Origin of the sequence: Halobaculum sp. EA56 (assembly GCF_051195075.1) — an archaeon.
Lineage (GTDB): Archaea > Halobacteriota > Halobacteria > Halobacteriales > Haloferacaceae > Halobaculum.
The window spans coordinates 55,485-99,546 of the sequence record NZ_JBNTJX010000012.1; the positions used below are offsets into that span (position 1 = coordinate 55,485).

Here is a 44,062-nt window from a genome sequence, read left to right on the forward strand (position 1 = left end):
AGCCCGGCGTCGTCACCGGCAAGTCGCTGGAGGCGGGCGGCTCCGAGGGGCGCGTCGAGGCGACCGGGCGCTCGGTGATGCTCACGGCCCGCGAGGCGTTCGACTACCTCGGCACGGACATGGAGGGCGCCAGCGTCGCCGTGCAGGGATACGGCAACGCCGGCCACATCGCCGCCTACCTCATCGAGGACCTCGGCGCCGACATCGTCGCCGTCTCCGACTCCTCGGGCGCGGTGTACGCCGAGGACGGCCTCGACGCCCGCGACGTGAAGGCCCACAAGAACGAGACGGGCTCCGTCTCGGGCTACCCCGACGCCGACGAGGAGTTCTCCAACGAGGACCTGCTCACCCTCGACGTGGACCTGCTCGTCCCTGCGGCTCTGGAGAACGCCATCGACGCCGACCTCGCCCGCGACGTCGAGGCGGACGTGATCGTCGAGGCCGCGAACGGCCCGCTCACGCCCGACGCCGACGACGTGCTCACCGAGTCCGACGTCCACGTGTTCCCGGACATCCTCGCGAACGCGGGGGGCGTCACCGTCAGCTACTTCGAGTGGGTGCAGAACCGCCAGCGCTTCTACTGGTCCGAGGAGAAGGTCAACGAGGAACTGGAGCGCCACATCGTCTCGGCGTTCGACGACCTCACCGAGTGCTACGAGGCGCTCGACGTGCCGAACTTCCGGACGGCAGCGTACGTCGTCGCCATCCAGCGGGTGGTCGACGCGTTCATGGACAACGGCAACTGGCCCTGAGCCGCCGCCGACCCGACGCATCCGTGCGTCGGCCCCGACCGGCGACGCGTTCAGGGGGCTCTTAACTCGGGACGGGACCCGAAGCCGAGAACTAACTATGGTCGCGAACGCGGACACGGACAGCCGTGCAGGCCCGGAGCGACCCTCGGTATCCGAACGGCACGTCCCTCGCCGACGTCAGGGAGTCGGTGATCCGCAAGTACTTCTCGATCGTCCCGCGGCGCGGAACGGCGGTGATGGGGGAGGACTGGGACACGCTCCTAGTTCTGGACGCGTGTCGCTACGACCTCTTCGCGGAGGTACACGGCTTCTCACGCCCGCTCGAGTCCCGAACCTCCAGGGGCTCGTGTACCGCCGAGTTCTTCGAGGAGAACTTCGCGGGCACGACGCACCACGACACGGTGTACGTGACCGCCAACCCGGTACCCAGGGTCGACGAGTGGTGTAGCGTCGACCTGGACGCCGTGTTCCACGCGGTCGTGGATGTCTGGGAGGACCACTGGGACGGGGAGGTGAACACGGTCCGGCCGACCCCCGTCGCGGACGCGATCAGAGACGCCCACGCCGAGTACCCGAACAAACGGGTCATCGGACACTTCATCCAGCCGCATCAGCCGTTCATCGGCGAGACCGGCCTGGGTATCACGGAGTCCGGGATGACGGCGTACGACAAGCTCTCCGGGGCGGAACCCGCCCCCGGAAAGAAGGTGTGGGCGCGACTCAGAGACGGCGAGCTCTCCGCGGAGCGCGTGTGGCGGGCGTACCGGGAGAACCTCGAACTCGTGCTCCCGTTCGTCCGCGACCTGTGCGCCGAACTGACCGGAAAGACGGTCGTCACCTCCGATCACGGGAACCTCCTCGGGGAGTTCGCCTGGCCGGTTCCGCTCCGGGGGTACGGGCACCCCGAGGGGGTCTACACCGGGAAGCTCGTCACCGTCCCCTGGCTGGAGACCGACTTCGAGGAGCGCCGCGAGGTCACCTCGGACCCGCCCCGGGGGACCGGGTCGGCGGCCGGGGAGGAGGAACCGCTCGAACGGCTCGCCCACCTCGGGTATCGGTGAGCCCGTGACGCGACCGCGGGATCGGCGCCGACCCCTTCACCCCTCCCGCGCCAGCAGCCGCTCGGCCCGCTCGATGTCGTCCTCCGTGTTGACGTTCACCTTCCACCCCTCGAACGGGACCGTCTCCACCCGGTACCCGGCGTGGATCAACAGGTCGATCGCGTCCGCGAGTTCGTACTCGCCGCGCTCCGAGGGGCGGACGATCCGACACGCCGGGAAGACCTCCGGCGGGAGGACGTAGAACGCCGCCGGGACGAGGGTCGAGGGCGGGTCGTCCGGCTTCTCGACCAGCCCCGTGACGGCCCCGTCGTCGTCGAGTTCGCAGACCGCGCCCCCACCCGCCTCCTCGCGGGGCACCTCCTCGACCGGGAAGGTGACGTCGGCGGTCGACTCGGCGTGTCGATCCAGCGCCGCCGGCAGGTTCGCCGAGTAGACGTTGTCGCCGTTCACGACGACGAAGTCGGCGTCGACGTGCCCCTCGGCCGCGAGGACCGCGTGAGCGAGGCCGTCCCGCTCGGCCTGGTGGGCGTACTGGACGTCCAGGTCCCGGTAGGCGGCCCCGTACCGCTCGACGATCGCCTCGTGCCGGTACCCGACGACGACCACGGCCTCGCGGATCCCGAGGTCGATCAGCGTCTCGAAACAGCGCGTCAGGATCGGCGTCCCGTCGACCTCGACGAGCGGCTTGGGTCGGTCCGCGGTCCGCGGCCGCAGGCGCGTCCCCTCCCCGGCGGCCAGGACCACGGCCGTCGTGACCGTCCGGTCCGTCATCGTCCCTCCGTTCCTCCGGGGACCTCGATGACCTGGAGGTCCTCCGCGACGTGTGTCTCCACGCCCGCGTGTTCGCTCACGGTCCGACACATCTCCTCGGCGGCGTCGGCCGCCTCCGGGTACAGGTGCGTGAGGTACACCCGTCCGACGTCGACGCCCGCGAGCGCCCGGCCGAGCGCCGCGGGCGTCGCGTGGTTCGACGCCGACTCGTCGGGGTACGCGCAGTCGTGGACGAGCACGTCCGACCCGTCGGCGAACGCGGCGACCCGCCCGGAGGCCTCGGTGTCGCCGCTGAACGTGAACGCGTCGTCGACGCGGTAGGCGAACCCGGTCGCCGAGTGTTCCGTCTCGCAGGCGGCGATCGACCGCCCCGCCGCCGAGAACGGCGACCCGTCGAGCCCGCGGACCGCCACCTCGCACCGCTCGGCCAGCCGGTCGACGGACAGCAGCGGCGAGAGGTACGCCTCGGTCCCGGGCGGCCCGAGGACGGTGAACCCGGTGTCGCCGCGGAGCAGTCGGGCCTTGAGCAGCGACGGGACGTCGGCGACGTGGTCGAGGTGGTGGTGCGTCAGCAGGAGCGTGTCTATCGCCGCGGGGTCGTACCCCGCCTGCACGAGGCGGTGGATCGTCCCGGCGCCGCAGTCGATCAGGAGCGGGTCCGGCCGGTCCGCCGCCCCCACGACGAGCCCCGCCTGATACCGGTCGCCGTCGGGGACGGCGGCTCCGGTCCCGAGCACGGTCACCTGCACGGGTGCCACGGCGGTACCGGAGGGCAAAACGGTTGTGCCGGCGCGGGGTGACGGGCGCGTCGCGGCGGCGGTGCGGTCACGGTCCGTCCCGGATCGTCGGGTACGGACACGCCGTACTCGCAGTGCACCCTCGCGCCCGTCGCCCCCGCCGTACTCTTTTGCGCCGCGAGCCCCTGAACCGGGTATGAACGCCCGCGTCGAGGCCCTGTTCACCGCCCCCGAGGACTCCGCCCCGATGGTCGAGCACGACCGCGTCCGCCTCGTCGAGGGCGGCATCGAGGGGGACCGCTACCTGGCGGGCACCGGCTACTACTCGCCGTTTGACGTGTGCGAGGTGACGCTCGTCGCCGCCGAGGCCCTGGGGACGATCCGCGACGACCTCGGCATCGACCTCACGGACGGCCGCCACCGCCGCAACGTCGTCGTCCGCGGCGCGGACCTGGACGCGCTCCTCGGGGCGACGTTCCGCCTCGGCGACGCGGACGCGGGAGCAGTTCTCAACGGGACCCGCCCGCGCCCGCCGTGTGCCCACGTCGAGCAGGTCGCCGGCGAGGAGGGGGTCGCCCGGGCCCTCAAGGGTCGTCGCGGCGGGATCTGTGCGGACGTGATCGAGCCCGGCGCGGTCGCCGTCGGCGACGGGGTCGAGGTGCTGGAGGGGGACCCACGCGACGAGGGCCGCCGGATCGTCGACCGGCTGAGGGAGTCGCTGGGGAGGTGAGGGCGCCGTCGAGGGGCGGTCGCCGCCCCGTGCGGGCTGCTCGCACGACCGGACCACCGCTTTCCGGACGCTGGCCGTACCTCGTGGTATGTCACACAGACCCACGCGGAGGGGGCTCCTCCGGGCCGCCGGCCTCGCCGGGGCGGCGGGACTGGCGGGCTGTTCGGGGCGGATACTCGGCAGCGACGGCGGCGACCCCGAGGCGTCGGCCGGGTCCGCCGCGTCGGGGCCGCCGACGCGCGAGACGCCGCTGTACCAGCCGTGGGACCGGGAGACGCTCCGGGAGGCGACCGTCTCCGGCGGCCCGGGCAAGGACGGCATCCCCTCGGTCGACGACCCGCAGTTCGCGCCCGCCGGGGAGGTCCCCGTCGCGGACGACGACGTGGTGTTCGGGTACGCCGGCGAGGAGGACGTGAAGGCGTACCCGCAGGACGTCCTCGTCTGGCACGAGATAACGAACGACACGCTCGACGGCAGGCCGGTCGCCGTCTCCTACTGCCCGCTCACGGGCACCGCGATGGGCTTCGACCGCGGCGACACCACCTTCGGCGTATCGGGGAAACTGGTGAACAACAACCTCGTCATGTACGACCGCGCGACCGACTCCCGGTGGCCGCAGATCCTGGCGACCGCCGTCGACGGCCCCCGGGAGGGCGACCAGCTCCGGGAGTTCCGGTTGACGTGGACGACGTGGGGCAGGTGGCGCGACGCGCACCCGGACACGCTCGTGATGACCGAGGACACCGGCTACGCCAAGCGGTACGGCTCGGACCCGTACGGCAACTACAACCCCACCAGCGGCTACTACGGCGGCGGCCGGACGCTGTTCCCGACGCTCGACGAGGGGTGGACCGAGACGCTGGACGAGCCGAAGCGGGTCGTGATCGGGGCCCGGACCGCCGACCGCGCCGTCGCGTTCGACAAGCCCGCGCTCCGGGAGCGTGGGCTGCTCGAAACGGACGGCGGCGGAAGCGACGACGACGGCTTCCTGGCGGCGTACGACCCGGGCCTCGACACCGGGTGGGTGTACCGTCGGGACGGCGCGAGCGTGACCGCCGGCGAGGAGCCGGGGCGGTTCGTCGTCGACGGCGAGCCCTACCGCGCGGGCGACCTGCCGCTGGAGCGCGTCTACGCCTTCGACGCGATGTGGCACGCCTGGGGCGGCTTCTACCCGGAGACCGCGTATGTCGCGTGAGCACGAGACCGCGGGCGGACGGAGTCCGGTCGCCGTCGTCGCGACGGCGGCGGCGCGGACCCGCCGGGGGCTCGCCGCCGCGCTCGCCGACCCCGTCGCGGCGGCGGTGCTGGCCGCGGCCACGGTCGTCTACACGCTCGTGTACGCCGTCGCCGTCGGCGACCTCGGGGTCGTCTCGCGCACGGCCGGTGCGGGCGCTGACGCCGGCGCCGTCTCCGTGACCGTCGTGGCGGCGCCGCTGACACGCGCGCTCGCGGGCGAGGGGGTCGCGCTCGTCGCGGTCGGTCCCGTCGAGTACCTGCTCGTGCCCGGGACGCTCGCGGTCGCCGTCGCCATCGGACTCCTCGTCGGCGCGAACCTGGCGCTGTCGGCGCTGGCGTGGCGACGGCCGACCGTCTGTGACATCTCTCCCGCCTCGGGGCTGGCGGCGGGTCTGCCGGCGCTGCTGTCGGGGACGGCCTGCTGCGGCCCGCTGGTGTTCATCGTCCTCGGGCTTCAGGCGACGAGCACGGCGCTGACGGCGATCGCGTGGCTGCGGCCCGCCGCGATCCTCCTGCTCGTCGCCTCGCTGCTGTGGGCGGGGTGGCGGCTCGACGTTCAGTCCGCCCCCTCGTCCGGGAAGATGCTCTCGGGGATGTAGGCGGTCACCGTCCAGTTGGGCGCGTCGACCACCTCGCTGATCTTGAGGTCCATCGCCGCCGAGCACAGCAGGTACGCCTCCCCGCGGGTGAGCCCCCGGTGCTCCGCGAGGTGCGTGATCATGTGCCGGGTGGCCTTCTTCGTCGCCTCCATCAGGTCCGAGTCGATGCCGGTCGTCGCGTACATCGGCTCGTCGACGCCGGTGGGCGTGAACGGCCCGGAGGTGGCGAGTTCGGGCTGTTCGATGTCCATGTCCTTCCGGACGCGGAACCGCGCGGTGACGAACATCGGCGCCTCCACGCCCGTGACGCACACCTCGCCGTCGCCCTGGGCGGCGTGGCAGTCGCCCGTCGAGAAGAGCGCGCCCTCCACCTCCACCGGGAGGTAGACGGTCGACCCGGCGGTCATGTGCTTCACGTCCATGTTGCCGCCGACCGAGCGCGGCGGGAGCGTGTCGTGTTCGCCGGCCTCGGCGGGGGCGTTGCCGATGACGCCCGGGAACGGGTCCAGCGGCACCTCGATGCCGTTGACGAACTTCCCGACGTCGCCCTCCAGGTCCCAGATGTGGATGCCCGGCTCGTCGAAGTCCTCGGGGAGCAGGCCCAGTTCCATGTCGCCGGGGAAGTAGAGGTTGTACCCCCACCCCTTGTGCTGGAGGTCCAGCAGTTCGACCTCGAGGACGTCGCCCGGCTCGGCGCCCTCGACGTACACCGGCCCGGTCAGGGGGTGGACGGGGTCGAAGCTCACGTCCGTCACGTCCTCGGCGGTGGTCTCCACGTCGATCTGGCGGTCCACCGCGTCGCGGCACTCGAAGCGGACCACGTCGCCGTCCTCGACCGTCAGCGCCGGCTCCAGGGAGTTGTCCCACGCCGAGTGGATGTTCCGGTCGGCGTCGGAGAGCCGGTGGTCGACCGAGTACTCCTCGCGGTCGGTGTCGTGCCCGTGGTGTGGCATGGAATCACGTTGCACCCGCCGTCGCAAAAACGCGACCCATCCGGCCCGTGGCGCCGGTATCCGGGTCCACGGAGCTATCGGACCCGCCGGAATTGACGGGAGGGCAGGAGACGAGACGGGAGGAGACGGGACAACCGCCGCGGCGAGCGCGCACGCGGCGGTCGCCACGCCCGGTCGGTTCTCGCCGTCGATACCGCGACCGACGCGGTTTTGAACCCGGATCGGCTCGCGGCGACCATGGACGCGAAACGGGTCGCGGCGGCGGGAGTCGTCAGCGCGACCGGGATCGGGCTGGCCGCGATCGCGGTCCGCCGACTGTGGCTCGGTGTCTCGGGAACTGCGGGGGGGATCGTCGCGGGCGCGACGCTGCTGCTGGGCGTCGCCTTCGCCGTCGGCGGTCCGGCGATGTACCGGACGGACGTCGACTCGGACCACCTCCTCCGGGTGGCCGGCTGGAACACGCTCGGGGTGGTTGTGACGACGGCGGTGCTCGCGCTCGTGGCGGCGTACCAGGCCGCGACCGGCGGCCGCGTGACCGCGCCGCTGCTGACGGGGGGCGTCGTCGTGGGGGTCAGCGCCTTCGCGCACGTCCTCATCGGCTTCAACGACGTGCGCCGGATCCGGGCCCGGACCGTGGCGAGGCAGCGACAGAAGGCGGCGGTGGTGAACCGCTTCGTCCGCCACGACCTGAAGCACCACGCGCAGCTCCTGCTCGGGTACGGCGAGCAGCTCGTCGCGTCGGGCGGCGGCGGCGACGCGGTCGACCCCGGAGACGTCGGGGAGCGGATCGCCGATATCGGGTCGGAACTCGCGGATACCAACGAACGCATCGCGGTCATCGACGACCTCCTCGACGGCGACGACGGCCGCGCCGCGGTCGACCTGACGGCGCTCGTCGGGGAGCGTCGCGACGGGTGGGAGTCCGAGCACCCCCGCGGCGAGTTGTCGGTCGACCTCGGCGCCGACCTCCGCGTGGCCGCGGGCGACCATCTCGGGACGGCGCTGGATGAACTGGTCGAGAACGCGTTCGAGCACGGCGGCGACTCGCCGTCGGTCGCGGTCGAGGGCTCGCGGACGGGCGACGAGGTCCGCCTGGAGATACGTGACGACGGCGACGGCTTCCCGGAGCGCGAGCGCGCGCTGATCAACGAGGACCGGACCGAGACGCAACTCGACCACAGCGACGGGCTCGGGCTGTGGCTCGCCAAGTGGATCGTCGAATACGACGGGGGCCGGCTCGCGGTCGAGTCCGGAACCGCGGAGGGCGGTCGGGTGACGGCGACGCTCCCGGCCGTCGACGCGACGGCGACGTAGGCGGGGCGGTGCCGGTCGGCGAGTCCGGAGAACCACCCGGCGCCGAACTACGCCGAACGCCGTTCAGCGAGCCCGATCCGGTTCACGCCGGATCGAACTTCCCCGAGCAAGCTCGGCGAGCTCGATGAGGCTCACGCCTCATCGAACAGGGTTTCGCCGTCGACCATGTGCTCCTCGACGGCGTCCATGTCCAGCGTGACGCCGAGGCCGGGCTCCTCGGGGATCGTGATGTAGCCCTCCTCGATCACGTCCTCCTCGACCAGGTCCTCCCACCAGCCGAGCTCGTAGGAGTGGTACTCGACGGCCAGCGAGTTCGGGATCGCCGCGCCGACGTGGGCGCTCGCGACCGTCGCCACCGGCGAGGAGACGTTGTGCATCGCGACCGGGACGTAGTACTGGTTGGCCACGTCCGCGATCTTGCGGGTCTCGCGCATGCCGCCGACCTTGGGCAGGTCGGGCGCGATGATGTCGACCGCCTGGTTCTCGATGAGGCGGCGCTCCTCGGTCACGCGGTAGCGGTTCTCGCCGACCGTGATCGGCGTGACCGTGGACTTCGTGACCTCCTCCTGCACCTCGAGGTTCTCCGGCGGGACGGGGTCCTCGAGCCACCACACGTCGTACTCCTCGATGGCGTCCGCGAGGCGCTTGGCCGAGCCGCCCGAGAACGTCCAGTGGCAGTCGAAGGCGACGTCGGCGCGGTCCTTCACGCGCTCGGTCACCCGCTCGACGATCTCGGCCTTGTGGCGGATCTCGCCCGGCCGGAGGTGTCGGTTCGCGCGGTCCTTCTCGAAGCCCGACGGCACGTCGAGGTCGAACTTCAGCGCGTCGTAGCCCAGCTCCTCGACGACGCGCTCGGCCTCGTCCGCGCACGCCTCCGGATCCGCCTCCGCCTCGGTGTGGCAGTCGCAGTAGACGCGCATCTCGTCGCGGTACTTCCCGCCGAGCAGCTGGTAGGCCGGGACCTCCAGGATCTTGCCCGCGAGGTCGTGGAGGGCGATCTCGATGCCCGAGATGGCGGTGACGGTGACGCCCTCGACGCTCCCCTCCCCGGACATCTTCTGGACGAGGTGCTCGTACAGCCGGTCGATGTCCAGCGGGTTCTCCCCGACGAGGAACGGCGTCATCCGCTCGATGAGCTCGGGAACGCCCGCCCCCCAGTAGGCCTCGCCCGTGCCGACGACGCCCGCGTCCGTGTACACGCGCACGAGCGTCCACGGGAAGTTGCCGTCGACCATCGTGCACTGCACGTCGGTGATCTCCACGTCGCGCCCGCCGCCGCGCTTCGCCGTCACGCCCATCGTCTCCCCGGAGAGTTCCCGCATCGTGTACTCCGCGTTGGGGTCGTGCAGCGAGTCGTAGTTCCTGCCCATGCGTGGCCGTTTACTCGAATCGGCGTAAAGGTTTTGAGGGACGGCCCCGCGGTCGCGGTCCTACCGACCCCCGGAGGCCCGGACCAACTCGACCGCGCGGAAGGAGCCGTACGACAGCGCGACGAACCCGACGACGAAGACCGCGGCGCCGGCGCCGAGGCCGTAGTCGCGCCAGACGACGTTGACGAGCACGAGCAGGAGGTAGACGAACCCCGCGAGCGCGGGGATCCCGAGGATCGCCGCGAGCAGCGACTTGGTGTCGTCGTAGGGGCGCCGGGACGCCACGTCACTCCGTGTGATGAGAAGCGGGTAAAACGCTGCGGTCGACCACACCCCGACCGTACGAATAACGAAGATTTTTATTCTGATACGACGCTGACTAACGCGATACGTGCTACCGAACGGAGGCATCGGTGGCGAGGACGGCGTCGGTCGGGCTTCGTACGAGTTGACTAGATGACGTATCGGCGACTGCTTCTCGGTCGGTGGTCCCGGCGGGACAAGCTAGCGATCCTCGTCGTCTCGCTCGGTGTCGCGTTCCTCTGTGGTACCGCGTTATTGATTGTCGTCGCGGGGGGGCAGACGAGCGCGATCGCCGCGGAGTACGGGGCGACCACCACGGTGACGACACACGACACTATTGACGCCGCGATGGCTGCGGCCCCGCTGAACGCGTCCGTGCTTCCGTTCGCGGTCGTGACTAGCTCGAGAGGCGACCGTCGGTACGTTCTCGCTCGACCGGAGGAGCCTGTCCCGACGTTGGGTAGTCTCGGTCCGTCGAACGGCGCGACCGTCGGCGGGATCGATACCGCAACGGATGTTCGGCTAGCGGGCGAGCGCGGCAGCATCGTGATAACCGTGTCTCCCCGCGAGAGCGCGTCGATCATCCCAAGCCACTGGTACCTCGCCAATATATCTACGGTTCGACATCTCGGCCCGACCGGCGCGTTCGTCGTCCGCCCGGTGCCGTCGGATTCCGTGCCCCGAACCGGCGTCCCGCTGCGGACGGCACTCGCGTTCTTCGTGTTCGGCACCCGCGAGGCGCTCGCTGCCCTTGGAACGGCAGTGATCGGAAGCGGGTTATTAATCGGCGTCGTCATCTATAGTATCACTCGGATGACGATACGTGATCGGTCGGACACCATCCGGGTCATCCGCGCGACCGGTGGTCGAGATCGAACTCTGCTCGCCCTGTTCGGGGTCCGCGCGGGCGTCCTCACGGCGACCGGAGCGGCTCTCGGCTACGCGTTCGGGGTGATCGGGGTCAACGCGGCAATCAACGTGGCCGTTTTTGCCGGCCTTCCTACCTCGCTGTCTCCCACAGTTACACCTGCTGTGGCGACTGTGCTCGTCCCGATCGTTGGATCCGTGATCCTTCTGGGGATCGTGAGCGGCGTGGGCGCCGCCTGGCAGACGACCCGCCGCAGGCCCTTCGGCCCCGTCGATCGAACACCGTCTCGCTCAGCCGACCGAAGGTTCGTCGGCCGCGTGCACACCTCTCTCACTCCGACCGTGATCGACGTACGGACGATCGTTCCGACGACGGCGACGCTCACGACGTTCGTGGTGTTCGTCGTGCTGGTATCCTCGATGGCTGGCGTTATTACCCCGTTGACTGCCGGCGACGGGGCCACAATCACGCAACCCGGATCTCCTCATCCCGTTGCGAGTACGGTCCCGGTTACGTATGCTGACGCGCTTCGGGCCGAGGGGATCGACGCCAGCCCGGAGATCCTACTGTTTCAGGTCTCCGACGGACGGACGTACACGGTACGCGCGGCGAACTATACCGCGTTCACCTCCGTGACCGACGTGTCGGTGCTCCGCGGGCAGGCACCGGCCTCGCCGAACGAGGCCGTGATCGGGGCGGATCTCTCACAGACCTTGGGCGTGGAACGGGGCGACCACATAACGCTCGGAGGGTCGACGCGGGACGGATTGGCTCGCGTGGAAGTCGTCGGAGTGTATCGGGCGCCCGGCCCGTTCGATGACCACGTGATCGTCCCGTTGGCGACGGGTCGTCAACTGGCCAACAAACCCGACGGAACGGCCCAGTTCGTCCGGGCAGACCGGCTCCCGAACGTGTCGATCGGGGATGACGCCATCACGGTCGTCGACATACGGGCGCCAGAACGAGTGGCGGTGAACGAATCGTTCACCGCCTGGATCACCGTAGAGAACCAACGCGAACGAGCGATCGACACGACCGTCGCCGTCTCGTTCGACGGGCAGACACTTGATCGGTCGGTTTCGATCGAACCCGGCGAACAGACCACGATCGAACTCGTCCTCTCTGCGGGGACGGCCGGCAAACGCGCCCTCCGTGCGGGCGACCGCTCCCGCTCCATTCTCGTCGGCAACGCGACGGCCGATTCCGGGTCGCTCTCGATCGTCCCGCTGCCCGACCGTGTCCCGCCGAACGCGACCCTTCTACTGACTGTTCGTGATCCGAACGGCGATCCCGTTCCGAACGCGACAGTAACCGTCGGGAACCGGACGACTCGCACCGGCACCGACGGAGTCGCCGCGATACCGACCGGCGAGCCAGGGTCGCTCGATGTTCGCGTCACAAGCGGCGACCGAACGGGACGAGCCGTAACACGAGTCACGGACGGTGTCGACCGTCACCCGGTCGGGTCCGTCTCGCTCTCCCCGACGACACCGGACCTCCTCACGAGGCCGACGGTTACGGCCCGGTTGGTGAACCCCTGGAACCGGACCGTCGTAGTCGATACCGTCGAACTCACCGGACCCGACCGCAGCATCACTCGGTCGGTCTCGATCCCTCCGGGTGGTGAGGAGACGATCTCGACGCGGCTACCGCAGCAACCTCCCGGGACGTACGACATCTCGCTTCGAGTTGACGGGGTGACGATCGCGACCGAACGATACCGGGTCACCGGCGACGATCGGATCGCGGCCGCTCTCGCTACCGATGGACGCACCGGTACGTCGGGTATCGGTCGAGCTATCGAGGCGGCGTTCGGGAACCTTCAGCTCGTCTTCGGAACCGTACTCGTGCTCGCTGGGGCGCTCACGGTCGGAGGGACGACCGCGACGTTTGCCCGAGCGGTCCACGGTCGGAGGCGGACGATCGGGATCTACCGAGCCACGGGAGCGTCACCGGTCCGCGTGACGCGCATCGTACTGAGCGATGCCCTCAGCATCGGCCTGTGTTCGGTGTCGATCGCGGTCCCACTGGGACTCATCGGACTCCGCGTGGCGGACGCGTTCGGCTACCTCACCGTGTTCGGGATCCGCCTCCGACCGACGGGCTCGCCGACAGTTCTGCTCGGCGCTGCCGTCGGAGGTATCGTGTTGACCCTCCTCGGTGCCGCGCTGGCGACCGGCTCGTTGCTCTCGATGTCGCCCAGCCGATTGGTCCGTGACGAGTCCGGGATCGCTCCTCCCGGCGAGCGAGGAGGTGACTACGATGACGAGTAGTCGATCCCGACGGATCGTCGCTATCGGTGCCTGTCTGGTGATCGGACTCGGAACGCGACTGTTTCCGCTCTGGTGGAGTTCGCTCCCGGCGACCCTCGATGGTCTCGTATATGCACGCCACGCTCGCCGGACGATCGTCACGGGTGGACTTCCTCTCGCGGGGTTTCGAGCGGACGCGTTGGTCTCGACGGTATTGCTCTCGACCGGGAGTCTGATCACGTCAGTTCAGCCGTTGCGACTCGCCCAACCGCTGTACGCAACGGTTGGGGCGACCGGGGTTCTTCTCGGGGTTGCGTTCGCCCGGCGTTTAGGAGACAGTTTGGGGTGGTCATCGTCCCGCAGACGACGAGCGGCTGTCCTCGCGGCCCTCGCGCTGGCTGTCGAAGGGGTGTTCGTTCGCCGGACGGGCGTCCCCGACGACGACGCGATCACGTTGGTCACGATCCCGTTGGCGGCGCTCGTGGTGCACTGCTACGCAATCAGTGAACGACCGGCGTGGCTCGTCGTTGCGGGGAGCCTGCTGGTCGCGCTTCCGCTCACACACACCTTCAGCACACTGATCGCTGCCCTCGTGTTGCTCGCCTTAGTCGCCGGGTATCTAGTCGGTCGGCCGCTCACTCGCGGGACACTCGGCGTCGTCGCGCTCGTCGGCGGGTTCGCCGCGTATTTCGTTGGGTACTACGCTTGGGCGGGCTCGGAGACGCAGCTTGTCGTCCCATACGTCGACCGGGTACAGTCCTCGCCGGGGCTGTTTCTCGCATGGCTCATCGTGTTAGTCGTGTTCGTCCCGTGGTTCCAACGCACGTCCCGACGGCTGCGTCGCGCGGTCGCGTTCGTCCCGCTCGTCGTCGTCTTCGGCGTGATCGCCGTCAACGCACGGGTCGTCGTCTTCCCGGGAACCGCCGCGACGCCGCGGATCGTGTTGTGGCTAGTGCTCCCGCTTGCGGTCCCTGCAGTGCTCGCGGCAGTCGGTGCACACCGCTTCGGCCGGATCGGCCCGGTCGAACCGGTTTTGCTCGCGATGTTCGTCGCTCCCATAATACAGATCCTCTTCTCGCTGACCGCGGGATTGACCCCAGAGTACTTCGCGACGGCGCTGCGCGCACAGACGCATTTCCATCTCCCCGTATTGGTCCTTGCGAGCGGTGTCGTTGCTGACCTCCATCCCGCACGGGACGCCCTTCGATCGCGGTCCGGTCGGCTTCTGGCTCGGTACGGCCGTCCGGCGATCGTCGTCTTGTTCGTGTTTACGCTCGTGGCGACACTTCCGGTGGCATACGTGAACCTCGACACCGGATCCTACCCCAGTACGACCACCGAATCCGAGTTCGCCGCGGGAACGTTCAGCGCTCGATATCTTGCCGGTCAATGGACCAGCTCTCACACGCAGGTCCGGATCCCAGCCAACTACTTCGGCGGCGTCAACGCCTCCGTCTCGCCTGCCGCCTCGTGGTTGCGGGGCGGGCCGGTCCCGGACTGTCCGGTCGTCGCACAGCGGTCCTGGACCACGACCGGCGCTCATTTGTTCCCGGGGGCGCCGGAGACCATCGAACCGAACACCTACCGGCGGTGGAAAGCCGAACGCTCGCTCGTGTATGCCGCCGGAGGACACGACCCGATTGTCGTCACGGTTCCGCGAGGAGACACCGGAACGCGTTGTTGAGAGGTAGCGAACGGAAATACGTGGTCTCTGAAGAGACGACCGAGATGATATATCGATGTCGTGTACTTACAATTTGATAATAGCCTGTAATTAGTTTCTATACCGGATCGCGACAATTTTGAGACAAATATATGCTGTCGCTGTTGCTCCGAGATACTGGATGCCACCATCCGCACGCTGGGGGAGCCAAGCATGAGCAGCAATTTCTCACGGAATTCGGTGCCCCGTGCAACGATCCACAAACAGATCCTCGACCAGGCGGAGTCGAACCCCTCGATGTCGATCGACGACCTGGCTGCGGAGGTCGCGGGTGCGTCTCCGGAACTGGTGGAATCTGTGTTGAACGAGTACGGCGATCCAGGATCCGACACGAGTGCCTCCGACGAGTCCAAATCTTCCGAACCGGCCGAGGCGTACACAGTCGCTTCAACTGAACTTTCGACGCCGACAGCTGAGTCCCCCGCGGAAAAGGGACCCGAATCGACGGGAGACGACCCCGAACTCGCAGGGAACCGCTCCGCGGCGACCAAAGACGAACAATCCGACTCCGATGCGGCGGCCGATCCGATTGACGGCGGGAGTTCGTCGGGAAACAACAACGACGAGAGCGGGTCGGGAAACGATACGCACGTGGGAGATCCGAAAGCAACCGACGCGGGGACTGGAGTGAAGTCTGAAGACGTCGATCATGACCACAGTGAACGTTCAACTGACGACTCGGGTGACTCCGGAGACGAATCCTCGGAGGAGTCGGCATCCGATCCGGGGTCGATGACCGATGACCCGGCGTCCAACTCGGGGGACGCTCCGGCCCATCAGTCGGACGCTGCTGTGGATCTAACAGATCCGGAGGCCGACTCAGAAGCGGCGGTGCCGATATCGACGTCGGAGTTGACTCAAGAGCAGTACGAGACGCTGGAGGCGATCTATCACAATCCGTCGGCAACACAGGCTGAACTCGCGGACCTGCTGGACGTGTCGAGAGCGACGATCTCCGTCAGAGCGAACGCCGTTCCCGGGTTCGAATGGGCGGACCGCGAGACGTTCACCGCCGAACTGTTCGACGAGACCACGGGAACCAGCTCCGAAGATAGCGGACACATAGATGGGAGAGAGTGCTCGGATACGACGGCAACGAGCGAGCAGTGTGAACTGTCCGAGAAACAGTTTACCGCCCTTTCCGACAGAATCGACGACCTCTCTGAACAGGTTTCTGACCTCTCCGAGACCGTCTCGGAGTTGGAGGAGGACCTCGGGAACAACGGAGGAGCGACAGACTCGCATGTTCATCGGTTTGACGACGCCGAACTCCTCCACAAGGCGCTGAACGCGTGGATGGAATCTGAGCACATCTCCGACGAAGAAGAAGTCGAACTCATCGATAGAGTGTTGTTTTGAGCTATTTCGTCCACTATTCTGCTGTGGCCATGTATGGCCGTCTCGAAATCATACCATACAACTAGTAGTATTATCGATCCAATGTGTTCCACTTTCGGCGACCGGTTCGATTTCGCTGGCCAGTCGTGACCGGACAAGCACACGATACTCGCCTGGACTGTTGAGTTGCGCGCACCCGGGCTGCGAGGCGCGTCTGATCCATTACTACCGTGGAATGTAGTCGACGGTTACCGATGAGGTCTCTACCTTTTTTATCTCCAAATATTCTATATTTATAATCTGTTTACGATAGGTACATTTTATCTCCGCCCTGCCACATAAATGTCAGTCTTACAGACTGTACAGTAGATTTAATAGTCGATGTGTGCCAGCCGTGCGCAAATGCTGTTACCGACTGGCTGGCGAGACGTAACCTATACCGAACAGCTACTGGACCGGAACGCACCGGCGTGTGAGCGACCGTGACACGAACGAGACTCCAATTGGGGGCGGTTCTCGCGTGTCTGTTGTTGGTGATCGGTGCGGCTGCACCGGCCGTCGGGGCGGGTGCTCCCGGTGAGACAGCTTCCGAGGGGACAGCCGATATCAGTTCGGCGCCGGAATCCGAGTCGGCTGCGACATCGGAGAGAGACGTGACCGATGTCTCGAACAAAACAGAGCGGGCACAACTCTCCGGGCCGCTTCGGCTCCGAATGACGCGGGCGGACGAAGGCGAACGGATCCCGGTGCTCGTTATTTTCGAGACGCAACCGGAGGAGTCGCTCCCGCTTGAGTCGCTTTCGGCCTCGGAGGCTCGTTCCCGTATGAAACAGCTCGCACGGAGCGAACAAGACCGCGCTCGAAGTCTCCTCTCCAAGGAGCGTGAGGCTGGCCGAGCAGGCAAGGTAACGACCTTCTGGAGTCGTAATGCGCTGGCCGTCAGCGCAAGCGAGGACGTGATCGACCGGCTTGCGGAACTTCCCTCGGTCGAACGGATCGTCTATGACCGGGAGGTGACGGTTTCGAACCCGAACGAGACGGGTATCCCAGCGGTCGACCGCATTCTCTCCGACTACAACACCTCGGCGACGCCAACGGGATACGAACAGTCCACGAGCGGCGAGGCCGTGTGGAGTGTAGAGTATATCGGTGCCGACGAGGTGCAACAGCGTGGCGTGACCGGCAACGGTGTCAACGTCAGCGTTGTCGACACCGGGATCGACGACGATCACCCCGCGCTGCAGGGGCAGGTCGTCAAGTGGAAGGACTTCACCAGTAACAATGCATCGGCGCCGGTCGACCCCGACGGACACGGCACACACGTTGCCGGAACCATCGCCGGTCGTCCTGACGCTGAACGCGCTGTCGGCGTCGCACCGGGTGCAAATCTCTTCGGCGCCCGCGCGCTAGGCGCCGACGGCAGCGGCAACCTTTCAGACGTTATTGCGGCCTTCGAGTGGAGCGCGGAACAGAACGCGGACGTCATTTCCGCGTCGCTGGGCGTCCCCCCGTTCACGACCGAATCACCCGGCAACGAAACCATACCGGCTGCCGGCACGTCTAGCCACGAATTCGAGGTAACGGCGAACGCGTCCGTCGGAACGAACGAGAGCCTGGGAGCCGCGTACAAGCCATCGTACGTGCTCGTGATTCTGGAACCGACGGCGGTCAACGGCACGTCGGTCGATCCCGTCACGGAGCCGCAGCGGGCAGAGCGGGCGGTTCGAAACCTCTCGGTGATGACGCTTGATCCGAGCGGTAATCCGTCGCTCGACCAGTACTCCGCAGGCTGGGCGTTCGAAAGCGGTCAAGTACCGCCCGGACTCATTGTCCGGAAATTCAAGCCCTCGAACGGCCGTATCGACGAAACGGGGAACTGGACACTCTCGGTCCAGAACAACAACGACGTGAACGTTTCCTACCGGTACTCGACGATTACGGTCTATCCGACGAACGGTTCGGATATTGTTTCCGATGCGGTTGACGAGATCGCTCGGACTCACGACGTGGTCCCGGTTGTCGCTGCAGGGAACTCGGGAACGGTCTTCGGAAATCGAACGGTAGGAAGTCCGGGAGCGGCCGAGACGGCGATCACGGTCGGTGCGACCGCGTATCGCTCGCAGGCGGTCGCATACTTCTCCAGTCGCGGTCCGGTCGGATACGGGTCGGATGCCAGACCGGGCGTCACCGTCACCGCACCCGGGGTCGGGGTCCTCTCAGCTTCCTCGCTGGAGGACGGCGACGGCCAGCAGTACGAGCGACTCTCCGGTACCTCGATGGCGACGCCGCACGTCTCCGGAACGGTCGCGCTGATGCTGGCGGCGAATCCGAACATGAGCCGCGCGGACGTCCGTGACACCCTCCGGGCGACCGCACAGGAAACCCCCGAACCGGATGCCGCTGAGGGTGCTGGCGTCACCGACGCGTGGGCGGCCGTAAACGCCTCCGCCCCCGGCGGGCTAAACGAGACTGGAACGCCCCCGCAAGGCGTTCGGGAACTGTTCGCCGGCATCGGCGACACCGGGGAGGAGTTCGTTAACCTCCGGGTTGAGCCTGTCACCGATCCCGCGGGTGACGCCGGCGGGGCTCCGGACTTGCGGTACGCGAACAGACAAGCCCTGAACGGAGAGCTCGAACTCGGCTTCGCCGACGCCGGTACCGCGAACGCGACTATCGAAGTATACATCGACGCCGACCGAAACGACTCGACCGGTGACCCCGACCGCTCCGGAGCCGAGTTCCGCGCGGTGATCAACCGGACGTTCGACGGCACGAGCTACAGCGCCCAAGTTCGGAGTCAGCGATACAACGCGTCCACTGACACCTACGAGTTCGCGGAGAACTTCTCCGCACAGTACGGGACTGTCGCCGGCGAGTACATCAGCCTGTATCCGTACGTCTATGACGGACCCTATGAGGATTCGGGGCCCGTCGATTTCCACGTCATCTCCCGGGACGAGTCCGGGAGCGCGGTCGACCGGCTTCCGGATGCGGGGCAGGTGACCGAGGGCGAGGTAAACGAGACGCTGAAGACGGTCGCCGTCGCGTGGAACTCCTCGGCCGGCCGTCCCGCGACCGACGCGCCGGTGACGTTCAGGGTGATCGATGAGGACACCGGTTCAGTTGTCGCTAACGCGACCGTGCTAACGGGCACGGACGGCCGTGCCGTTCGGAACTTCTCGGTTGGGCTCGGCAGGTATCAAGTCGAGGTGACCGATGAGCGTGGCAACAGGATCACGCAGTCGTACAGCCTCCGTGATGCCCGTGTGGAGTCGTTGGTTCGGAACCCGTCCTCCGACGGCTTCCCGAACCGTACGGTCGACGACCGCTTCTACAGCGTCGGGTCGAACACGACGCTGACGGTCAACATTCCCGTGTACGCCGACAACGAGTCGATGACGCCGTACGAGGGTCCCGCGTCGGTCGGCGTCGAGCCGTGGAACGACGCCGGATTTACGGTGAACAATCTCACCGCGGAGAACGGCGTGGTCACGTTCACGATCGACTTCTCGCAGCGCCGCATCGACGAAGTCGAGCCGTACATCAGTCTCCAACTCGCACTGTCTGGGGACTACGGCAACGCGACGAGAACCGTCAGTGCGGGATCGATCGACATTGAGGCGGAGAGCGAGGTCCGGACGAGCCTCGGTCCCGAGGTAACGACCGTCACGCCCGGAGGGACCGCGACGTTCAGCTTCCAGCACGCCGCACGAGACGGCGACGCTGTGAACGCAACGACGGTCTACGAGGTCACCTGGATCACCGACCGGATGGTCGCCTCGCTGTCGAGCGAACTCCCGGCCGGGACGCTCGATCGGCTGAAGACGGTCGTCCAGACAGGCGGCGAACATGGTGAGCTAACCCCGCGAGACCGGCGGGAGATCCGTGCGGCACTGAAGAACGTCTCCGCCAGTCGGACCGCACGGACGGTCGTGAACGGAAGTGCTGTGCCCAAACGCCACGGCGTCGGCACGTTCTCCGTCGACGCGCCGGTGGACGCCCGATATGGGTTCGTCACTGCGCGGGCGGCCACGGAGAGTGCCGAGCCGACGACCGCCGTAGTGGCTATCGAGGGCCGGACTTCGGCGTACCATGATCGGCGGACGGAGCCGGCCGAAGAGAACGAACGGTATTGGCTCTCTATCGACTACGACTGGGACACACACCGCGAAGGTGACTACATCGTCCCGAACGACACGTACGACATCCGTATCTCGTTGTACGACGAGCGAACCAACAGCTACGCGGACAACCGGACGGTGAAGCTCTACACTGACGGCGGCGACGTGTACACGGTTGAACTGAACGGCAGCGACACGACGGTGACTGTCGACGCACCCGATACCGACTGGGTGAACGCCTCGTTCGACGAGCGCGAGCAACAGGTGTACGCGATCGTACAGAACGTCACCCGACCGGATGGCACGGCGGTCGAAGAGACCGAATACCTCTACCCAGAGATCCGTGAAGCAACAGGGAGCGACGGCGTCCGTCCCGATCCCGAGCTGGCCTACGAGAACGGCCAGCTCACCGCGACAGTAACATACTGGAACGCGACCACTGACAGCGCCCCGGGCGAGCGGACGCTGTTGGTCCTCACGGAGGAGCGGTCCTTCAGGACGGCCCGTGACGTGTTCGTCGGGTTCGGTCAGCCGACGAACGGCACGCTCGTCCGGAACATCACCGACCCAGCGGCTCCCGGACCGGAGGAGTCTATCGAGTACGAACTCGGTGCACGGACACCTAGCGTCGACGACAACACGCTGTGGGTTGATTATCTCGGTCTCGATGGCCTCCAGGTGGAGACGAACGTCAACGGCGGCTTTACCGACGGCGGGTCGACCCCGGTCACCGTGACCGTTACCGACCGCAACGGGGATCCGGTCGAAGGTGCGGCCGTCACCTGGCGCTACTCCGTCTTCTACCCGACGGACAGAACGTACGAATCGTACGTGCCGCCGGAGCGTCCGGGCGGCACTCGTGTGGGTGTCACCGGGCCGAACGGGACGGTGACCTTCGATGTCTCGGTTAGCGTTCCCGAGGGGGTCTCGTCGGCAGGCCTCCGGTACACGGTCGGCGCGGCGACGGCGAACGCCAGCGCGACCGAACTCCAGCAGCAGTTCACATTCGTCGAGACGACCGAGCAGGTGGCACTCAACGGAACGGTCACCGAGCCGGACGGCTCTCCGGCCGCGAACGGCACGGTCGCGCTGTGGTCGCGCGACTCCACGGGCCGGACGATGGTCACCACGACGAACGCGACCGGCGAATTCAACGTCACGCTGAACGAGGGCGCCGAGTACACATACGCGTTCTACGCGACCGAGTTCGATAACGAATCGTCGCTCAAGGTCCGCGACGGGTCGCCGGACGTTCACTCGTTCGGTAACTTCGTCGCCCAGTCGGGGCTGACCCTCGACGAACAGCTCCCGGAGGGGCACGTCCTCAATGTGACTGTTGTTGACGAGGACGGGGATCCGGTTCCGGCAGACGAGGCAGAGCTCAACATCGCGTCGACGCCCGGCTTCTCGGCCGACACTCGTGCCGGTGCGGTCGATCTCCCGACAAACGCGAACGGGATGCTCCAATTCCCCAACGCGTCCGCGCCGGGCATCGAGATGGCCGGCGACGTGACTGTCGCCGTCGAACCGACGGCTGACCGCTTCACACAGGACCGGGTCGTTAGGAACGTCACCGTAACGAACGCGACGAACGTGACGTTCCGCCTCGACGAGGTCGAACGCGTGAACGTCACCGGCCAGTTCGTCAACGAAACCGGGACTGCGCTGGCTGGCGACCAAGTGCTTGTGTACACGGCCAACACGGACTCGGTCGATATCGTCGAGACGAACGCGACCGGGAACTTCAGTGTCACCGTGCGTAACGGTACCGCGGCCGCGGTCGGCTACCGTCAACGCGGTGGCGTCGGCGGCGCGAACGTCTCGGCCGACGGCGTTCCGGACCTCTATTCATACGGCGCGTTCAACGTGAGCGGGAACACCTCACTCGGAACGATCTCGCTTCCGGAGGGACACCGGGTGAACGTGACCGTCGTCGATGAGGATGGTAACCCCGTCGCCGACGCCCGGATCGTCGCGCGCCACTGGGACAGCGCCGACCGCGAGGCCGGCTTCATCACGGACGAGCGGACGACCGATGCCGACGGCCGGTACGCGATCGAGCTGACCGGCCCGGTGACGATCGGGGTCACACCGCCGGAGAACGCGACCAGGTTCGAGGACCGGACGAACTTCCGTGACCTCAACGTCACTGACGACCGGAACGTCACGGTCACCTTGGATGAACCGGGGACCGAACCGACTGTCGGCGTCGAGAACGCCACGGTCGAGGAAGGCAACACGACGACGGTGAACGTGACGCTCTCGGAGGTGCCGAACGGACTGCAGTCCTTCGAGCTCGCGGTGTTCACCGAGGACAACACGACCGCGACCATCACCGGCGCGACAGTCGCACCGGCGTTCAACCGTAGCAGCGCGGAGATCTTCGGCGCCGGTGACGCAGTCGAGCTGTACGGTCTCGACGGCATGGACAACGTCACTGCCGGCGACGGACCGGTAGTGCTCGCACAGGTCGAGGTGACCGGCGTCGACGCGGGCGAAGCGAACCTGACGGTCGAACCCGTTGTCTTCGAGAACGACAGCGGGGGAGGATTCACTCCGGACGTGCGAGCCGGAAGCGTCACCGTGACCGGCGCTGAGGTACCGCCGACTGTCATGGTCGGCTCGGCGACGGTGCCACCGAACGCGAGCGGCACTGTCCCGCTGACGCTGACGAGCGCCCCCGACGGGCTCTCCGGATTCAACGTCACCGTCACGGTCTCTAACGCGACGGCCGCGACGCTGACCGGCGCGAGCGTGCCCCGCGAGTACGTCCTCAACACTACCTCTGTCGGTCCGGACGGGACTACCCTGACGATCAAAGCTGCCGACACGAGTAACGTCACCGTACCGGGCGATACCGACGTCACAATCGCTACCGTCGAACTCCGCGGCGAGACACGCGGAAACACGAGCCTCAACGTCACCGTCAACCAGATGGACGATGACGACGGCAGGCCGGTCGACCCGCTCGTCGAGCCCGGAGTCGTTCAGGTGCGTGACCTACCGGCCGTAGCCGGGGACGCGCGGCCGACCGACCCCGACGGTGATGGAAAGTATGAGGACATCAACGGGAACAACCGTGTCGACTTCAACGACGTCGTCACGCTGTTCCTCAACCTCGACGACCCGGCGGTGACGAACAACTCCGACGCGTATGACTTCAACGACAACGGAAGTATCGACTTCAACGACGTGGTGACGCTGTTCGAGGTGCTCTAAGATGGCTGGAACTGGAACGACAGATGAACGGTCGACGGAGAACGAACCTCTCGCCAGAGATATCGGGTCGAACGCGATCACGACCGCTACCGGCCACCGCAGCATACGCTACGCCGTGCTCGCCGTCGTCATGCTACTCGTAGCAGCACCGGCGGTCTCGGGTGCGGGTGCACTTGTCGGTCCGAGCAGTGCGACCAATGCCAGCGTTGCAACGCAATCGTCACCGACTGTCGCCGTCGGTAACGTTACGGTTGCCTCCGGCACGAACGGGACGACGAACCTGTCGCTGTCTTCGGCACCAGACGGCCTCTCCGGATTCACCGTGGTCGTCTCGGTCGGATCCACATCAACCGCGACGATCACGAACGCCTCGGCAGCGGATTCGTTCGGTCTGACGAACGTGACTGTCGCCGATAACGGCTCCTCCGTCCGGATCAAGGCGGTCGACCTCGACAACAGTACGACTGCCGGAGCGACAGACATCGCGCTCGGACGCATCGAGGTGACCGGAGAGGCAGGCGGACAAACGAGTCTGAGCGTTTCGGTCGAGCGACTTGACGACGATGCCGGGAATCCGATCAGTGCGACTACCGATGGCGGTACGGTGTCGGTTCAGGCAGCGAACTTTTCGATCACGGAGTTCGCGGTGTCGCCGACCAGCGGCACAGCACCGCTGAACGTCACTGCCACTGCGACGGTGACTAACACGGGGGACGCAACTGATTCGACGACCGTTCCGTTCGTCGTCGACGGTGTCGTGGTCGACGAGCGGCTGGTCTCGCTGGCACCCGGCGAGGGCATCACGATCTCGTTCAACGAGACACTCGACGCAGGGTCCCACACCGTCCGTATCGGTGATTCTGACGCGGTCACTGTCGATGTCTCGTCGTCGGATGGCGGCGGAGGCGGTGACACCACAACGACCACCACGTCTGCCGACGGTGGAACGACGACCACGACGACCACCGATGGCGGGACTACGACCACCGATGGTGGGACTACGACCACGTCGACAGACAACGGATCGACTACGACGACGGATGTAGCTCCAATAACAACCGTTGACACGACGACGAGTACGCAGACCCCTGGATTCGGCGTGTTCGTCGCCGCGCTGGCGCTGGTCATCGCTGGACTGATCGCGATCAGACCGGAGTAGTGTAGCGGTCGAGGGCCCGTTCTCGGGCTCGTTTTGTTGTAGAGCTATCGGCCTTCGAGGAGAGAACCCCGTCGTTTACCTGAATTGAGGCGCTAAGGCCCCTTCCTCAACGAACGAGCGAAGCGAGTGAGTAGGGAGAGGATGCAGCGCCGCACGGTTCTCAAACACGTTCGACGCTCGGCCCACAGGCCCACGCAATCGAAACAACTATAATGCGTATGTAGTGAGGCGGAAGAACATCACCATCCGCGAAGACCAAGCCGAGTGGGTCGAGGAGAACCACCTTAACCTCTCGTCGTTCGTTCGCGGACAACTTGACGAACTCATCGAAGAACGCTCGTGAACTACAACTACAGGTATCGACTCCGACCGTCCGACGCTCTCGAAGAACAGTTAGCGTGGACTGTCGATACCTGTAGACAGGTCTACAACCACTTTCTCCATCGACTCAACCGCACCGACGACACCTCGGCATACTCCGAGCAGAAGCTCCTGCCGAGTCTCAAGAAGTGGTGGAGCGACCTGAAAGGCGTTCACTCGAAGGTACTACAGAAGGTCGTGCAACGGCTGTACGACAACCTCTCGACACTACGAGAGCGCAAAGAGAACGGCTACCGCGTCGGGACGCTCAAGTGGAAGGCACCGGGCGAGTACCGCAGTTTCACCTACAGTCAATCCGGCTTCAAGCTCAAGAACACGGGCGGTCGGACTCAACTGTGGCTCTCGAAACTCGGTGAAATTCCGCTCACCTTCCACCGCGACCTCCCCGACGACGCCGACATTAAGACCGTCACGGTCAAGCAAGAACCGACCGGGAAGTGGTACGCTATCCTCGGCGTCGAAACCGCGGACGACCCGCCGGAGAAGCCGGAGAATCCCGAGAACTGCGTCGGTATCGACGTGGGGATTTGCAAGTACGCCCACGACACCGACGGAACCGCCGTCGAATCCCTCGACCTGTCCAACGAACGCGAACGGTTGGAACGCGTACAGCGCGACCTCTCGCGGAAACAGCACGGGTCGGACAATTGGGAGAAACAGCGTCGGGTCGTGGCAGAACGCCACGCCGAGTTGAAGAACAAGCGCCGCGACTTCCTGCACAAGCTCTCGAACTACTACGCTCGGGAGTACGACTTCGTGGCCGTCGAGGACTTGGACGCGAAGGGGGTGGTCGAACTACCGGGCAACTCGCGGAACCGGGCAGGTGCGGCGTGGGGGATGTTCCTGCGGATGCTCAAATACAAGTGCGAACGCGAAGGAACGCACTTCGTTGCTGTGAATCCGCGCGGAACGACGAAAGAGTGTGCGTCCTGCGGCGTTTCGACCGAGAAACCGTTGTGGGTGCACGAACACTCCTGCCCGGCGTGTGGGTTCGAGGCGGACAGAGACGCGAACGCGGCGTGGAATATTCTTTCTCGCGGTGTGAAGAAGCGGTTAGGAGCGGGACGCTCCGAATCAACGCCTGTGGAGACTGCGCTCCCTGTGTCCTCGGTTGTGGATGCAAAGCGCGTCGTGGAAACAGGAAACCCCACCCTCAAGCGCGAGGGCGTCAGCCCGAGCGGTAGGGTGGGGTAGTTCACGACGGTCTCGCTGCGAGCAACATAGCTACAATCACAGCCGTTACCGCGCCACAAACGCCGAGTATGGGTGCCGGATTCGTCAATCCGCGTGGTCCTTTCGGAGTCGTCGAGGGCATTCGAGACGTGTTCCCGACAGAGCGATCCGCTCGCTGTCTCGAGTCCTCTCGAACGATCACGGTCGCGTTCGTTGTCCTCGGATGAAGCGGATCTCCTCGGTCAGTATCGATCCTGCTTGTGACGATCGAGACGGTCATCTCGCCCGGGGCGGAGGCCAGGATCGTCACGGTCCCGAGCGGCACGTCGCTCGCTCCTGAGTCGACCCTGCCGATGATATCGACCGCGCGCAGCTCGGCCGTGGCGTCGTCAAGTACCGTCGCATTCTGAATGCCGAAGGTCGGTATGCTCGCGTCGACAATCAGACCGGTTGACGGGTCGGAGACCGTGACGAACACGCTGTAGCCTGAGAGCCCGTCCGGTGCGGACGAGAGCGTGACAGCAAGCGTCGTACGGTCGCCCGTATCGACCGTCGCGGACCCGACCGCAACTGTCGGTTGGGAGGCGGCATTTGATGTCGCCGCCGTCAACGCCAGTGTCGTAGCCAGCGTCACCGCCAGCAGCACGAGCAACCGTCGACGAGGAGCCGAGCGATTCATTGGACGACCCCGGTCGAATTCAAGGCTTGTGAACGGCCAGAAGCAAGAGTCCGACCACCAACAGAAGGACATATCCGAGTGGGCTGAACAACGGCGCAGTCGCCGCCGTCGTCTCCTCGACGATTCCACTCTCGGTCGCGTTGAGGCTCGTCGATGAGTCCGCGGACTCGACGGACCCGTTCACTGCCCCCGTTGTCGCATTGCCGGGAGAAGTCGCTCCGTCGGCCGTGGTGTTCTGCGAGACCGTTGTCGAATCGGTGGTCTGAGGTCGCGTAGTTGATGCATCGGTTGTCTGATTCCTTGTCGTTACAGCTTCTGTTGATGTCGTATCGGTTACCGTGGAGGTTGTAGCAGCAGTTCTATTCGTCGTGGTGGCGGTTGACGTGGTGTTCACGTCGGTCGTGGCAGTGGTCGTCCGCGCGGCCGACGTGGTACTGTTTGTCGATGTGGCGGTGGGGGTGGCTGTCTCTTTCGCCTCGGCGACCGAAACGGTCGTCGAGGTACTTACACCCAAGAACTCGCGGACGGTCCCGTTGAATCCCAGCTCTCCTCTCACACCCGCGACGACTGTGTATTCTCCCCGGGCGAACTCGTCCATGTCGAACGTCGCGGTGAACGTCGTCTCGTTCACACGCGTCGCGTTGTGAACGACCTGCGTGTCATCGTCGCCGACGGCGACAGTTATATCGGTGAACGCTGGCGGGTCGCCACGCGGGTCGACGGTGACGTTGACCCGGAGGGTCCCGTCGGGGTCGACTCGCGAGGGGGCCGAGTGGTTGACGACATATCCCGACACGACGAACGGCTCGGCAGCGAGTACTTCACGCTGGTCTCCCGACTCATCGGTGATCGCGATCACGTAGGTTCCGACATCGTAGTAGCGGAGCGAGAGCTCGAAGGAGTCGCTCCCCCGTCCGGCGTCCGTTTCGACGACGGTCTGTTCACTGTTTACCACTCTGACCGTGTAGTACTCCCCGTCGGGGGCGTCGACATCGAATCGCAGTACGTCCTGGTTGGTCGCGTGACCGATCTGCGTCACCTCGACGGTGGTCCCCTCGGACTCGAATTCGACCGGGGGGACGTCGCTCGCGCCGTCGATACTCACGCCGTAGTCGGGATCCGTCGCGTTCAGCGTCGCCGTCCCGCTCGCGGCACCCAGCATCAGGACGGCCACAGCTAGGATCGCCGTTCGGGACGAGCAGCGCCTCGGATTCATGTCTCACCTCGTACAGACACGGAGAACGGACGACGGAGACGGATCATTGTCCACTGGTGGGGGCGTCCATCATAAAAACAGTCGGGTCGACCACGAGCGACGGGTATCGGACCCGGCGGCGAGGCGGTATCATTACGGTGGTCGCCCGACCACGGATCTCCGATGACCGAACCGGTCGTGCGCGCCGTCGATCTCGCCGTCGAGCGCGGCGGGATCCGCATTCTCGACGACGTGTCGATCGACGTCCCTCCGGACGCCAAGCTGCTGATCCAGGGGCCGAGCGGTGCGGGAAAGACGACGCTTTTCAACATCCTCGGGTTGCTGGCGCCGCCGACCGCCGGGGAGCTGTACGTGAACGGCGAACACACGGCGTCGCTCGGTGAGCGCGTGAAAGCGCGCATCCGTCGCGACACGATCGGGTTCGTGTTTCAGGACTTCCAGCTCATTCCGGACCTCTCCGCGTGGGAGAACGCCATCCTCCCGCAGGACCACGGCGGTACACGCGACGAGGAGTGGCTCACGGAGCTGTTCGACGCGCTTGCCATCGACGATCTCAGGGACCAGTACCCGGCGACGCTCAGCGGCGGTGAGAAACAGCGCGTCGCGATCGCCCGTGCACTTGCGAACCGACCCGCAGTCGTTCTCGCCGACGAGCCGACCGGTCAACTCGACCCAGACACTGCCGACCGCGTGCTCGACCTCCTGTTGCAGGTCCGTGCGGATACCGAAACCGCGCTCGTCGTGATCAGTCACGACAGACGGCTCGCCGACCACTTCGATGACCGGCTTCGACTGGCCGATGGCGGGCTTACCACGGTCTCATGAGGGGTTCGAACCGAACACGAGCGTGGTGATCCGTGCGCGATACCGGACTTGTCGGCCGATGGTCGCGTCGTGACTGGCTCAGCGTCGCGGTCATCGCGGCGACGACCGCGTTCCTCGTCGGGACAGCGTTGTTGCTCCTGTCGGCGGGGGCGTACACGTCGACGCTCGAGGGCGGACTCGCAACGACGGCTGTCGCCGAGTATTCGGACGGATCTGTCGCCTTCGGCTCGGAGGATCCCGACCGGATCGTCGTTCAGACTGCCGTCGTCGACGCGGACGGCGAGCAGGCGCGGCTGATCGGAGTCCCAGCGACCGCGCCGACGGTCGTACCCGGCGCCTCGGTCGCGTGGAAACCCGCTCGGCTTCCACAACCGACGACTGAGACGGCCGTCGGGCCGGTCGCTTACCGGCACACGGTCGAATTTGTCGGAAGTTCGGGGACCGTGACCCGAGACGTTCGTCCCTACGATAACGAGTCCGTGTTCCCGACTCGGTGGTATGCCGCCCGTCCCGACGCACTCGAAGCAGTCGGCGTCGGGGGCGCGTTCGTCATTTATCCGAACGCGACGGACACGCCGACCGACCTGGAGGAGGGCGTCCCGCTGATCGGGACGATCCCGTTCATCGTGCTCGGCATCCGTGATGTCCTGTCGATCCTCTCGTTCGCAGGTGTTGCCGGCGCAGTCGTCGTCGTCGTTGTCGTCTACAGCGTCACCCGCATGAGCGTCCGCGACCGCCGCACGACGATCCGAGTGCTACGCTCGACCGGGGCCGACCCGGTCCGCGTCGGCGGGCTCATCACCGCGCGTGCAGTCGCCATCACTGGAACCGGCATCGGACTCGGGGTTGCGGCAGGGATCGCTGCTCCATCCGGGCTCGTCACTGCGGCACAACTCGCGGGGCTGCCGGTGACGCTGCCGACCGGGCTGACCCTCGAGAAACTCCGCATGACCGGCTTCATCACCAGTGTTCTCCTGCTTGGCGGGGGCCTCGCAGGTGTCGCCGCTGCGGTGCCGTCCATCAGAGCGCCGCCGGCGAAGCTCGCTACCGAGGTCGGTCACCGACCGGGTCCGTCGCGTAGCGATCCCGAACGAACCACTCGAAGCGACGGCGGCCAATCCACCAATGGACCCACAACTCTCCGAGGGGTGCTCCGGCCGACACTCCTTGGTTGGCGGACCGCCGTTCCGACCGCCGCGACGCTCGCCGTGTTCATCCTGATCGTCCTCCTCGTCGGCGGCCTCGTCGGGACGCTGACCCCGCTTACCGGGGAGGCGACCGGGACGATCACGGAGCAAGGTTCTGCGCACCCGCTCAACAGCCGGATGGACGCTGACTACGCTCGTGTGCTTCGCTCGCAAGGTATCGCGGCAAGCCCGGAGGTAATCTCGGCACAAGTAACCGACGGAACTCCGTACCTCGCCCGCGGCGCGAACTACACCGCCTTCGAGGAGGTCACGGGGGCACGCCTCATCGAGGGACGAGCCCCCGAGGAGCCGGACGAGGCGGTGATCGGAGACGGCTTGGCGCGGACGCTCGGCGTGCAGGTCGGGGACTCGATGACGCTCGGCGGAAGTGTGTCGCCGCACCTCGACCGAGTCACGATCGTCGGTCGGTACCAGGCACCCGGGATCGTCGACGACCAGTTGATCGTCTCCCGAGAGACTGTCGCCCCGGCTGCCACGGGGAACGCCGACCGTGTCCATCTCATTCGAACGGAAGCCGCCGCGGCCGACATCCTCGGTGGTGATGCGACCGACGAGCCTCAGTTGGTCATCACGCGTGTTCGAACACCCGACGCCGTGCTCACTGATGAACCGGCGACGATCGCGGTCTCCGTTCGCAATTTCGGGGGTCGGGCCGGCACACGTACCGTCGAGGTCGTGGCCGGCGACCAGGTGTTCGCTCGAACGGTCGAACTGGACGCGGGGACCACCGAGACCGTCAGGGTAAATGTGACGTGGAATCAGTCGGGTTCGTATCCGGTCACAGTCGGTCCGTTCGAGTCGACAGTTCGGGTCGTTCGGGCGGGTGAGTTGACATTGCCGCCCGAGTTTCCGACGCGTGCTCCCCCCGGGTCTACCCTGCTGATCCCGGCGGTGACGACTGACGGGACACGCCTCGACAACGCGACCGTTCGGTTCGGGGAGTTCACCGCGCCGACGAACGCCGAGGGGATCGCGACACTTCCCGTTCCAGATAACTCCGGCATGTACCCGGTCGTCATCGAGTCGCCACGCCACGGCGAGTTCCGTACGTCCGTGAACGTGACACCGAACGCCACACGAGACTTGCGAGCACGCATCCGGATCGACCCCGAAACCGGGTCGCCGGTCACCCGGCCGAATATTTCGGTCGTCGTGGGGAACCCGTGGGGAACAACGCTCGTCCGGAACCTGACACTCGTGATGCCGACCGGAACCGAGGAACGGACGGTCCGGGTGCCGCCGGGGAACATCTCCCGCGTCCGGGTCGAGCCCGGTGCTGCCGGGCTCGACGGCGAGGTAACGCCCGGTACGTACACGTTCAGGCTCCTCGTCGAGGGCGACCTCGTCGCGACAGCTCGCTACGAGGTCGTCGGTTCGGCGGTCTCGGTCAGCGGGAGCACACTCCCTGCAGCGGATGCGGAATACGAGGGTGGAAGCGGGCTCGGAACCGTCATCATGCGGGTGTTCGGCAACGTTCAGGTGCTGTTCGCTGGGATGGTGCTGCTTGCTGGGGTGAGCACCGTTAGCGGAACCGTCGCGGCGTTCGCGCGGGCGGTACAGTCGCGACGGCGCACGATCGGCGTCTACCGGGCGACCGGGATGACGCGCCGACAGCTCCTCAGCCTCCTGATCGGCGATGCGATCCGGCTCGCGGTTCCCGCGGTCGCGACAGCGTTGTTCGCTGCGAGCGTGACCGCGTTCGTCGCCGCACGATTCGATCTGTTCGTGGCGTTCGGCGTCCGTATCGACCTCCCGTTCCTCAGTTGGCCTGTCGCAGTCGCTGTCATCGGTAGCGTCCTTCTTGCGATCGGAAGCGTCTGTCTCGCGGCGTTTCCGTATCTCGCCGCGCCACCAGCGAGGTTGCTGACCCGAGACGAATGAGCTGACGCGTTCGCGCCTCGATCGGCCCCGTAACGACTCATTACTCCTCCCTCAACAACAACCAATATTCTTATAGTATCAGCAAAATTATAAATGTGGGTGGAACGATTTGTCGTTCATATCCGTCCTCATACACGAAATGTTTCGGTTCGTAGCAGGAGTGCCGGTCCGGACATCGATCGGTGCTTAGTCATCTGTATCCACCGAAACGAGGGTCGTGAACCGTTCTGTTCGTATGGAGTAGGAACTACCTTCGGTTGCATATGATTTGTTTATAAACTCTCGCAATCATATCTGATATATGTAAGTATCAGCCTTCCCGAATTTTTAAGAGAGGTGAATATGATTAATTGAGTGATGAACATCCCACGTGGGCTCCGGCGTGGAATCGTGGTCGTTATTACACTCCTAACAGTCCTGTCTCCCGCCGTTACTCCCGTCTCAGCTGCGCTTGCGGACGGAGCTGGCGATGCACAAGGGGAGGCAGCGATAGATACTGTCGATACCCCCGCGGATGTGTCTGGCAGTGCACCTATACGAACAGATATTAATTCCTCTGTAGAGGGTGTTCAACAACTTTCCGACAATGTCTCCGTTTGGCAGCGTTCTCCCTTAGCACTAAATATCGAAGAGCGGTTCTACAACGGCGACTTCAACGACCCAGTACAGGTGTATGTAGAGAACCCTACTGTGACGTTTGTTCTTCCCGGATCAGGATCGACACAATACGATAAGCCGACCGTCCCGCTGTTCAAAAAAGGAAAAACAGTGACTGCTTCGCTGTCTTCGTCTAATGCCAACTCGGATCTGAGTCTTGACGGACAAGACGTTCAGTATGCGGCCGTCTATCTCGAGGAGAACACTTCCCTCCCGAGCGGCCCCTCAGATATCGTTCCGCTGCTGACCGGGGAGGAAAACACCTCTGCGCGTATCATCGAAGAAGAACCCGAATTCTCCACCTCTGATACTATCGACTTCGTCCCACAGCGGTCGGGACGGTACGTCATCGTTGCTGTCGCTAAAGAGAACAATAGTGATCCTGGCCTAACCGGTCCGACCGACTCGCTTGGTGAGCTTGATATCCAAGGAAACGTTACTGTCGTCGGAATCGACTTCGCGCCTGTCCGCGAGGGTGACGAGCAGGCAACTATCTCAGCAGAGCCCGCGGGAACGGGCGCAAACGTCACATTCACTGCCAACACGAACAGCACGTTCGGCGACAAGCAGGTGAGCCATACCGTCCTGTTGGTCGAGGAATCAAAGCTGTCGAGTCAAACTGAAAAACTGGTCATCGAAAACGGTTCCTTAGGAGAAGTAAGAAGCACGATTGCTGATACGACGGGTACTACCAGAATCGAAGAGAACGCGAAGGTATTCGGAGTCCCACCCGGGAAGGTTCAATTTAGTGGAAGTACGGACATCGCCTCGCTGCTCAAGCAGGCAGTCGGCTCCAATAGTACCACGCAGATCGAGAATAATACGGTCAACGCATCCGTGACGAGCGTTGTCGCTGGTCCCGATACTACGATCGACGTTGGGACGTTACAAGAGTGGGAGAGCAAGGAGTACGTCTATCTTTATTTAGCGACGGAGCAGAATGGGACGACAACCGTAGCTAAGCGTGGAACGGTCGACCTCAAACAGGGCGTTCCGCTTAATGTGACCGCCAACCGTTCCGAGCTGCTCGCCGGTGGGGACGTCCGGTTCAACGTCACCCGCGGTGACACGGGCGAGGCCACGAACGCCTCGCTCACGATCGCTGGACCGAACGGTACTCGGACCGTCGACACCGGAAGTGACGGCACAGTGGTCGTGAACTTCGCCGAGCCCGGCGATGTATCGGTTACGGCCTCGAAAGCGGGAACCGACTCCATCGACTTCCTCGACGATTCGGTCGACATCACGGTCCAGCGGCCGGGTGAGGCGGTCGTGCAGAACTTCACCGTCTCGCCGACGACCGTCGAGGTCGGCGAGAACGTGACTGTCGAGGCGTTCGTCGAGAACATCGGTGTGACCGAGGACTCCGTTGTGGTGAACCTGGTCGTCAACGGGACGCCGATCGCCGAGGAGTCCGTCACCTTAGCGGGCGAGGAATCCAGGACAGTCACGTTCACGACGTCCTTCGACACCCTGGGCAACAAGTCGGTCGGGGTGAACGACCTGCCCACACAGACGGTCCAAGTGGTTCCGGAGCTGGTCGAGTTGAACCTGGACGCTGAGCCGACGCGGCTTCGGCAGAATCAGACGGTCGACTTCACCGTCACCCGGAACGACACCGGGAACGGAACCGCCGCGACGGTCGTGCTCACCGCGGACGGTGAAGAGATCAAGACCGTCGAGACCGGATCGGACGGAACGGTCTCCACGCCTGTCAACACGACCGGGACGGTCGTCGCGACGGCAACGAAGGAGATCGAGAACGGCACGCAGTTCCAGTCCGACAGCGTCGAGCTGACGGTGCTGGAACCCGCCCAGATCGAGTTCTCGAACTTCTCGATCTCCGCGACGAACGTGACGAGGCGGACCCCGGTGACGGTCACCGTGACCGTGACGAACGTCGGGGAGACGGACGACACGTTCACCGTGCCGCTGCAGGTGAACGGGACCACGATCGAAGAGCGGAGCGTCACGTTGACCGCCGGCGAGTCGCAGGACCTCTCGTTCACGTTCACGCCGTCCCGGAACGGAACGGGCGATGTCGAAGTGCCGGTCGTGCTCGGTACGTTCGAGGAGACAGTGGCGGTCAACGCCGTTCCGACGAACATCTCGATCGAGGAGGTCTCGCTCAGCGACTCCACGATCGATGTCAACGGCGGCGTCACCGTCACGGTGCGCCTGAACAACACCGGCAGCGCCGGACTGTTCGATCTGAACCTCACCGAGAACGGCACGCTCGTCGACTCGACGACCGTGCTGGTCCCGCAGTTCGGGAACCAGACGGTGACGTTCAGCCGGCTGTACGACACGGCGGGAACCCGGATCCTGGCTGTGAACGGGATCAACAGGACGCTGACGGTTCGGAGTATTGACGAGCGTCCGCCGGCCGTGACGCTCCGTGAGCCCGGTGAGGGTCGGGTGGCGTACGGTCGGAGCCTCCGGTTCGGCGTCGATGACACGTCCGGGATCGCCGAAGTGAACTACACGATCCGCAATACAGTCACCGGACAGGTCGTCTCGCAGACTGCGACCTTGGACAACGGGACGTTCACTATCGACACGACTGGTCTCGACGAGGGCCCGATCGAGGTGACGGTGAACGCGACCGATAACTCCTCGCAGGCCAACGTGGCGACGAAGACGCTGAACTTCGATCTCGTTTCCACGCCCCGCTTCCGTTCGGTCGCACCGACCGGACAGACGGGAGAGACGGTGACCATCAACGTCACCTTCGCCGACGACCGCGTCGGTGCGAACGAGACTGGAATCAACGCGTCGGCCACTAGCCTGTTCGTGAACGGCGAGTCGGTGTCGCTCGCGAACGCGAACGTCAACAACGAGACGCAGCTGCTGATCTCGCTCAGCGACGGCCCCGGCAGCCCGCTCGTGAGCGGCGTGAACAACGTCCGCGTGGTCATCGAGGACAACGCGGGTCACGAACAGGTGCGGCGCTTCAGCTTCCGTCGCGACGTCTCGCCGCCGCAGGTCGCCGTGGCGGCCCAGTCTGGGAGCGTCTCGGTCAATCAGCCCGGGCGGTTCTTCCTCACCTCGAACGACCGTAACCTCGACGAGACCACCTTCACCGTGACCAACGCGTCCGGCGACGTGGTGTTCGAGCGGTCGCTCAGCACGGTCGCACAGCGGACGAGCGGGATCATCCGTCAGACCTGGGTGCCCGTGAACGACTCCGGTGTCCCGCTCCCGGACGGCGAGTACAAGATTACGGTGACCGCCAACGACACCCTCGGTAACTCCGCCAGCGCGAGCACGAACGTCACCGTCGACAACTCCGCTCCCCCGATCGAGATCGGCAACATCACCGACGGAACGGAGACGATCAACGGCAGCGACGACGTGGTGCTTCGCACGAACGGCTCGGTCGACGTGACCGCGGTCACCGAAGGTGACGCCCAGATCGTCTTCGTCGGAACCAACCTTCGCGGAACCGGCTTCGACATCCAGTTGCCGGCCAGCGAAACGAGCGACGGAGTGTACCAGCGGACTCTCCCGCTGGGACGGCTCCCTAACGGGAACTACTCCGCGACAGCCACGGTCGTGGGCGCGAACGGACTGACGAACGAGACGAGCAGTAACGCGACAATTATCGTGGACACGCGTGCGCCCGACGTGGCGGCGACGCTGACGGTCAACCCTGACGACGCCACCGAATTGTTCGTCAATATCACCAGCTCCGAGCCGCTCGCTGAGGTTTCCACGGTAGAGGTTACCCGGCCGAACGGGACCGTCGAGACGGTCGATCTCACATCGAACGCTGACAACACGGAGTTCAACGGGACGTTGCAGACCGGCTCGCGGGAGAACGCGTCCGGTTCCTACAGCCTGCAGGTGCGCGGGGTCGACCGCGCGGGCAACGCCGACACGAGCACCGGGAGCGCGACCGTTGAGTTCCAAGGCACCGGCGCTGACCAGCGCCTAACCGTGGTTAACGCGGACAGCGGTGTCTTCCTCGATATCAACACTACCCGTGAACTCGACGACACGTTCGTCGTGATCAGCTCCGGCAACGTCTCTGCGGCCGCGCTCAGCCGTGGAACGGTGAGTGCCGGACTGCTGAACGCAGAGACCGGACTCGACCTCACGAACTCCGAGATCGAGAACGTGACGATCGGCATTCCGACTGACAGTGTCGACCTGCCCGGACCGCCGGGACAGGCGAACATCACGTTCCTCGATCCGAACGGAACGGCCGTCCCACAGGACACGAGGATCGAAACCCGCACTATCAACGGGACGACCAACCAGTACTTCGTTACCCAGCGGACGGAGCTCTCGCGGTTCACCGTCACCACGTCCGACGACACGGCTCCGACGGTGACCATCATCGAGCCGACCGGAAATACGGTCGTGAACACGACCACGCCGCCCGTCACCGCGACGCTGAACGACTCCGCGACCGGCGTCAACGCGAGCGCGATTACGGTCACGCTGGACGGGGACGACGTCACGGACTCGGCCTCCCTCAGTGAGACTAACGGCAACGTCACCGTCGAGCTCGACACGTCCGACCTCTCGTCCGATCTCGACGCGGGCGACCACACCCTCACGGTGACCGGCTCCGACGAGGCCGGCAACCAGGCGAGCGATACGGTCACGTTCACTGTCGAGGAGACCGCCCCGACTGTGGACATCACCGAGCCGAGCGACGGACAGTCCTTCGCGCCCGGCACGTCGTCGGTGATCGTGAACGCGACGTTCTCGGACGACGGTACCGGCGTCGACACGGACAACATCACGGTGGAGTTCGACGGGACCGACGTCACCTCCGCGACGACGATCTCCGACGGCGAACTGACGCTCAACACCACCGGACTGGACACGCCGTCGGAGCACACGGTGAACATCACGGTGGTCGACAACGCCAGCAACGCCGCCACCGAGCGGGTGAACTTCTCGGTGACTGAGGACACCGAACCGCCGAGCGTCGAGTTCACCACGGTTCAGGAGGACGACGTGCTGTCGAACACGACATCGACGGTCGACATCGGGGTGAACGTGACTGACGCTGGGCTCGGTGTCTCCGCGGACAACGTCACGGTCAGCTTCGACGGGCTTGACGTGACCGGCGAGGTCGACACCACCGACCCGTCCGACATCGTCTACACGGCTGACGGGCTCGCGCCGGGCACTGACCACACGCTGACCGTGACCGCCACGGACGACGCCGGCCGGACCACGACCGAGCAGGTGAACTTCTCGGTGGCGCCCGACACCTCGGCACCCGAACTCACCGTGATGGCGGCTGACCGGACGCTGGAGGACGGAACGACTACCCGCCTGCCCAGCGGCACGACCGAGTTCAACGTGACCGTCGAGTACGAGGATCTCGCCTCCGGTGTGGACACGAGCACACTCGTGATCGAGTTCGACGGCACTGCCCTCAGTAGCTCGGGCGACGCGACGCTGCTGGCAGCGAACGGGACGCAGGCGACGTTCCGCGTCTCCGGGCTGGCGAACGGGACGAGCCACACGATCGGCGTGGCCGTCCGAGACAACGCCGGGAACCTTCGCGAGTCGCTCTCGACGGTCGAGATCGCCGAGCCGTCGTCGCTGAGCCTGTCCGACCTCAAGGTGGACAGCTCGACAGTCCAAACGGGTCAGACGGTGACCTACACCGCGACGGTGACGAACGTGGGAGCGACAACCGACTCCGGTACGTTCCAGCCCTCGCTCGACGGGACCGCCTTCGGAACCGCCAGCGACGTGACGTTGGTGCCGGGTGAGAGCACCACTGTCACGTTCACGCGGACGTTCAACTCCGCCGGAACGTTCACCGCGACGCTCAACGGGATCTCCTTCCCGTCGGTGACGGTGAACGCACCGGCACAGTTGAGCATCGTCGACAGACGGATCAACAGGACGTCCGTCCAGACCGGACAGTCCGTGCAGATCTCGGTCGACGTCCGCAACGCCGGCGGCACCGCCGGCTCACAGACCGTCAGCGTCACGCAGGGCTCCCAGACGATCGCGAGCCGGAGCGTCCGCGTCAACGCGGGGTCGACCCGCACCGTGACGTTCACTACGTCGTTCAACTCCGCCGGTGACTACACGATCCGCGTCAACGGCGTGCGAGTGGACACGATTACCGTCACCCAGCCGAGCACCGGCGGCGGCGGTGGCGGTGGCGGTGGCGGTGGTGGCGGCGGTGGCGGAGAGGGTCCCCCCAGCGTCGAGACCAAGATCACGCAAACCGACACCGGTGCGACGATCACGATTGAGTCGGCCCGCAACGGGCAGACGTTCACTGTCGACCTCGGAACAACGACAACGTCCGACGGGATCGGCCTGACCGGCATCGAAGTCGAGGTCTTCGAGACTACTGATGGGTTCCGGATCGAGACGACACGTCCGCAGACGGAACCGCCCAGCGGGACACCCGCAGTCGATGAAGCGACTGACAACGCACGGGCCATTAGCTACTTCACGGTATCGCCGCGCGGGCAGAACGTCCCGGAGGTCCAGCAGGTGAACTACACGTTCACCGTGGGCCAATCCGAGCTACCGGAGGGCACCTCGCCGGAGAACGTCGTGCTCCTGCGCTTCAGTGACGGCTCGTGGACGACGCTCGAGACGACTCACCTCGGCGGTGACCGGTACGTCGCCCAGTCGCCCGGATTCTCCGCGTACGCCATCGGTGTGCAGACTGCGGAGGCTGAGGGACCGCAGTTCAGCGTCGACGAGACCTCGATCGCGACGACTGAACTCGATGTCGGCGAAGAGACCACCGTCGATGCGACGATCACCAACGACGGCGACCAAAGCGGCACGTTCACCGCCGAGCTCACGGTCGACGGTGAGGTCATCGAGACCCGGGAGGTGACGCTCGACGCGGGCGAGTCGGAGACCGTGGAGTTCACTGTCTCCTTCGACGAGCCCGGGACGTACGACGTCGCCGTCTCCGGGACGGACGTGGCATCGGTCGTCGTCAGCGCACAGCAGACAACGACCGCCCCGCCGACGACCGCCACGACGCAGCCCCCGGAGGAGCCCGGACGGACTCCGCTGCTGTTCGGAGTCGTGCTGGTGTTGCTGATGATCGCGCTCGCCGCGTTCGCGGTCTATCGCGCACGGCAGATCGAGTGACTGCCGTTCCGGCAGCAACGCCGGGTCCACGTCCGCTTTCGGTGTAGGTGTCGTGTGGCAGCTCCGGACCGAATTCCGGCGTCTTGACATCCTCCCCGGTCTGGGGAGCGGGAGTTCTTCTCAATTTCCCGCAGATCCGCACTCGGAACACCGTTGGCTCGCGTCTGCAGGACTCACTTCTGCAACTCCTTCCACCTCGATATCTGATCAGGAGTCGGGATGTCAACCCATGACTGCCCGAGCGTTCGACAGCCACTCTCGAATAAAACGTTCACTCAGAAATCATTTACCACAGATATTTTTGAATCAAACTCGATATTTTGAAAAACGCGTTTATTCCTACAGCGCTCTTCCGAGGCAGCTGTGAATACGTCCGAGGGTCGTGTTCGAATCGGAGATTTGCTACTGATAACAGTGGTACCGACGGTGCTGTTGTTGGTCTACGCACTTCCGACCGACCGGAAGCGAGCGCTCGCGCTCCAGTACACCGAGCCGACGTTCGCGACCGCGTACGCCTCACACTTCGTCCATTTCCATCCTGAGCACCTGCTGGCCAACCTGATCGGGTTCGTACTCGTCGCGTCAGTCGGGTACCTGTGCGCGTCGCTGGCGGGGTCCACTCCCCGGTTCCGGATCGGCTTCGTCACGACACTTCTCGCGTTACCGTTCGTCCTCTCGGTACTGAACGTCCTTTTGGTCCGTCCGCGAATCGGATACGGGTTCTCGGGGTTGCTCGCGGGCCTGTTCGGGTTACTATGCCGTGAGTGGTTCGCGTATCTCCGTGCGGGAATCCGGTTCGACCTGTCGCGGTGGTGGGGAAGCGTCGTGATATTCGCCGAGTTGTTCCTGATCGGTACGGTGCTCACGATACGAACGCGACCGGCGTGGGTAGGCGCGGTCGCCGCCGGACTGTGTCTGAGCACGTACGGCTACCAACTCGGCAGGGAATTCGTCGGCATCACTCGAGTCTGGACGGCGTGGATCCGCAAGCCCGGGTACGCCGAACTCGGTCTCTTCGGGGGGATCCTCCTGTTGGCGTTTCCGGGATTGATGTTCCCGCCTGTGATCGTCGGTGACGGACTGATCGTGAACCTGTATCTCCACTTCCTCGGCTTCGCGCTCATGGCTATCGCCGCGCATCTGCTCCCACATATCGATCGATCCACGCGGCCGATCGCCTCCTGCGGTAATGAAGACTCCTCGGTACCCGGCCGATCGCAGTCCGGCGAGGAACGGCCAGGTCAGCCGGTCGATATGGCCGGTCGACCCGACTGCCGCTCCCGCCCGGTGATCGAGCCCGAACGTGCCTCGAAACGCTTGTATGCCTCCGTGCCGGGATCGATAGACACCAATGACGAGCCAACGACGTGCACGCTTCATCCGTGCACAGTTGGCGTGGATGTGCGGGGCAGTTCTCGTTCTCGTGTTACTCGACTCGCTGGAGTACGAACTCGTGTTCGTCGTGTCGTTGATCGGCTTTCTGGTCGTCACCGAGTTGACCGCGCCGTTCGCCGTGACGCCCGCGTGGCGACGACGGATTAAGTGGCTGATCGGTGTCGGACTGCTGGTGTTCGGCTATATCGTCATCAGACGGATCCTCGCGATCCTGCCGCCGGGGGTGATCTGAGATGCGACCGTGGCCGGACCGGTGGGGGTACCCACACGCGTTGGCGGTCGGGCTCTTGCTCGTGGTCGTAGCCGGCGTCCTCTACGCAGGCGTGACGTCCGCGGCTGCCTTCGGGACGACCAATCCGGCCTGGGACGGCGCATCCGAACTCCCCGCAGTCGCCGCGGACGCCGGAACCGAGGCAACAGTCGTGACGAACGTCTCGGCCTACCGGACGGCCGACCCGAACGGAAGCCTGGCGGTGGTGCTCTCGCCGACCGACCCGTACACCGCCGACGAGGCGGACACGGTCGAGACGTTCGTCCGCCGGGGCGGGACGCTGCTCGTCGCCGAGGACGTGGAGCCGAACGGGAACCGCCTTCTCGATGCGATCGGTGCATCGACACGGGTCGACGGCCGGCCGCTCCGCGACGAACAAGAATACTACCGGTCGCCGGCGTTCCCGGTCGCGTCGGACGTGGCGGCGCATCCGCTGACGACCGGCGTCGACCAGGTCACGCTCAACCACGGGTCCGCGGTCGTGCCGGCGCCCACGACGAACGCGACGACGGTCGCGGCGACGAACGCGACGCCCGTGGTCAACAGTTCCGAGTTCTCCTACCTGGACGCGGATCGAGACGGGGAACTGGACAACAACGAAACGCTTCGCCAGCGTCCCGTCGTCACGGTGGAGCCGCTCGGGGGAGGACGGGTGATCGTCGTCTCCGACCCCAGCGTCTTCATCAATGCGATGCTCGACCGCCCGGGGAACAGACAGCTCGCGAGAACCGTCTTCGCGGCCCACGAACGCGTTCTGCTCGATTACTCCCACGCTGCCGGCCAGCCGCCGCTCGCGGCGCTTCTGCGGACGCTGCGTCAGTCGTCGACGCTGACCGCGGCCGTCGCGTTCCTCGCACTCCTCGCGATCGGGGCCTGGGTCAGGCTGCCCGCGGTGCGCCCGTCCCGGACTCTAGCCGGTCGCGACCCGTCGGCCGGAGACTCGGATAGAGCGGCCGATCCCGACACGGTCATCGCGGCGCTGCAACGACGGCACCCGGGGTGGGACCCTCGCCGGCTCCGTCGCGTAATGAGAGGGGTTTTATCCAGCGACGACGACATGACCGAGGATGAGTAATTCGGACGCCGACCCGGCGGCAGTGTACGAGGCGATCCGAGCGGAGGCGGGGCGTGTCCTCATCGGTAACGAGGACGTCATCGAGGGGATCACGATCTCGTTGCTGACGAGGGGGCACGTCCTCTTGGAGGGGGTTCCGGGCGTCGCGAAGACGACGATCGCGAACCTCATCGCCCGGACGACCGGGCTGGAGTTCTCCCGGATCCAGATGACGCCGGATCTGCTTCCCGCGGACATCACCGGGTCGCGCATCTACCGTGAGAACGTCGGCTCGTTCGAACTGAACAAGGGTCCGGTGTTCGCGAACTTGGTCGTCGCCGACGAGATCAACCGGGCGACGCCGAAGACGCAGTCGGCCCTGCTCGAGGCGATGCAGGAACGCACCGTCACGATCGAGGGCGAGACGCTTCCGCTGCCGGAGCCGTTCATGGTGATCGCGACGCAGAACCCGATCGAAATGGAGGGCGTGTTCGAGCTTCCGGAGGCGCAGCGCGACCGGTTCCAGTTCAAACTGCGCGTCGAGCTGCCCGACCGGGAGGACGAGCGGGAACTGCTGGACCGCTTCGATCGCGACCCGGAACTCGGCCCCGACCAGACCACACAGGTCGTCACGCAGGAGGACATCCGTGTCGCCCGCGAGCGCGTCCGCGAGGTGTACGTCGCCGAGTCCATCCGTGAGTACGTGCTCGATATCGTCTCGCGAACACGGGCGTCCGCGGACATTGAGCACGGGGGATCACCGCGGGCGACCCTCGCGTTCCTCGACGGCGCGAAGGCCAGAGCGGCCATCCACGGGCGCGAGTACGTCATTCCCGACGACGTGAAGGCGCTGGCGGAGCCGATCTTGATCCACCGACTCGTGCTCTCGACGGAGGCGGAACTGGGACAGGAGACGAGTTCGGCGATCATCGAACGGATCCTCGAATCAGTCGACACGCCGAGCACGTCGATCGCTCCCGAGCCCGCCGAAACCGATTGATCGGTACTCGACATTAAATCCCTTCCACCGAAATGATGATAAAAGTCTAAATTCGATTACCGTAATTAAATTTACATATAACGGGTACGTAGGGAGGTTTATGGGAGCTGGGAGCACGGTCACGGGGAGAGTAGTCGAGGGTATCGCAGCCAAGGAGGGAACGGAGCCGGAGCAGCTCGAACTCACGGTGCACGAGTATCTCGACGCGGAAGCGCTCGAACAGTTGGTCGACCACGGTAGGGCGGAGTGGGAGCTACACACCAGAATCGGCGGACACGATATCCGCGTATACGACGACGGAACGGTCGTCGTCGACGGGAAGCCGACGACGGAAAGTCCAAGGTAGGGATCCGACACCTCGGCCTACTGTGGGTCTACGTTCTCGCATGCTCGCTGGAAAATATCACGGTCGGAGGCCATCGTCGACGAGAATTGTTATCAAACATAGTAACCGAAACGGTGAGTATATATACACGTCCTATCGGTTTGAGAACGAGGCCCATACGGCAGTGGCGGCAAGCTGGTCACCCCACTCTCAGCTCCCACAGCTGTCACCTGCTACTGGGCCTCATTAGAAATCCCATGTCAGGGGCACCGAGACACAGTATTTCGCGTGATTGACATCCCCCCGCGCTAACGCGCGAGGATTCCTTCGTGGGACAGCACGCCGTTCGTGCGTCCCCGAAGGCACCCTGACCGAGACCATCGGGGTCTC

The 44,062-nt window shown here is 65.4% G+C and carries 26 protein-coding genes (1 of these 26 running past the window's edge); 19 read left to right on the plus strand and 7 right to left on the minus strand.

Translation table 11 applies throughout. The annotated features are described in order from the left end of the window. Together ACQUQ1_RS16890 and ACQUQ1_RS16895 are read left to right on the plus strand one after the other, a co-directional pair. Positions 1-752, plus strand: the 3' portion of a protein-coding gene (locus ACQUQ1_RS16890; RefSeq protein WP_435065471.1) for a Glu/Leu/Phe/Val family dehydrogenase. Its footprint begins 508 nt before the window's first position; the window shows 752 of its 1,260 coding nt (coding positions 509-1,260); its start codon lies beyond the left edge, outside the window; it ends in the stop codon at positions 750-752. 125 nt (positions 753-877) lie between these two features. Next, the gene (locus ACQUQ1_RS16895; RefSeq protein WP_435065472.1) at positions 878-1,813 is read left to right on the plus strand and encodes a hypothetical protein; all 936 of its coding nucleotides are present in this window, start codon (positions 878-880) and stop codon (positions 1,811-1,813) included. A 36-nt stretch (positions 1,814-1,849) separates the two neighbouring features. Here the strand turns inward: ACQUQ1_RS16895 and ACQUQ1_RS16900 are convergent, their stop codons facing one another. After that, positions 1,850-2,584: a sugar phosphate nucleotidyltransferase gene (locus ACQUQ1_RS16900; RefSeq protein ID WP_435065473.1), complete on the minus strand. Its 735-nt coding sequence runs from the start codon at positions 2,582-2,584 to the stop codon at positions 1,850-1,852. Continuing rightward, positions 2,581-3,333 carry an MBL fold metallo-hydrolase gene (locus tag ACQUQ1_RS16905; protein WP_435065474.1) on the minus strand — a complete coding sequence of 251 codons (753 nt, stop codon included), beginning with the start codon at positions 3,331-3,333 and terminating at the stop codon, positions 2,581-2,583. The genes ACQUQ1_RS16900 and ACQUQ1_RS16905 overlap by 4 nt, the downstream gene beginning before the upstream one ends. Before the next feature lie 184 nt (positions 3,334-3,517). On the opposite strand from ACQUQ1_RS16905, the gene ACQUQ1_RS16910 reads away from it, so the two are divergent. The 3 genes from ACQUQ1_RS16910 (at position 3,518) to ACQUQ1_RS16920 (ending at position 5,886) form a co-directional block, all read left to right on the plus strand. Continuing rightward, the gene (locus ACQUQ1_RS16910) at positions 3,518-4,051 is read left to right on the plus strand and encodes an MOSC domain-containing protein (RefSeq protein WP_435065475.1); all 534 of its coding nucleotides are present in this window, start codon (positions 3,518-3,520) and stop codon (positions 4,049-4,051) included. A gap of 88 nt (positions 4,052-4,139) precedes the next feature. Beyond that, positions 4,140-5,246, plus strand: coding sequence for a DUF3179 domain-containing protein (locus tag ACQUQ1_RS16915; protein WP_435065476.1), 1,107 nt, complete (start codon positions 4,140-4,142; stop codon positions 5,244-5,246). After that, complete coding sequence (locus ACQUQ1_RS16920) at positions 5,236-5,886, plus strand: hypothetical protein (protein WP_435065477.1); 651 nt, start codon at positions 5,236-5,238, stop codon at positions 5,884-5,886. The genes ACQUQ1_RS16915 and ACQUQ1_RS16920 overlap by 11 nt, the downstream gene beginning before the upstream one ends. Here ACQUQ1_RS16920 and ACQUQ1_RS16925 read toward each other — a convergent pair. Then, positions 5,844-6,839 (minus strand): acetamidase/formamidase family protein, encoded by a 996-nt coding sequence (locus tag ACQUQ1_RS16925; protein ID WP_435065478.1) that lies wholly within the window; start codon positions 6,837-6,839, stop codon positions 5,844-5,846. The genes ACQUQ1_RS16920 and ACQUQ1_RS16925 overlap by 43 nt on opposite strands. A 237-nt stretch (positions 6,840-7,076) precedes the next feature. Here ACQUQ1_RS16925 and ACQUQ1_RS16930 point away from each other — a divergent pair, with 237 nt between their 5' ends. Then, positions 7,077-8,153 (plus strand): sensor histidine kinase, encoded by a 1,077-nt coding sequence (locus ACQUQ1_RS16930; RefSeq protein WP_435065479.1) that lies wholly within the window; start codon positions 7,077-7,079, stop codon positions 8,151-8,153. Between the two features lie 131 nt (positions 8,154-8,284). On the opposite strand, the gene ACQUQ1_RS16935 is transcribed toward ACQUQ1_RS16930, so the two are convergent. After that, complete coding sequence (locus ACQUQ1_RS16935; RefSeq protein WP_435065480.1) at positions 8,285-9,523, minus strand: mandelate racemase/muconate lactonizing enzyme family protein; 1,239 nt, start codon at positions 9,521-9,523, stop codon at positions 8,285-8,287. A gap of 60 nt (positions 9,524-9,583) precedes the next feature. Further along, on the minus strand, positions 9,584-9,808 hold the full coding sequence (locus ACQUQ1_RS16940; protein WP_435065481.1) for a hypothetical protein: 225 nt from the start codon (positions 9,806-9,808) through the stop codon (positions 9,584-9,586). A 171-nt stretch (positions 9,809-9,979) separates the two neighbouring features. On the opposite strand from ACQUQ1_RS16940, the gene ACQUQ1_RS16945 reads away from it, so the two are divergent. The 6 genes from ACQUQ1_RS16945 (at position 9,980) to ACQUQ1_RS16970 (ending at position 26,081) form a co-directional block, all read left to right on the plus strand. Beyond that, positions 9,980-12,967: an FtsX-like permease family protein gene (locus ACQUQ1_RS16945; RefSeq protein WP_435065482.1), complete on the plus strand. Its 2,988-nt coding sequence runs from the start codon at positions 9,980-9,982 to the stop codon at positions 12,965-12,967. Beyond that, positions 12,957-14,630: a sodium/phosphate symporter gene (locus ACQUQ1_RS16950; protein WP_435065483.1), complete on the plus strand. Its 1,674-nt coding sequence runs from the start codon at positions 12,957-12,959 to the stop codon at positions 14,628-14,630. The genes ACQUQ1_RS16945 and ACQUQ1_RS16950 overlap by 11 nt, the downstream gene beginning before the upstream one ends. Positions 14,631-14,822: 192 nt before the next feature. Beyond that, positions 14,823-16,028 carry a MarR family transcriptional regulator gene (locus tag ACQUQ1_RS16955; protein ID WP_435065484.1) on the plus strand — a complete coding sequence of 402 codons (1,206 nt, stop codon included), beginning with the start codon at positions 14,823-14,825 and terminating at the stop codon, positions 16,026-16,028. A gap of 803 nt (positions 16,029-16,831) precedes the next feature. Next, positions 16,832-23,347 carry a S8 family serine peptidase gene (locus ACQUQ1_RS16960; protein WP_435065485.1) on the plus strand — a complete coding sequence of 2,172 codons (6,516 nt, stop codon included), beginning with the start codon at positions 16,832-16,834 and terminating at the stop codon, positions 23,345-23,347. A 1-nt stretch (position 23,348) separates the two neighbouring features. Beyond that, positions 23,349-24,506, plus strand: coding sequence for a hypothetical protein (locus ACQUQ1_RS16965; protein WP_435065486.1), 1,158 nt, complete (start codon positions 23,349-23,351; stop codon positions 24,504-24,506). A gap of 339 nt (positions 24,507-24,845) precedes the next feature. Beyond that, entirely contained in the window at positions 24,846-26,081 is a 1,236-nt protein-coding gene (locus tag ACQUQ1_RS16970) for an RNA-guided endonuclease InsQ/TnpB family protein (protein WP_435065487.1), read from the plus strand. A 1-nt stretch (position 26,082) separates the two neighbouring features. On the opposite strand, the gene ACQUQ1_RS16975 is transcribed toward ACQUQ1_RS16970, so the two are convergent. After that, positions 26,083-26,706: a hypothetical protein gene (locus ACQUQ1_RS16975; RefSeq protein ID WP_435065488.1), complete on the minus strand. Its 624-nt coding sequence runs from the start codon at positions 26,704-26,706 to the stop codon at positions 26,083-26,085. 52 nt (positions 26,707-26,758) lie between these two features. After that, on the minus strand, positions 26,759-27,955 hold the full coding sequence (locus tag ACQUQ1_RS16980) for a hypothetical protein (RefSeq protein ID WP_435065489.1): 1,197 nt from the start codon (positions 27,953-27,955) through the stop codon (positions 26,759-26,761). A 162-nt stretch (positions 27,956-28,117) separates the two neighbouring features. Between ACQUQ1_RS16980 and ACQUQ1_RS16985 the strand changes: the two genes are divergently transcribed. From ACQUQ1_RS16985 to ACQUQ1_RS17015, 7 genes are all read left to right on the plus strand, one after another. Then, complete coding sequence (locus ACQUQ1_RS16985) at positions 28,118-28,780, plus strand: ABC transporter ATP-binding protein (protein ID WP_435065490.1); 663 nt, start codon at positions 28,118-28,120, stop codon at positions 28,778-28,780. Between the two features lie 32 nt (positions 28,781-28,812). Continuing rightward, on the plus strand, positions 28,813-31,869 hold the full coding sequence (locus ACQUQ1_RS16990; RefSeq protein ID WP_435065491.1) for an FtsX-like permease family protein: 3,057 nt from the start codon (positions 28,813-28,815) through the stop codon (positions 31,867-31,869). A gap of 1,659 nt (positions 31,870-33,528) precedes the next feature. Then, entirely contained in the window at positions 33,529-39,627 is a 6,099-nt protein-coding gene (locus ACQUQ1_RS16995; RefSeq protein WP_435065492.1) for a CARDB domain-containing protein, read from the plus strand. Positions 39,628-40,978: 1,351 nt separating this feature from the next. Then, positions 40,979-41,254 (plus strand): hypothetical protein, encoded by a 276-nt coding sequence (locus ACQUQ1_RS17000; protein WP_435065493.1) that lies wholly within the window; start codon positions 40,979-40,981, stop codon positions 41,252-41,254. Position 41,255: 1 nt separating this feature from the next. After that, a complete protein-coding gene (locus ACQUQ1_RS17005; protein ID WP_435065494.1) occupies positions 41,256-42,368 on the plus strand; it encodes a DUF4350 domain-containing protein in 1,113 nt (370 codons plus the stop codon). Next, positions 42,361-43,347, plus strand: a complete 987-nt coding sequence (locus ACQUQ1_RS17010; RefSeq protein ID WP_435065495.1) for an AAA family ATPase — start codon at positions 42,361-42,363, stop codon at positions 43,345-43,347. Before ACQUQ1_RS17005 ends, ACQUQ1_RS17010 begins: the two co-directional genes overlap by 8 nt. A gap of 100 nt (positions 43,348-43,447) precedes the next feature. Beyond that, positions 43,448-43,693: a HalOD1 output domain-containing protein gene (locus ACQUQ1_RS17015; protein WP_435065496.1), complete on the plus strand. Its 246-nt coding sequence runs from the start codon at positions 43,448-43,450 to the stop codon at positions 43,691-43,693. Positions 43,694-44,062 lie beyond the last annotated feature (369 nt).

Excerpts from the sequence above, each read along its gene's own strand:
- ACQUQ1_RS16900 (WP_435065473.1), bottom strand. The coding sequence starts at position 2,584 with ATGACGGACCGGACGGTCACGACGGCCGTGGTCCTGGCCGCCGGGGAG.
- ACQUQ1_RS16910 (WP_435065475.1), top strand. The coding sequence starts at position 3,518 with ATGAACGCCCGCGTCGAGGCCCTGTTCACCGCCCCCGAGGACTCCGCC.
- ACQUQ1_RS16915 (WP_435065476.1), top strand. The coding sequence starts at position 4,140 with ATGTCACACAGACCCACGCGGAGGGGGCTCCTCCGGGCCGCCGGCCTC.
- ACQUQ1_RS16920 (WP_435065477.1), top strand. The coding sequence starts at position 5,236 with ATGTCGCGTGAGCACGAGACCGCGGGCGGACGGAGTCCGGTCGCCGTC.
- ACQUQ1_RS16925 (WP_435065478.1), bottom strand. The coding sequence starts at position 6,839 with ATGCCACACCACGGGCACGACACCGACCGCGAGGAGTACTCGGTCGAC.
- ACQUQ1_RS16930 (WP_435065479.1), top strand. The coding sequence starts at position 7,077 with ATGGACGCGAAACGGGTCGCGGCGGCGGGAGTCGTCAGCGCGACCGGG.
- ACQUQ1_RS16935 (WP_435065480.1), bottom strand. The coding sequence starts at position 9,523 with ATGGGCAGGAACTACGACTCGCTGCACGACCCCAACGCGGAGTACACG.
- ACQUQ1_RS16945 (WP_435065482.1), top strand. The coding sequence starts at position 9,980 with ATGACGTATCGGCGACTGCTTCTCGGTCGGTGGTCCCGGCGGGACAAG.
- ACQUQ1_RS16950 (WP_435065483.1), top strand. The coding sequence starts at position 12,957 with ATGACGAGTAGTCGATCCCGACGGATCGTCGCTATCGGTGCCTGTCTG.
- ACQUQ1_RS16955 (WP_435065484.1), top strand. The coding sequence starts at position 14,823 with ATGAGCAGCAATTTCTCACGGAATTCGGTGCCCCGTGCAACGATCCAC.
- ACQUQ1_RS16960 (WP_435065485.1), top strand. The coding sequence starts at position 16,832 with ATGAAACAGCTCGCACGGAGCGAACAAGACCGCGCTCGAAGTCTCCTC.
- ACQUQ1_RS16965 (WP_435065486.1), top strand. The coding sequence starts at position 23,349 with ATGGCTGGAACTGGAACGACAGATGAACGGTCGACGGAGAACGAACCT.
- ACQUQ1_RS16980 (WP_435065489.1), bottom strand. The coding sequence starts at position 27,955 with ATGAATCCGAGGCGCTGCTCGTCCCGAACGGCGATCCTAGCTGTGGCC.
- ACQUQ1_RS16985 (WP_435065490.1), top strand. The coding sequence starts at position 28,118 with ATGACCGAACCGGTCGTGCGCGCCGTCGATCTCGCCGTCGAGCGCGGC.
- ACQUQ1_RS17000 (WP_435065493.1), top strand. The coding sequence starts at position 40,979 with ATGACGAGCCAACGACGTGCACGCTTCATCCGTGCACAGTTGGCGTGG.
- ACQUQ1_RS17005 (WP_435065494.1), top strand. The coding sequence starts at position 41,256 with ATGCGACCGTGGCCGGACCGGTGGGGGTACCCACACGCGTTGGCGGTC.
- ACQUQ1_RS17010 (WP_435065495.1), top strand. The coding sequence starts at position 42,361 with ATGAGTAATTCGGACGCCGACCCGGCGGCAGTGTACGAGGCGATCCGA.
- ACQUQ1_RS17015 (WP_435065496.1), top strand. The coding sequence starts at position 43,448 with ATGGGAGCTGGGAGCACGGTCACGGGGAGAGTAGTCGAGGGTATCGCA.